This is a genomic window from Enterobacter sp. CPE_E890 (assembly GCF_046521475.1).
In the GTDB taxonomy this organism is placed as follows: Bacteria; Pseudomonadota; Gammaproteobacteria; order Enterobacterales; family Enterobacteriaceae; genus Enterobacter; species Enterobacter adelaidei.
The window spans coordinates 3,221,067-3,278,737 of the sequence record NZ_JBKFZW010000001.1; the positions used below are offsets into that span (position 1 = coordinate 3,221,067).

A 57,671-nucleotide genomic window follows, 5' to 3' on the forward strand; every position below is an offset into this window, starting at 1 on the left:
TTGTACAGGCAAAGCCCACCAGATAGAGGGTGGAAGAGAGCCGCTTATCAAAATGCAAACTGTTGTATTTAAAGATTGAGACCAACAAAACGGGCAGCTCAACAGCGTGTAATAGCTTGGTAATGGAGATCAATACCGGCCCCTCAACCAGACCCGATGCCACCATACGCATCGCCATCACCATTCCCGCGAAAATCAGACCATTCTTCGCGCCAAGGCGATTCACCAGCCACGGGGCACAAAACATACCAGCCGCCTCAAGGAACACCTGGAAGGAGTTGAGATAGCCGTACATGGCGTTCCCTTCCTGCAACGTCGGGAACTGGGAGGAGAAATAGACCGGGAACTGCTGGTCGTAAACGCCATAAATACAGGTGCCGATAACGAAAAACACCAGCGCCCAGAAGCGCGGAAGCGTCAGCAGCCGCAAGGCGTCTTCCAGCGTGACCTTACCGCCGGACACCGCCTCCTGCATGGCGTGCGGGGCGGAAGAGACCCTGAGACGAGCCAGCAACACAAAAAACACCAGCCCGGCGCAGCTCGCCACCGCGAAGTTCAGCTTCGGGTTAATGTTAAACAGGAGCCCCGCAAAAAAAGTTGCCGCCGCCCAGCCAAGCGATCCCCACATCCTCGCCTTGCCGAACTCAAACTGGCTCTGGCGGGCCACGCGCTCGGTATAGGACTCCAGTACCCCTATTCCGCCGTTAAACGTCAGGCCGATATAAATCCCGCCGAAAATGCTGCCGAGTAAAACGTTAACCTGCAGCAGATAACCAAATAGCAAAAAAGCTGGACCAGAAAGAATGAGCAGACAAGTCAGAAACCAGAGCAGGTTTTTACGCAGACCGAGTTTGTCCTGAATGAATCCATAGCAGATTTGAGCAAAAAGTGCGGAGACGGAAAGCACGGCATAGATAACGCCGGTATCCCCCGCTTTTAAGCCCACTTCCTGATGAAGCCAGATGGAGAGCAACGAGCCTGAAGATGACCAGGTGACAAAAAAGAAAAACAGTAATGCGCTCAGTAAAGGGTAGCTGTGAGAGTGATGCGTTTTCATCATGACATTCTCATGTTGGAGTAATGACTCAATGGTAACGTTAACATCATTTCTTTCTCATGCTGTTTGGCTAAGATTTAAGATGTTAATCACGAAAGTTAACGTTAACGTTAACGTTAACATTAAGAGAATGAGATCGCGATCAAATATTCATCACTGAGGTAAGCATGACCAGGCCTGGGCATCAGCCTTCCTTTTACATCAGCGACTTAGTTGTATACCCTCTCACACAGAGCACTAACGGAGTAAGAAAATGGCTTCCCTGAAGGACGTCGCAAAGCTGGCTAACGTATCGCTGATGACGGTTTCCCGGGCGCTTAACAGCCCGGAGCGCCTTAAACCGGAAACGCTGGCGCGCGTTCAGTTGGCTATCGAGCAGACCAGCTACGTGCCTGACCTGTCCGCCAAGAAAATACGCGGTGCGCATGCCTCGCCTAAAACCATAGGCGTACTGGCGCTCGATACGGTGACGACACCTTTCTCGGTAGAGATTACGCTGTCCATTGAAGAGACGGCCCGGATGCACGGCTGGAACAGCTTCGTGATGAATATGTTTACCGATGACAACCCGGATGCCATTGTCGACCTTCTCCTCTCTCATCGGCCTGACGGGATTATCTACACCACCATGGGGTTACGTCAGGTTCCTCTCCCGGCCAAACTCCTCACCCTTCCCTGCGTGCTGGCTAACTGCGAAAGTATCAATGAAAAAGTTGCCAGCTACATCCCTGATGATGAACAGGGACAGTACACTGCCGTGCATGCGTTACTCGCCGAGGGTTATCGACAGCCCCTGTGCCTGCATTTACCCGTGGACCATCTGGCCACAACCCGACGCCGTCAGGGGCTGGAACGTGCATGCCATGAAGCTGGGCTCGACCCGAACAGTCTGGAACATAGCTATATGGCGTTCGGGGACGAGCACTATCGTGACATTCCGTCAGTTTTGCTGGCGCACATTCAGAACGGCATTCCCCGATTCGACTCCGTTATCTGCGGCAACGATCGTATCGCATTGATGGTGTACCAGACGCTACTGGCTCAAGGGCTTCGCATCCCACAAGATATTGCGGTTATCGGTTATGACAATATGGTGGGCATTGGAGAACTCTTTCTCCCCCCTCTTTCAACGGTTCAACTGCCACATTATGAAATTGGACGTCTGAGTGCCCTGCATATTATTAACGGTGAAAACCATCGGGAAACAACGCGTGTTGAAAGTCCATTTTTAATGCGCGATTCCGTTGCGCATCTATAGAGACCAGGGATTTTTGCATATCGTGGTGGCAAGGAGGCCGTATACCTTCTTTTATGTCAGCGAATGGCACGATTTGTCACACTCTTTTTTCTGCTTTTACACTCCAGGCCGACTGCACATAACCGGCTGTTTTACTTTGTAATAAAGTGCAATTTTCTTTCAGAAAAGAGGGATATTCCCTCCCCTGTGCCCCATGTCACAAAACAGTAAACAAATTAACCATTGAGCCCCGTGGCAAAAGGCTCTATATTGGCGGCGTTTTTTTCAGGCCCCCATCTGTTTTTTAACTTTTTATTCAATCGTGGCTCATAACGAAGCGGCGGTTGTAGGAGTGATATGATGACGGATAAAGTCCGTATTGACACCGTAGATGCCCACAAAAGCAACGAAACCTATCTGGCCCGTCAGGCCGAGTTTGAATCTAACGTCAGGAGTTATCCGCGCAAACTGCCTTTAGCCATCACTAAAGCAGAAGGCGTGTGGATCACCGATGCAGATAATAAAGAATACCTTGACTGTTTAGCAGGCGCAGGGACCCTTGCGCTTGGCCATAACCATCCTGATGTGCTGAAAAGCATCCAAAATGTCATTACCAGCGGCTTGCCGTTACATACCCTGGATCTGACTACGCCTCTGAAAGACGCGTTTTCAGAATACCTGCTCTCTCTGCTGCCAGGTCAGGGCAAAGAGTACTGCCTGCAGTTCACCGGTCCATCCGGTGCTGACGCCGTGGAAGCGGCGCTGAAACTGGCGAAAAAAGTCACCGGCCGTAGCGGTATCATCAGCTTCTCTGGTGGTTACCACGGTATGACCCACGGCGCACTGTCCGTGACCGGCAACCTGTCTCCGAAAGAAGCGGTTGACGGTATGATGCCAGAAGTACAGTTCATGCCTTACCCGCACGAATACCGTTGCCCGCTGGGTATCGGTGGTGAAGCGGGCGTGAAAGCGCTGACCTACTACTTCGAAAACCTGATTAACGACGTGGAAAGTGGCGTGCGCAAACCTGCAGCCGTCATTCTGGAAGCCGTTCAGGGTGAAGGCGGCGTGAACCCGGCTCCAGTTGAGTGGCTGCAGCGTATCCGCAAAGTGACTCAGGAACACGGCATTCTGCTGATCCTCGACGAAGTGCAGGCTGGCTTTGCGCGTACCGGTAAATTCTTCGCCTTCGAACACGCTGGCATCGAGCCAGACATCATCGTGATGTCTAAAGCTGTAGGTGGCGGTCTGCCACTGGCTGTGCTCGGTATCAAAAAGCAGTTCGATGCATGGGCTCCAGGTCACCACACCGGTACCTTCCGCGGCAACCAGCTGGCGATGGCAACCGGTCTGACCACGCTGAAAATCCTGAAAGATCAGAACATCGCAGGCAAAGTAGCCGCACAGGGCGAATGGCTGAAAGGCCAGCTGAAAGAGATGGCGAAGCGCTATCCGGTAATCGGCCACGTTCGCGGTCTGGGCATGATGATCGGTATCGAGATCGTTAAGCCAAACGAAGCTGCTGACCACATGGGTTGCTTCCCGGGTGATGGCGAGCTGTCTGCCCTGATTCAGAAGAAGTGCTTCGAAGCCGGTCTGATTCTGGAGCGTGGTGGTCGCAACGGTATCGTTCTGCGTCTGCTTCCTTCCCTGCTGATCAGCGATGAAGAGCTGAAAATCTTCCTGGATAAATTCGAGCAGGCACTGCTTGCTGCGGGCGTTCGCCCGGCGTAACCGGAGTAGTTGAACACGATGTCAGATTCAAACCCAATTTTGTTCTCCTCTGCACAGAGCATTGAAGCTTACCAGCAGGCGATTGAACAAAGCACTCAGGCCGTGATGCAGTGGCTGAAACAGCCTGAGATGTACCAGGGCAAAACGGTCGCGGAACTGCGCGACCGTATTAAGCTGGATTTCAACCCGAAAGGGCTGGGCAACGAAGCGGCAATTGAACGCGCCGTGGAGTTCTTCCTGAAAGACAGTTTGTCCGTTCATCACCCACAGTGTGTGGCGCACCTGCACTGCCCAAGCCTGGTCGTAAGCCAGGCGGCAGAAGTGCTGATCAACGCCACTAACCAGAGTATGGACTCCTGGGATCAAAGCCCGTCCGCAACCATCATTGAGATCAAACTGATCGAATGGCTGCGTACCCGCGTGGGTTATCAGGCTGGCGACGCAGGTGTCTTCACCAGCGGTGGCACCCAGAGCAACCTGATGGGTCTGATGCTGGCTCGTGATGCGTTCTTTGCGCGTCAGGGCCACTCCGTTCAGCAGGATGGCCTGACGGGCGATCTGCGTAAGATCCGCGTACTGTGCTCAGAAAACGCGCACTTCTCCGTGCAGAAAAACATGGCGCTGATGGGTCTGGGTTACCAGTCCGTGGTGCAGGTGAAAACGGACGAATTCTCGCGCATGGATCTGACCGATCTGGCGGCGAAAATCGAACAGTGCAACGCGAATGGCGAACAGATCCTGGCGATTGTCGCGACAGCAGGGACCACCGATGCCGGTGCTATTGACCCTCTGCGTGCTATTGCTGAGCTGGCGGCGGAGCAGAATATCTGGGTACACGTTGATGCGGCATGGGGCGGCGCGCTGCTGATGTCTGAGCAGTATCGTCACTACCTGGACGGCATTGAACTGGTGGATTCCGTTACTCTGGACTTCCACAAGCAGTTCTTCCAGACCATCAGCTGCGGTGCTTTCCTGCTGAAAGAAGCACGCCACTATGAACTGATGCGCTATCAGGCGGCTTACCTGAACTCTGAGTTCGACGAAGAAGCGGGCGTGCCTAACCTGGTGTCCAAATCGCTGCAGACCACGCGCCGTTTCGACGCGCTGAAGCTGTGGATGAGCCTGGAAGCGCTGGGGCAGGAGCAATACGCAGCGATCATCGATCACGGCGTGACGCTGGCACAGCAGGTTGCGGCTTATGTGCAAGAGCAGCCTGCTCTGGAACTGGTTATGCAACCGCAGCTGGCAAGCGTACTGTTCCGCTTCCGCGGACAGGTGCAGACCGATGAAGCGGGTATCGCCCTGCTGAACCAGAAAATTGGTGATGCGCTGCTGGAATCCGGCCGTGCAAACGTCGGCGTGACCGAGCATAACGGTGTCACTTGCCTGAAGCTGACGCTGTTGAACCCAACCGTGACGCTGAAAGATATTAAAATCCTGCTGTCTCTGGTTGAGCGCACCGCTCAGGAAGTTCTGGCGAAGTAATACAAACCCCTCTTCCGCAAGGAGAGGGGTTATTTTTATACCCCTGCCCACCACATTCTGGCTTTTAATCCCCAGTAACTCGTCCACCCCGTAGTCGTGCTGACAACGTTCCCCTTCGACACAATGACCAGCGTCGGCGTTACGCTCACCTGCCATGCCTGCGACAGCGCACCGTTTTCATCATTTATCACCGGCATTTTCAGCTGTTTCTTTTCAACCCAGCGCGCAAGCTTTGCGTCATCACCGGAACGCATGGCAATACTCACCACATTGCCCCCCTCTTCTGCCAGCTTATTGACTGCAGGCGTGGTATAACGGCAGATGCTGCACCAGGTGGCCCAGACGTAAATCAGCAGCGGCCGGTCCTGACTGAGCGCCGCAATGTCGTGCATCGTACCATCAATCCCCTGCATCGGAGTTGCACTAAACGTGGCTGGTAATGTCGGCTTGCGGTACTGATCCACACCCCACATCACGGCCAGCGCCAGCAGAACGAGTACGATCCCTTCCCGCGCCCAGCGGCGCAGTTTGCTGAATATGCGGTTTTCCATTATGACCTCGTGAGTTAACGAAGGTCATCTTAGCGAGCTATGCGTCGTTTCGCTGTAAAGAAGTGTCGCGAGTGTACCGCTTTGCCACGCTGGTAAAACTTTAATCCTTGCGCGGTTGCCGTGTCGTGCTATGGCCATATTCGTATAGACCATAGCCTGAGTGGTAATACAGAGCTGCTGACTTCACCACGTCGTTCAGCACGGTACCTTTTATGCACGCCCCCATTTGTTGCAGGCGCTTGATGCAGTTCTCCATCTCTTTCAGGCTGGTCTTGCCAAAGCGAGCAACCAGCAATGAAGTTGCAGCCACCCTGACTGCCACTGCGGCATCGGTAACAGCCAACACCGGCGGGGTATCAAGGATCACAAGGTCATAATGTTCATCTGCCCACGTCATTAACACTCTGAAGCGATCGCTCATCAGCAGTTCTGAAGGTTGCGATGGAACCGGCCCACAGGTCAGCACATCAATATTGCCTTTTTCATAGCGCTGAATCGCCTCCTGACACGCATATTTTCCGTCAAGCACCCCGGAAAGTCCGGTGTGGTTTTTTAAACCGAATACGTTATGGACATATCCCTCACGCATATCCGCGTCAATGAATAACACCCTGAGCCCGGCCTGTGCCTCAATCGCAGCCAGTGAGGTGCTGACCAGCGTTTTTCCGCAGTCCTGCGTCGGGCCAGAAATCATGACGATCCGGTTAGCGGCATCCTGCAACGTGAAATGCAAGCTGGTACGCAGCCCCCGCACAGCCTCAACAAAAATATCTGCTGGCCGGTCAACAGGCAGGAAAGGCACATCGGTAATCTTGTGACTCCAGCGCGAGCCAAATACTCTTTTCCTGTGCAGGTGCGTTTTTTTCCACAGCCACATCGAACGCGGCAAGGTAGCCATCACCTGAACTCCCAGCCCTTCAAGCTGCTCGGCGGTGTTGAGACCACGTCTGAGCGCAATGCGGACCAGCACCAGCCCCATTGAGAATATCAACCCCAGCAGGGCACCAAAAACAATAATCAGCGGCTTTCGCGGTTTAACAGGATCAGGTTGCGTCACAGCGCTGTCGATAATTCGCACGTTACCGATGGCGCTGGAACGTGAGATGTTCAACTCTTGCTGACGTGTGAGTAGCTGCAGGTAGATTGTCCGACCTGACTCCACATCCCGACTGAGGCGCAAAATGTCCTGTTGAGTCGAAGGCATGGCTGAGACACGCTGATTCAGGCGAACTTTCTCCTGTACCAGCGTCTGGCGTTTTTCACGCAATGCGCGGTAATTCGGGTGATCTTTCTTGAAGAGTTGAGAAATCTCCGCCTCACGAAACGTCAACTCGTTAAGCTGGTTTTCGATATTAACAATCTGTTCAAGAACCGATTTCGCTTCCAGCGAAAGATCGACCGAGTCACGCTGTTTGCGATACTGATTCAGCCGCTCTTCGGCCTGCTCGAGCTCGATTCTGATTTTAGGTAACTGCTGCTGTAAAAACGCAAGACTTCGCGAATCCTGCGCTTCCTGACGGGCAATATTTTGCTGCAGGTAATTGTTGGCAATACGGTTGAGCACATGGGCAATACGATCAGGATCGTTGCCGGTCAGGGTGAGCGTCATTACTCCACTCTGTTTTGCCGATTCAACTACGCTAAATTGGTTGCTCAGCGCATTGATTGCCTCCAGACGGGAACAGGTTTGTAGCGTGAATTGCGTGCCCGTTGGGGCATTCAGTTTCGCCACCAGCAGGGAAATCCCCTCTTTTTCAAAAGGTTTTCCCTCCCTACCCTCAGCATAAAAATTGTCGCCTTCCAGCCGGTATGCGCCTTTTTCCAGCACCGTGAGCACAAGGGATCGTGGTTTTCCATCAACAAGTGGCAGTTGTAACCAACCAAGGGCGATCGTCGCTGGCTTACGGCCCTGCAACTGCGCCCACAACTGCCCTACGACAGGGAAAGTACGCCACGTCACGTGCTGCGTTAAACCTAATTCATCAACGGTAGCGCCCAGGATCATGCGCGATTTAAGCAGGAGTATTTCGGGTTCCACATCGGGAGACATCTCATTACCAAACTGTCTTAAATTTTTGAGCAGGCTATTATCCTGCTTTCCTTCCACCTGAATTAAGGCATCCGCGCGGTATACGGGCGTGGCCAAAAAAGCATACAGGCCTGCCAGCAAGGTAAAAATGACAGTCATCGATAAAATGACTGCACGATGATCGATCATTTCGCCGAGTAGACGAATGAGATCAATTTCATGATTTTCCGGTGTTGTGGCACCGTAACTGCCTGTTGTGTAAGACGACATTAACGCTTCATTCCTTGTTGACTCAATCGATGAGCCCATTCCTGGCTGGCTTTGCCCAGCAGTCCGAAAACATAGTCGAATGCTTCACGGCTTTTACGATAGGGATCGGGGATGTCCTGCGGCTCCAGCCATTGCCCAAAGAGCAGCGATTTGCCGCGAATTTCCGGGGCCATGGCAGAGATAAAGCGAAGATGAGCAGGTTCCATCACCAGAATAAGATCCGATTCCCGCATGATCTGCGGAGTTAATTTGCGCGCGCGATGTTCACCGAGTGAGAGCCCATGTCGCCCGGCCACGTCCTGAGCGTGGATATCCGCCGGGCTTCCTTCCAGCCCAAATATGCCTGCCGAGGTGATCTGTTTTCCCGGTAGCAACTGGCGTAACAACTGCTCTCCAATCGGTGAGCGACAAATATTGCCGGTGCAAACCACTAAGATGGAATCGAACATTATTGCGGCCACGATCTGATGTAACGGACCGTTTCGGTCAGATCATGAACACCGCTGATGGTCGGCACGAGCTGAGTAATGACGCGATTCCAGCGCGACAGCGGAGCCGTGGTGACATAAACAATGTCGTAGGGTTCAAGCTGGAATTCGGTGCCCAACACCATCGCAGAGGCATCCTGCGCATTAAGCTGATAAATGTTGGCGATTTTTCCCGCATTGTTGCCTTTAGCAATGGAGCGAATGACAAAAATACCCGTCGCATCGGCCATGTCCTGGTTCAACCCGCCCGCATTGCTCAGCGCTTCGGCAAGGGTCATCCCACTCCTGTCCATCTTCAGCGTGCTCTGCTTAATCACTTCCCCCATCACAAAGACTTTCAGTGCGTCATTGCGTGGAACAAAAAGAATATCGCCCGGGTAGAGCAGCTTATTTTGCGTCAGGTCGCCGTGCTGCATCAGCGCGTACAGAGAGAGGTGTATATCTTTCCCCTCGTGAGTGAGAACCACATTGCGCCAGTCAGCGTCAGCAGAAAGCCCACCCGCCGCGTTGACGGCATCCATAACCGTCATTGGAATATTGGTGATAGCCTGCTGGCCAGATTTGGCGACTTCGCCAGTGACATAAGCTTTTTGCGAGCGGAAGGACGCCACGCTGACATCCACCTGCGGGCTTTCGATAACGCTCTCCAGTCGTGTGGCGATCTCCTCTCTCACTTCAGAGACCGTTTTTCCCGCCACAGTGACCTTTCCGACATAGGGATAAAAGAGGGTACCATCCGCGTTCACCCAGTTACCGGCATCACTGGCACTACGATATTGCCCAGCCGGTGTTGTCAGTTCAGGGTGATCCCAGACGGTAACGGTTAAAACATCACCTGCTCCAATGCGGTATTCCCAGTTTCTGAGCTGCTCATCCAGCTTAGGATTTGGCTGAGATTTCACGACGGCGGGACGCAATTTTTCAATCAGGGAAGGGGTAAGTGGATAAAGATCCACACGCTTATCAACATTATTATATTCATCACCCGTCGTGATGATATTTTTCCCTGATGAGCTTAATGCTTGCCCGGGAGAAAATACACAGCCAGTCAACTGACTTATCGCTAAGAATATTACAAATAGTGTAGTTGTGTTTTTCATTAAAATTAATTTATGATTCATGAGCACAACAAACGTATAACAGAAAATTCAGGAAGAATTACTGAACCCATCAACGCTCTGTTTTTCATGCAGTTAAATAAAAAAACACATCATCGAATGATGCGCTGGATTAATTTAAGAAACGGAAGGAAGTTGAATTGAAAATTAAACCGCTCCGCTTTTATAAGTTTAATTTGTCTTTAAAAAAAACGCATGTCTTTCAGATCACAAACTTAGAGTAAATTTATACTTTCAGAATTAATTAAAAAACACATTTCTGTACTGAATTGCTTTTAGGAAATATCATTCATAAGCAAAATGGTATTAACCATTTGATCTACACAAAATCGTCCACTTTTGTTACATTTTTTTTCTAACAGGGTCTGCTGGGATACTTAAAATAGGCTGTCTGCCACATCGTCATCACTACAGCAGGCTGAGAGTATCAGTAACGATATAACTGGAGAAAAAATGGCTAAGCGTACATGGCTACTTCTGGGTGTAATAATGTCTCTTGCGAGTGCGGCTTCAGCAGCCCCGCAAACAGCGTCAGCGTCTGGCGGCATCAAAGCTTATGAAGAACAAGAGTTCATCGCTGATTTCACGAAGTTCAAAATTGGCGACACCGCACCTGCGCAGTATCAAACGCCCGAGTACACCATCAAACAGTACCAGTTGCGTAACCTCCCGGCACCGGATGCCGGTACACACTGGACCTATATGGGCGAGAATTACGTCCTGATCGGTGATACTGATGGCAAAATCTACAAAGCCTATAACGGAGATATCTTCTATCATCGCTGATTCGATCCTGATTCGCCCGTGGCAGGAGAGCGATCGCCCTTTCCTGCGCACGCTCTACCTCCACGCCCGGCGTGAAGCCTGGCCGTGGCTGGACAATTCACAGTGGCAGCTTGAAGACTTTGATGCAGCAACCCGTGACGAAGTAATTTGGGTCGCCGTGCAGAACGGTCATCGCCTGGGTTTTGCTTCAGTCTGGACGAACGATAATTTTCTGCACAACCTGTTTGTTGACCCGCAGTATCAGAGCCTTGGAGTCGGACACTTGCTCCTGGAGCAGGTGCAGAAGACGTTTACCAGCACAGGTTCGCTTAAGTGTCTGAAGAAGAATTCGCGGGCTGTTGCGTTTTACCAGCGACACGGCTGGCACATTGAGTCGAAAGGAATTTCTCCGGACGGAGAGTACTATCTGATGCATTACCGGCTTGGGTAAAGTCAGGTGGCGCTACGCTTACCTGACCTACAAAACCGTATTCCGTAGGCCGGGTAAGGCGAAGCCGCCACCCGGCAATTCGGAGCTGGGAACTTACACCGCGCGGAACGCGATATCACCCGGTATCACTTCACCCTGCCAGTAGAGCTGCGCTGCAACGCGCCCCGCCAGCTGGCGATACATCTCAGCAAATTCGCTGTCCGGACGGCTGACGACCGTCGGTTTTCCGCTGTCGAGATCCTCACGAAGAGTAATATGTAGCGGCATCTGGCCAAGCAGTTGGGTGTGATATTTCGCGGCCAGTTTTTCTGCCCCACCCGTACCAAAGATTGGTTCGTGGTGACCGCAGTTGCTGCAGATGTGCATGCTCATGTTTTCAACAATACCGAGCACCGGCACTTCCACTTTCTCGAACATCACGATGCCTTTTTTGGCGTCAATCAGCGCGATATCCTGCGGCGTGGTCACCACAACCGCTCCCGTAACCGGAATATTCTGCGCCAGCGTGAGCTGAATATCACCGGTGCCCGGCGGCATGTCCAGCACCAGATAATCCAGATCCGGCCACATCGTCTCCTGCAGCATCTGCATCAGCGCTTTGCTGGCCATTGGGCCACGCCAGACCATGGCGTTATCATCGGTGACAAGATACCCAATGGAGTTGGTCGCCAGACCGTGAGCCATGATGGGGGCCATGTGAGTGCCATCCGGCGAGGTTGGACGCTGGTTTTCCGCCCCCAGCATGTTTGGAATAGAAGGCCCGTAGATATCGGCATCAAGAATACCGACCTTTGCCCCTTCTGCCGCCAGCGCCAGCGCCAGGTTAACCGCGGTGGAGGATTTACCTACCCCGCCTTTGCCTGAACTTACGGCAATTATATTTTTCACACCGTTCACGCCCGGCTGGTTTTTCACCCGCTTCAGGGTAGCGATGCTGTGGGTCAGCTTCCAGTCAATCGCTTTTGCACCGGTAATGCGCAGCAGTTCAGAGCTGGTTTGCTCTTTCAACGCGTCAAATGCGCTGGTCCAGACGAATGGCATCTGCAACTCAATGTGCAGGGTATCGTCCAGCCAGGCGACGTGGTGCAACGCTTTCAGCGTCGTAAGATTATGTTTCAGGGTTGGATGCTGAAAGTTAGCCAGCGTCCCGGCGACCATCGCTCGTAAGGCTTCCGGTGATTTGGCCTGGGATTGAGAACTCATCCCGACTCCTTTGTTCTTGTGAATAAGACCTTAGATGAACAAGTTTACCTGAAAGGCCGTGGTTTGTGCTTACTTAATAATGCCCCTTTTGGTAATATCAAAAACCCTTTTCACAGTTAAAAGAAGTAATGCCTACTATGACTCAAGTCGCGAAGAAAATTCTGGTAACGTGCGCACTGCCGTACGCCAACGGCTCAATCCACCTCGGCCACATGCTGGAGCATATCCAGGCTGATGTCTGGGTCCGTTACCAGCGAATGCGCGGCCACGAGGTTAATTTCATCTGTGCGGACGATGCCCACGGCACGCCGATCATGCTGAAAGCTCAGCAACTGGGGATTTCCCCGGAGCAGATGATTGCCGAAATGAGTCAGGAGCATCAGACTGATTTTGCTGGCTTTGACATCAGCTACGACAACTATCACTCCACGCACAGCGACGAAAACCGTGAGCTGTCGGAGCTGATCTACACGCGTCTGAAAGAGAACGGTTTTATCAAAAACCGCACCATCTCCCAGCTGTACGATCCGGAAAAAGGCATGTTCCTGCCGGACCGTTTTGTCAAAGGCACCTGTCCAAAATGTAAATCCCCGGACCAGTACGGCGATAACTGCGAAGTGTGCGGCGCGACCTACAGCCCGACCGAGCTTATCGAGCCGAAATCCGTGGTGTCCGGCGCAACGCCTGTGATGCGTGACTCCGAGCACTTCTTCTTCGACCTGCCATCCTTCAGTGAAATGCTGCAGGCATGGACCCGCAGCGGCGCGCTGCAGGAGCAGGTAGCGAACAAGATGCAGGAGTGGTTCGAGTCCGGTCTGCAGCAGTGGGATATCTCCCGCGATGCACCGTACTTTGGTTTCGAAATTCCGAATGCACCGGGTAAATATTTCTACGTCTGGCTGGACGCGCCAATCGGCTACATGGGCTCCTTCAAGAACCTGTGCGACAAGCGTGGCGACACTGTCAGCTTCGACGAATACTGGAAGAAAGATTCCACAGCCGAGCTGTATCACTTCATCGGTAAAGACATCGTCTACTTCCACAGTCTGTTCTGGCCAGCAATGCTGGAAGGCAGCAACTTCCGCAAGCCGACCAATTTGTTCGTACACGGCTACGTGACGGTAAACGGCGCGAAGATGTCCAAGTCCCGCGGGACGTTCATCAAAGCCAGCACCTGGCTGAACCACTTCGATGCGGACAGCCTGCGCTACTACTACACCGCGAAGCTCTCTTCCCGCATCGACGATATCGACCTGAACCTGGAAGATTTCGTGCAGCGCGTGAACGCCGACATCGTCAACAAAGTGGTGAACCTGGCATCCCGTAACGCGGGCTTTATCGCCAAGCGTTTTGACGGCGTGATGGCAGCCGAACTGGCTGACCCAGCCCTGTACAAAACCTTCACCGATGCCGCAGCCACCATTGGCGAAGCGTGGGAAGCGCGTGAGTTCGGTAAAGCCGTGCGTGAAATTATGGCGCTGGCAGACCTGGCTAACCGCTATGTGGACGAGCAGGCTCCGTGGGTTGTGGCGAAACAGGAAGGCCGTGATGCCGATCTGCAGGCTATCTGCTCCATGGGGATCAACCTGTTCCGCGTACTGATGACGTACCTGAAGCCGGTTCTGCCACAGCTTGCTGCACGTGCAGAAGCGTTCCTGAACACTGAACTGACCTGGGATGCGATTGCTCAGCCGCTGCTCGGCCACAAGGTGAACACCTTTAAAGCGCTGTACAACCGCATCGAGATGAAGCAGGTTGAAGCGCTGGTTGAAGCTTCGAAAGAAGAGGTGAAAGCCGCTGCTGCGCCGGTTACCGGCCCGCTGGCTGACGATCCGATTCAGGACACCATCACCTTTGATGATTTCGCGAAAGTTGACCTGCGCGTGGCGCTGATTGAAAACGCGGAGTTTGTGGATGGCTCCGATAAACTGCTGCGTCTGACGCTGGATCTGGGCGGCGAGAAACGTAATGTCTTCTCGGGTATTCGTTCTGCGTATCCAGACCCACAGGTGCTGATTGGCCGCCAGACGGTCATGGTGGCTAACCTGGCACCACGCAAAATGCGCTTTGGTATTTCTGAAGGCATGGTGATGGCCGCAGGCCCTGGCGGGAAAGATATCTTCCTGTTAAGTCCTGACGAAGGCGCGAAGCCTGGTCAGCAGGTGAAATAACAAAAAAGCCGGAGATAATCTCCGGCTTTTTTTATGGCTTCGCGCTGTGTATGCGATTCGTCAGCCCGCGCAAGAAATAGCGCATAAACTGGTCTCCGCACTCGCGATAGTTCTTATGGTCCGGGGCACGCATCATGGCGGTGATCTCTGGCATCGAGACGCGGAATTTCTGCTCGGTCATGATCGCCAGGATATCGTCAGTCTTCAGTGAAAACGCAATACGCAGCTTTTTCAGCACCGTATTGTTGTTTACGCGACGCTCCAGCGCCAGCTCTGGCGCAGACTCATCTTTACCGCGCTTGTCATAGATCAGGCCGTTCAGGAAGCCAGACAGAATAATGTCCGGGCAGCGGACAAAGCCCTCTTCGTCTTCTTTGGTCATCCAGGTATCGAAACCGGCCGACGTGGACTCCATGTCGGAGAGCGCAAGAATGCGCACCATGTCGTTATTATTCGCTTTCAGGGTGTAGCGCAAGCTACGGAGAATATCGTTACTGAGCATAGAGCCTTCGAATGTCGATGATGCAATGGCGCGCAGTGTACCAGCTTTACAGGCCAATCGCCTCTTTCAAACTCTTCAGGTAGCGACGGCTAACCGGCACCGTTTGCCCGGCGCGCAGCACCAGCTCTGCCTGACCGTTGTCTTCCAGGCGGATCTCTTTCAGGTGCGCCATATTGACCAGATACTGGCGATGGCAGCGAATGAGCGGCGTGCGGCTCTCCAGCGTCCGCAAGGTCAACTCGGTAAACCCTTCATTTCCTTCCGCACTGGTGACAAATACTCCGCTCAGGCGGCTGCTGACAAATGCCACATCATCCATCTGCAAAAGATAAATCCGGCTGTGTCCGGTGCAGGGGATAAACTTCAGCGGCTGCTGGTTCTCGGGCAACAGCGTGACATCCTGAACGGTACGCTCCTGGCGTAATCGGGTCAGGGTCTTTTCCAGCCGCTTCTCTTCAATTGGCTTGAGTAAATAATCAAACGCGTGCTCCTCAAAGGCTTTAACGGCATATTCGTCGAATGCGGTTAAAAACACGATGTAGGGACGATGCTCCGGATCGAGCATCCCGACCATCTCCAGCCCGCTGATTCGGGGCATCTGAATGTCGAGGAACAGCACGTCCGGGCGCAGTTTGTGGACAGCACCGATAGCCTCAATGGCGTTCGCACACTCACCCACAATCTCAATATCAGGCTGCTCCTGCAGCAGAACGCGCAGGTTTTCCCGTGCCAGCGGCTCGTCATCCACAATCAGCACTCTTAACATGCGTTTTCCTCCAGCGGCAGTCGTACGGTAATTCGGGTAAATCGATCGGGCTCACAGGCGACGGTGATACCGCAGTCATCGCCAAAATGGGCACGCAGACGTTTATCTACCAGACTCATCCCTAAACCCCCTGTAGCGGAAGGCTGGTAAAGCCCGGCGTTATCTTCGATATCGAGCACCAGATGATGATTAAAACGGCTGGCGGAAATAGTGACCTCCCCGATACCCAGAAGCTGCGAGGTACCGTGTTTGATGGCATTTTCTACAATAGGCTGCAGGGTAAAAGCAGGAAGATGTTGATGGGACAGCTCATCCGGGACGGAGAGCGACACCTGCAGGCGTGACTGGAAACGTGCCTGCTCAATCTGTAGATAAGCATTAACGTGCTCAATCTCATCGGCCAGGGTCACGATCTCAGAAGGACGCTTCAGGTTCTTACGGAAAAAGGTCGACAGAAACTGCACCAGCTGCGCGGCCTGATCGCTGTCGCGCCGAATGACCGCTTTGAGCGTATTGAGAGCATTAAACAGGAAGTGCGGGTTCACCTGAGCATGCAGGAGTTTTATCTCTGACTGGGTCAGCAACGCCTTCTGGCGCTCATACTGCCCGGCCAGGATCTGTGCGGAAAGCAATTGGGCGATCCCCTCCCCCAGCGTGCGGTTGATGGAACTGAACAGGCGATTTTTCGCTTCATACAGTTTGATGGTACCCATCACTCTCTGGTTTTCTCCGCGCAACGGAATGACCAGCGTAGAACCCAGTTTGCACTGCGGATGCAGCGAACAGCGATAAGGCACTTCGTTACCGTCGGCATAAACCACTTCGCCAGTTTCAATGGCGCGCAGCGTATAGGCTGAGGAGATGGGTTTACCAGGCAAATGGTGATCGTCCCCGGTACCGGTAAAGGCCAGCAGCCGCTCACGGTCTGTTATCGCCACGGCACCGATATCCAGCTCTTTATAGAGAACCAGCGCAACCTTCATGCTGTTTTCTTCGTTAAAGCCCTGGCGCAGGATCCCTTCCGTCGAAGCGGCAACCTTCAGCGCGGTTGCGGAAAACGCCGAGGTGTACTTCTCAAACATGGCACGTTTATCGAGCAAAATACGCATAAACAGCGCCGCCCCCACGGTGTTGGTCACCATCATCGGGGCGGCAATGCTGCTGACCAGGTGCAGCGCATCCTCAAACGGGCGGGCAATCAGCAAAATGATCGCCATCTGCGCCATTTCGGCGACAAAGGTAATCGCACCTGCGGTCAGTGGGCTGAAGACTTTATCCGGACGGCCACGTTTGATCAGATAGCTATGCACCAGGCCACCGAGCAGCCCTTCTACGATCGTGGAAATCATGCAACTGAGTGCCGTCATCCCGCCCATGGAATAGCGATGCAGGCCCCCCGTTAAACCGACAAGACCCCCGACGACGGGACCGCCCAACAGTCCGCCCATCACCGCGCCGATAGCGCGCGTATTGGCAATAGAGTCTTCGATATGAAGACCAAACCAGGTCCCCATAATGCAGAATATGGAAAATACGACGTAGCAGAGAAATTTGTGCGGCAGACGGACGGTGACTTGCATCAGCGGAATAAACAGGCGCGTTTTGCTCATCAGCCAGGCGATGACAAGGAACACGCACATCTGCTGAAGCAACAGCAGCACCAGATTAAACTCGTACATACTCAAAACCGCACACGCTAAAAACGCGTAACATACACTGATAAGGGGGAACTTTCTTTGAAGCACCCCAAAAAAGCGCGAAATCGTGTTCGCAATCACATCTTTTTCCGAACATTGCGCATGCTTCGCATTTTTTGTTCAAAAATCAATCAATCCTTCCTGGTTCGGCAAAGTGGGTCTACATTTATTCTGGGGAAGCGTGAGCCAGGGGGCGAATATGGCGCTTTACACAATAGGTGAAGTAGCACTCCTTTGTGATATCAATCCCGTTACCCTACGGGCGTGGCAACGGCGGTATGGATTACTGAAACCGCAAAGAACGGATGGCGGACATCGCCTTTTCAACGATGCCGATATCGACCGGATTCGTGAGATTAAAAGCTGGATCGACAACGGTGTGCAGGTTGGCAAAGTAAAGTCTCTGCTTTGCCAGGACGATCCTGACACACAGCACCTCTGGCGCGAACAACAGGAAACCCTGCTAAGACTTCTGCAGGCAGGCAACCTGCAGCGCCTGCGCGCATGGATAAAAGAGCAAGGGCGCGATTATCCAGCACAAACGCTGATCACGCATCTTTTCATACCGCTTCGCCGTCGTCTGCAGTGCCAACAGTCCACCCTGCAGGCGCTGCTCAGTATGCTCGATGGTGTGCTTATCAATTACATTGCCGTCTGTCTTGCCTCCGCGAAGAGCAAGGCCGGGAAAGATGCGCTGGTGGTCGGCTGGAACGTGCACGATACCACCCGCCTGTGGCTGGAAGCCTGGATTGCAACGCAAAAGGGCTGGCGCGTGGATGTCCTTGCGCATTCGCTGGCGCAGCTGCGGCCCGAATTTTTCGATGGTCAGACTCTGCTGGTCTGGTGTGGCGAAGTGCCATCCGCCTCGCAGCAACAGCTGCTGACGGAATGGCGTGAACATGGTTACCCGGTTTACTCACTTGGCCCGGATGAACAGTAACGGCATTTAATGGTTCATTAACAGCTGCGCTTCACCGTATAATTGTTCCGTTAACAACAGGAGCAGATGATGAAGGCAACCAAACTGGCCATTATTACCCTTTTTGTCCTGATGGCCGTGAGCGGTATCGGCGGCGTGATGCTGGCAGGATACTCGTTTATTGTTCGCGGCGGTGTCGGCTGAGGTGCAGCGTCAGCCGCTCAAAAACGCGATCGACGACGATCGCCGCCAGCGCGACCAGCACCGCCCCCTGCACAATATAGGCCGTATTAAACCCGCTTAAGCCGATTATAATCGGCGTTCCCAGCGTATTGGCTCCTACCGTCGACGCAATTGTTGCCGTTCCGATGTTGATAATGACCGACGTGCGGATCCCGGCAATAATAACGGGCGCCGCTAATGGCAATTCAACCTTACGTAGCTGCTGCCCGCGACTCATCCCCATCCCTTCAGCCACACTCAATACAGACGCAGGTACTGCCGCGATACCCGCCAGCGTGCCCTGCAGAATGGGCAATACGCCATATAAAATCAGCGCAATAATTGCCGGTTGCTGACCAAAGCCCATGACCGGAACCGCTATCGCCAGCACCGCCACCGGCGGAAACGTCTGACCAATGGCCGCTATCGTCTCAACCAGCGGACGAAATTCCCGGCCTGCTGGCCGTGTCACCGCAATGCCCGCCCCCACTCCCAGCACAACAGCAATAGCGCTTGAGAGGACCACCAGCCAGAGATGTGCCAGGGCAAGATTAATAAAGCTCTCCTGCTGATAAACCGGTCGTGGCAGCCCGGGAAAAAGGGTGCTGAACAGCGCCGCGCTGTGTGGCATCAGAAACAGTAAGGCGACAAAGATGGCTACCAGCCAGAGAAGCGGATCACGCAGTGTTTTCACGTATCACCTCCCCAGCCAACAGATCGCGAAAATGCAAGGCACCACAAGGCGCACCGTGGGCGTCCGCAACAGGTAGCACCTCACACTGACCCGCAACAAACGCGGAGAGCGCATCCCGCAGGCTCATCTGCTTCTGCAACGGCTCACCACTCACTGGAGCATCTTCCCGACGCATATAGTCGCTGACCGTCCGCAGGGAGAGCAGCCTGACCCCCAGTTCACTGCGGCCAAAAAACTCACGCACAAAATCACTTTTCGGATGGCTTAACAGTTCGAGCGGGCTCCCCTGCTGAACCACTTCGCCGTGATCCATCAGCACCAGATGGTCGGCCAGGCGCAGGGCTTCATCAATATCGTGCGTCACGAGAACGATCGTACGTCCGAGAATGCGGTGAATACGGGTCATTTCCGTTTGTAGCGCCCCGCGCGTGACCGGGTCAAGCGCACCAAAGGGTTCATCCATCAACAATACCTGTGGGTTGGCCGCCAGGGCGCGCGCTACCCCCACCCGCTGCTGCTGTCCCCCGGAAAGCTGGTGCGGATAGCGGTCACGCAGTGTGGACTCTAGCCCCAGTAGAGACATCAGTTCATCAACTCTGTCAGCTATTTTTGCCCGCGACCACTTCTCCAGCTGCAGCACAGTGGCAATGTTCTGCGCCACCGTCCAGTGCGGAAACAGGCCTATCGACTGAATGGCATATCCCATCCGGCGACGCAACTCCAGCACCGGCAGGCTGCGGATCTCCTCTCCGGCAAAGCGGATCAAACCGCTATCATGCTCAACCAGACGATTGATCATCTTCAGGGTGGTGGATTTTCCCGAGCCCGAGGTACCTATCAGCACGGAAAACGCACCCTCGGCAAAGTTCAGGTTCAGATGGCTTGCCGCCGGGCGTCCCGCAAAAGTTTTACTGACATCATGAAATTCAATCATTGGCTCTTCTCCTGAGCAGCGCGAGCCATAAGGCAAACAGCGCGTCGACAACAACCGCCAGCGCAATCGTAGGAACCACGCCTAATAACACCAGATCCAGGGCACTACTCAGCAGCCCCTGGAATACCAGCGCGCCAAAACCACCCGCCCCAATCAGCGCCGCAATGACCGCCATGCCAACGGTTTGCACCGCCACTACTCGCAGGCTACGCAGCAGGAGAGGCAGTGCCAGCGGAAGCTGTATCTGCCAGAAACATTGTCGCGTGCTCATCCCCATCGCATGGGCGCTTTCCAGCACATCCGGGGCGACCTGACTTAAGCCCGCGACCACGCCGCGTACCAGCGGCAACAGTGCATACAACACCAGCGCGATAAGAGCGGGGGTTAATCCCGTACCGGCGATGCCTATTGTTCCCAACACAGGAAATGACTTCACCAGCCCGGCCAGAGGGGCAATCAGCAGACCAAACAGCGCAACGGAAGGGATAGTCTGGATAACGTTCAGCACGGCAAAAACGCCCCCCTGACGTGAAGGGTGACGATAGCACCACATGCCCAACGGGATCCCGAGCAGGAGAGCCGGGAAAAGCGTCCCGAAGAGAATGGTCAGATGTTGCGTCAGGGCATCATCAAACACCTCCTGACGGTTGGCGTACTCCTTTAACAGCGAGAGATTATTCAGTTCGCCACTAAACAGCAGGAGCAATGGAATAACCCATATCTGTGCATTAAGCACCCAACGCCATACGGACGCAGAGATGAGGCGACGTATAGCATCGCTGCAGGCGAGCAGGCACAACGCCAGCCACAGCCACAGGCCGCTCCCCACCGTTGTTCTTGCCAGCGGGCTTTCCGCCGAAGCCATATGTGTTGCCGCAAGCCCGGCTCCCCAGAAAAGGGTGATAAAAAGCCCTTCAGAGAGCAGCAACGTCAACCATTGTGCTGTACGACCTTGCCAGAGCGATAGCGCAACCCACGCCCCCGGCGCCACCGCAAGCAACCACGGTGTAAACGACCAGACTTCCCAGAGAGAACGCCCCTCCCCCGACATCAGGCGATTAGGGGCGACATTCACAAACGGTAACGCGACCGCTGCGATGGTCACACAGGCCAACAGCAGCAGGACGCGGTTATGACATTTTATTGGCACAGCCTTTTCCCGTTACTTCACAAGCCCTTGTTGTTTCAGGAAGTCGGCGGCCACTTTTTTGGCATCCAGCCCCTCGACGGCAATGCTGGCATTCAGCTGTTGCAGCGTTTTTTCATCCAGTTTTTCGAAAACAGGTTTGAGCCAGTCGGCAATCTCCGGGTAGGCTTTCAGCACTGCCTCACGTACCACCGGCGTCGGGGCATAAATCGGCTGCACGCCTTTTGGATCGGTCAGGGTTTGCAGGCCAAGTGCCGCGACCGGGCCGTCGGTACCGTAGGCCATGGCCGCGTTAACACCCGAAGTTTTCTGTGCAGCGGCTTTGATGGTCACCGCCGTATCGCCGCCTGCCAGAGAGAGCAGTTGCGCCTGGTCAAGCTTGAAGTCATAGGCTTTTTCGAACGCAGGCAGCGCATCAGGACGCTCGATAAATTCTGCCGACGCGGCAAGCTTAAAGTCGCCCTTCTCTTTCAGGTAGCGGCTGAGATCGGCCAGGGTAGTCAGCTTCCCTTTCTCCGCCACGTCTTTACGCACGGCGATAGTCCAGGTGTTGTTGGCCGGAGCCGGAGTCAGCCAGACCAGCTTGTTCTGTTCAGCATCGAGCTTTTTGACTTTGTCATATCCGGCTTTGGCGTTTTTCCAGGCCGGATCGTTTTCATCTTTGAAGAAGAATGCGCCGTTGCCGGTGTATTCCGGGTAGATATCCAGCTCGCCGGAAGTAATCGCGCCGCGCACGACGGGCGTAGTACCCAGCTGGACTTTATTGACGGTTTTGACGCCGTGGCTTTCGAGCACCTGCAAAATGATATTGCCGAGCAGCGCGCCTTCGGTATCTATCTTTGAGCCCACTTTTACCGGCTCCGCCGCCTGTAAGGGCAGACTTATTGCCGCCAGCAACACCGCAGATCCCAACATCCCCTTTGCAATCGTCATTCCGCTATCCTCATATTTTTTGCTGCCTTTTTCAGAGGCTTGAGAGAAAAGCGTAGCTTAAAACGGCGTGATTAACCGTCAAAATGCCTTTTTAGCATAAGATAAGACGCATCCCCCGCGAACGGGGGATGCAAAGGAAGGAAAGGTTACAGCAGTTCGAACTCGCCTTTATTCACCCGGGCAGAATCCACACCGATAAACACGTTGAATTTGCCAGGCTCAGCATCGTATTTCATCTGCTGATTCCAGAACTTCAGCGCGTCCACGTCAATTGGGAAGCTGATGGTTTTGGTTTCCCCCGGTTTCAGGTTGACCTTTTCAAAGCCACGCAGCTGCTTCACCGGACGACTCATGGAGGCAGTCACATCCTGAACGTACATCTGGATCACCGTAGCCCCTTCGCGCTTACCGGTGTTAGTCACCTCAACGCTGGCTGTCACTTTACCGTCACGCTTCAGGCTCGGGGCCGACATTTTCACGTCAGAGACCTTGAAGGTGGTGTAGCTCAGGCCATAACCAAACGGGTACAGCGGGCCATTAGCTTCGTCGAAGTAACGAGACGTGTACTTGTTCGGTTTGTCGGCGTTGTATGGACGACCGGTGTTCAGGTGGCTGTAGTAGACCGGGATCTGACCAACGGAGCGCGGGAAGGACATTGGCAATTTGCCTGACGGGTTGTAATCGCCAAACAGTACGTCGGCAATCGCGTTACCGCCTTCGGTACCGGCGAACCAGGTTTCCAGTATCGCGTCAGCCTGCTGGTCTTCTTTCACCAGCGCCAGCGGACGACCGTTCATCAGCACCAGCACCAGCGGCTTGCCCGTCGCTTTCAGGGCAGCGATCAAATCGCGCTGGCTTTGCGGAATGGTGATATCGGTACGGCTGGAAGCTTCATGCGCCATCCCCTGCGCTTCTCCCACAACCGCCACAACGACATCAGACTGTTTTGCCGTCTTAACCGCTTCGTCGATCATCTCTTTCGGCGTGCGCGGGTCAACCTTCACCGCTTCCTCATACTGGTTGAGGAACGTCACGATGTCTTTATCGTTAGTGACGTTAGCCCCTTTGGCATAGACCACACTGGCGTTTTCACCGACAGCGTTCTTAATACCCGTCAGCACGGTTACGGACTGGTCAGCGACGCCCGCCGCGGACCAACTCCCCATCACGTCGCGCTTGCTGTCGGCCAGCGGGCCGACCACGGCAATGGTGCCGGATTTTTTCAGCGGCAGCGTGTCGAGACGGTTCTTCAGCAGCACCAGGCTTTCGCGGGCGACTTCACGCGCTTCTTTACGATGCAGACGGCTTTCGGCGTTGGTATCTACCGGGTCAGAGTCTTTCGGCCCCAGGTGACTGTACGGATCGTTAAACAGCCCCATGTCATATTTCACGTTCAGCACGTGACGCGTGGCATCGTCCAGCTCCGCCATCGTTACCTTGCCGCTCTTCACCAGCCCCGGCAGGTATTTGCTGTAGTACTCGTCGCTCATGCTCATGTTAATGCCGGACTTGAGCGCCACGCGCACGGCATCTTCCGGATCGGATGCGGTACCGTGTTTGATCAGTTCTTTAATGGCGCCGTGGTCAGAAACGGTGATGCCCTTAAAGCCCCACTGGTCGCGCAATACGTCTTTCAGCAGCCAGGAATCAGACGTCGCAGGCGTGCCGTTCAGCGAGTTGAGCGCCACCATCACCGCGCCGCTGCCCGCGTCCAGACCTGCCTTGTACGGCGGCATATAGTCGTTGAACAGGCGCTGCGGGCTCATGTCAACGGTGTTGTACTCTTTGCCGCCCTCCACTGCACCGTAAGCGGCGAAGTGCTTCACGCTGGTCATGACAGAGTAACGGTCTGCCGGGCTTTTGCCCTGCATCGCTTCCACCATGGTTTTGCCCATCGTGGCGGTTAAATAAGTATCTTCACCAAAGCCTTCGGACGCACGGCCCCAGCGCGGATCGCGGGAGACGTCGACCATCGGTGCCCAGGTCATGTTCAGGCCATCATCTGCCGCTTCATACGCGGAAACTCGCCCCACGGTTTTCACCGCGTCGAGGTTAAAGGAGGAGGCTAAACCAAGGCTGATGGGGAAGACGGTGCGCTGACCGTGCAGCACGTCATAGGCGAAGAACAGCGGTATTTTCAGGCGACTGAGTTCCATCACCTGATCCTGCATTTTACGGATGTCCTGGCGGGTAACGGTGTTAAAAATCGCCCCGACCTGACTATCCTTAATCATTTCACGGATGGCCTCTTTCGGGTTATCCGGGCCAACGCTGATAAGACGCAACTGGCCGATTTTCTCATCGACCGTCATTTTCTTGAGCAATTCCGTCACAAACGCGTCCCGGGCTTCAGGCGTAAGCGGATGATTGCCAAACAAATCCTCTGCCAGCGCGGGTTGCAGCGCCAGGCTGACGGCAACACCTACAGAACATAGCCATTTCATGTTGTTATACTCTCTCATCAATAACCGCCGGAAGATCTCGGCCAAACCGTGCGAAAGGCGCAGTGTGCCACAAACCCTCTGAACGTTGCAGGGTTATTCTCTGATTTTTCTCGTGAATACTCGACCGCTTAACAGTTAATCGCGCTATGCTTTATTGCGAGAAATTTGCCCCACCACAAGGAGTGGAAGATGTCTTCTGTTCAAACTCACAATAACACGACGTTTATCAACGAACTGTCGCGCCTGGTTGGCTCCTCTCACCTGCTTACCGACCCGGCCAAAACCGCCCGCTACCGTAAGGGGTTTCGCTCCGGTCAGGGCGAGGCGCTGGCGGTGGTTTTCCCCGGCACGCTGCTGGAGCTATGGCGCGTGCTGAGCGCCTGCGTCGCCGCAGACAAGATTATATTAATGCAGGCAGCAAACACCGGCCTGACCGAAGGCTCAACGCCGAACGGCAACGATTACGATCGTGACATTGTCATCATCAGCACCCTGCGCCTCGACAAATTACACCTTCTGGATAAAGGTGAGCAGGTGCTCGCCTTCCCTGGTACAACGCTCTACTCTCTGGAAAAAGCACTTAAGCCGCTGGGTCGTGAGCCGCACTCGGTGATCGGTTCCTCCTGCATTGGCGCCTCGGTGGTAGGTGGGATCTGCAACAACTCCGGTGGTTCGCTGGTGCAGCGTGGCCCCGCTTATACCGAAATGTCGCTTTTTGCCCGTATTGACGAAAATGGCAAACTGACGCTGGTTAACCATCTGGGGATTGATCTGGGCGTTACGCCGGAACAAATCCTCAGCAAACTTGACGACGATCGCGTTAAAGATGAAGACGTTCAGCACGATGGCCGCCATGCGCACGATCACGATTATGTTACCCGCGTGCGGGATATCGAAGCCGATACGCCAGCCCGTTACAACGCCGATCCGGATCGCCTGTTTGAATCTTCTGGCTGCGCGGGCAAGCTGGCGGTTTTTGCGGTACGCCTTGATACGTTCCCGGCAGAGAAAAAACAGCAGGTATTTTACATCGGTACCAATCAGCCTGAGGTGCTGACCGAGATCCGCCGCCATATTCTGGGCGAATTCACGCACCTGCCTGTGGCCGGCGAATATATGCATCGGGATATTTACGACATTGCCGAGCGCTACGGCAAAGACACCTTCCTGATGATCGACAAGCTCGGCACCGACAAAATGCCGTTCTTCTTCACTATGAAGGGCCGCACCGACGCGATGCTGGAGAAAGTGTCGCTGTTTAAACCTCACTTCACTGACCGCTTTATGCAGAAGTTAGGCAACGTCTTCCCGGCGCATTTACCGGAGCGGATGAAAACCTGGCGCGACAAATATGAACACCATTTACTGCTGAAAATGGCCGGTGACGGGATTACCGAAGCGCAGACCTGGCTGACCGAATTCTTCAAAACTGCTGACGGGGATTTCTTTGCCTGTACTCCTGAAGAAGGCAGCAAAGCCTTCCTGCACCGTTTTGCAGCTGCGGGTGCCGCCATCCGTTATCAGGCGGTACATTCAGAAGAGGTAGAAGATATTCTGGCGCTGGATATCGCCCTAAGACGCAACGATACCGAGTGGTTTGAACACCTGCCGCCAGAGATTGACAGCAAGCTGGTACACAAGCTCTATTATGGCCACTTTATGTGCTACGTCTTCCATCAGGATTACATCGTTAAAAAAGGGGTTGATGCACACGAACTGAAGGAGCAGATGCTCGCCCTGTTACGTGAACGTGGCGCACAATATCCTGCGGAACACAACGTCGGTCATCTTTATAAAGCCCCTGACGCACTTAAGCAGTTTTACCGCGAGAATGACCCTACAAACAGCATGAATCCCGGTATCGGTAAAACAACGCGGAAGAAATACTGGAAAGAGAGTGCTGACACGGAATAGCAGATTACGCAAGCTTCTGATTAATTCCTACAGCCAAATTTGAGAGATTGTTAAGCGCTCCTTAATCGTAATAGAGTAACTGTCTGACGCCGGAGAAACGTTTCTCCGGCATTCTATAACGAGGAGCAGGCACATCATGTCGGCTGTTGATGTTTTATCCGAAACCGAACTGGAAGTGCGTGATGCCCTTCCCGATGATGTGCATGCCATCGCGGCCATCTATGCCTGGCATGTACTTCACGGGCGTGCGTCATTTGAAGAAGTTCCCCCCACCATTGACGAAATGCGTCAACGTATGAAAGGTGTGGCAGAGAACGGTTTACCGTGGCTTATCGCTCTTTATCGTGGCATCGTTGTGGGCTATTGCTATGCCACACCTTACCGCCCGCGACACGCCTATCGTTATACTCTGGAAGAGTCAATATACGTGGATGCCAGCACCACCGGACGCGGTTTTGGCTCCGCATTAATGAGTGCGCTGATTGCGCGCTGCGAACAAGGCCCATGGCGCCAGATGATTGCCGTAGTGGGGGATGGCAGTAATAATCCCGGCTCGTTACGGCTGCACAAAAAACACGGCTTTGAGATTGTCGGTCAGTTGCGCAGCGTGGGGTATAAGAAAGGCGACTGGCGGGATACGGTGATTATGCAGCGTCCACTCAACGATGGAGACTGGACGCTGCCGGAGTAAGCCGGGTAAGGCGAAGCCGCCACCCGGCGCTGACAGGCGGCTCAGTCGTTTTGCGCGGTCGCCATCTGTTCAGCTTTCTGCTTTTTATAGGTCAATGCCGCAGCCGGAACAGGCTGCACTTTCCCCGTTTCAATCCAGGTACGCAGTCGGCTTGCATCCGCGAAGTGGGTGTATTTGCCGAAGGCATCCATCACCACCAGCGCTACCGGTTTGCCGTTAAAAACAGTACGCATGACCAGACAGTGTCCCGCCGCATTGGTAAAACCGGTTTTCGTTAACTGGATATTCCAGTTATCCCGGTAAACCAGATGGTTAGTATTACGGAACGGCAGCGTATAGGCTGGGTTCGCAAACGTCGCCGTCTCTTCACGGGTGGTACTGAGCTGACCAATCAGCGGGTACTGTTTGCTGGCGATCAGCAGTTTTGTCAGATCGCGGGCGGTGGAGACGTTGTTAATCGACAGACCTGTCGGTTCAACATAATGCGTATTGTTCATCCCCAGCGATTTGGCTTTCGCATTCATCGCACGAATAAATGCGTCGTAGCCGCCCGGATAATGGTGGGCGAGGCTCGCCGCAGCGCGGTTTTCAGATGACATCAGCGCCAGCAGCAGCATATTTTTACGGCTGATTTCGCTGTTCAGTCGCACGCGGGAATAAATCCCTTTCATCTCCGGCGTGTGGCTAATATCCACTTTCAGTTTTTCGTCCAGCGGCAGATGTGCATCAAGCACCACCATCGCGGTCATTAACTTGGTAATGGAGGCAATCGGGCGCACCAGGTCCGGATGGCTGGCGTAAATGACCTTATTGGTGTTGAGATCAACAATCATCGCGCTGCCGGAGGCAATTTGCGGCTGGGCAGCAGCAGCGGTCACCGCGGGCGTTTTGGCGATGGCTGGCACGGCAGCGGACGCCCCCAGCAACAGTGCCAGGCTAAGTAAAGAGACTCGGAATTTCAGCATGGTGAGACTTCTGATAATTATTCACGCACGTAATGACGTACACCGCCTGTGTCGACGGTAAACACAGGCTGGCTTCGGCATCATAGCCGTCACCGCGCTTTGTCGCCAGCGGATAATCGTGAGCAGATGCTGCATTGCTGGCATTTACGCCAGCAATGCAGTGAACTTAGAAGAGACGGTATCCATAACCCCAAAGAATTACCGTCAGCGCCAGTAACGCCTCCAGCACCAGCACACCGATAGCGAGTGTTGAACTGGAGAAGCTCAGGCCCTCTTCTTTATTAATATTCAGGAAGGTTGGAACCCCCAGATACAGCAAATAACCGGTGTAAAAGAGGGCAATGGTACCGATCAGCGCGCACAACCAGACCAGTGGATAGAGCGCAACAATACCGCTTAAGAACAGCGGGGTCGCGACATATCCGGCGAAGACCATACAGTGCGCCAGCGATGGACGTTGCGGGTAGTTACGCGCCATCCAGTGAATGACACGCCCCATGACGGCAACACCCGCCAGCATCAGGCCATAAAAGATGATGGCCAGATAAAGCCCGGTAAACCATGAAAGCTGAACTACGGTGCCATCCCCGAAGTTCCAGCCGATTTGAGTTGTTCCGATAAAGGCGCATATTACCGGCACCGCGGCCATCAGCAACACATGGTGCGTGTAATGATGCGAGACGGTTTCATTCTCACTTTTGATGACGTGCATTTCACGATCGGGATGGGAGAAAAGTCCCCAGACATGGTTCATAGAGCCCCCTTGTTGTCGGTCCGTCAGCGATACTTTAAGTATAATGCAGGCTTTAGATTATTTTATGTACAGCAGGAAATTTCCGTTGATTTCCCCGCTGTTGATTCATGGGGTATATGATTAACGGAGGTATACCGAGGGAGATGACGTTTACGTAATGGATATCAACAATCTTATTGAACAATATGGATACGCCGCGCTGGTTGCTGGCAGCGTGGCAGAAGGCGAAACCATCACATTGCTCGGCGGCGTCGCCGCGCATCAGGGGTTACTGAAATTCCCGCTGGTCGTCGCCGCCGTCGCCCTGGGGGGGATGATTGGCGACCAGCTGCTCTACTTTCTGGGGCTGCGCTTTGGGCCAGGGCTACTTAAGCGTTTCAAAAAGCATCAGAAGAAAATTCGACGCGCTCAGCGGCTCATTCAACGTCATCCCTATCTGTTCGTCATTGGCACGCGCTTTATGTACGGCTTTCGAATTATCGGCCCGATACTGATAGGTGCCAGCCATCTGCCTCCGAAAATTTTCCTGCCGCTCAATATTCTTGGCGCGATTGCCTGGGCGCTTATCTTTACGACGCTCGGTTACGTCGGTGGCGAAGTGATTGGTCCATGGCTGCATAACCTTGACCAGCACCTGAAGCACTGGGCGTGGTTAATTCTGGTGGTTGTGGCGGTGATTGCAGTACGGCTGTGGCTGAAGCATCGCGAGAAAACTCGCGATGAGGATTGATGACCCTTTCAGCTATGATGATAACCGCCACCCAGTGCCGACGTCAGCTGCAGCGTGGCGTCGATATACTGACCTTTCAGCATCAACCCGGCGAGGTGTTCTTTGAGTGCCGGTATTCTGGCTTCACTGACCCGTGAACCCGCGATGATACCCGCACTAAAACGTGCCTGCGCCAGGGCCACAACCCGCGCCGCATCATTTTCGACCTGCTGCTGTTGGCGATTTTTCGCCATCAGTGTTTCGACTTCACTGGCTGTACGTGCCACCTGATTAACCGCCTCCACCACCGCTTTGTTGTAACTGGCGACCGAGAGATTATTTTGCGCCTGGGCGATATCAAGGTTCGCATTTAGTCTGCCGCTGTCGAAAATCGGCAGTGTCAGCCCCGCTGTCACCCCCATCTGCTGCGCTGAAGAACGGAACAGGTCGCTCAGGTGGAGCGCATCCTGCTGTAAGAATGCCATCAGATTCACATCAGGATAAAAAGCCGCTCTGGCCGCCTCCACCTCGCTCATGGAGGCTTCGATATACCAGTGTGCCTCCTGAAGATCCGGTCGACGCGCCAGCAGTTCATACCCCAGCGTTGACGGTAGCGAGGCATCGACCGTCGGCAGCGCATGCCGCGAAAGCGTCACGGAGGAGGAATTCGTTAGCGCAACCAGACGCGCCTCAACGGCTTTCATCTTCCCGTTAACTTCTGCCAGGTTCTCTTCGGTTTTGCTGGCATTGATATCCGTTTCGACCCCTTCCACAGAAGAGGTGATCCCGTGCTGATACAATTCGAGGTCTGCGCCAATAATATTGTCCTGTTCATGTTTGATCTGGACGAGGACATCCTGCACTGCGGCCTGAGTTTGCCACTCCCAGTAGAGCCGGGCCACGCTGCTGGCCAGCAGTTGTCGGGTTTGCTCGAGCTCCGCTTTTTGCGCATTCACTCGGCCTATACGGGCTTCAACCTGCGCGCGATTTTTCCCCCACAGATCGAGATCCCAGCCCGCGGTCAGCCCAAAGGTGCCGTTGGTGTACCACGGACCGGTAGTACCTGCCGCCGGGTCGGTAATCGCAAAGGGTCCCATAAGCCCTTCAGCAGACATTTTCTGGCGTTCTGCATCAGCTGAAAAATCAATTTGCGGGCCGTCGGCAGCCATAGCGGCTTTTGCCTGAGCCTCGGCAAGCGTAATGCGCTGGCGGGCAATTTGCATATCCGGGGCGTCATTCAGCGCTTTGGCAATCAGCGAATTAAGCTCAGGATCGTTATAGTCTTTCCACCACTCATTTTTCGGCCATGCTGAAGGATGGAGTGTTGTATTAACCGACGCTGTTACTGATTGCGTATTCAGGGGAGATACCGTGGTATGTTCCGGCGCGCAGGCCACCAGAATAAAAGCAAGGGGGAGACTCAGAGATAAAATAAGAGAACGTTTCATTACGCCACACACTCAAAAAATAAAGGCGAAAATTACGCTTAATGCTGTTTATTTTTTTAGGAATGCGTGGCAATGGGGACATTGTTAAACATTTACATAATTGGAAAAATATTCACTAAATGAATTAATTATATATTCATATTTATTATTTTGATTGAATAACCCGCGCAATATCACCAGACGTTTGTAGTGTGCGGATCTCCTGAAACAGCCCCAACGCCTCGCTATATTCTTTGCGCAAATAACTCAGCCACTGTTTAATTCGCGCGACATGATATAGCCCGGTGTCACCCTGTTTTTCCAGACGACTGTATTTTTGCAGCAGCGTGACGACGTCTGCCCACGGCATTCGCGGTTCGTTATATTTTACCACCCGGCTGAGGTTAGGTACGTTAAGCGCGCCGCGGCCGATCATTACCGCATCGCAGCCTGTCTCTTTCAGACATGCCTGCGCGCTCTCGTAATCCCAGATTTCACCGTTGGCGATAACAGGAATAGTCAGCCTTTTACGGATCTCACCGATCGCCTGCCAGTTAATACGCTCGGCTTTGTAGCCATCTTCTTTGGTGCGACCATGCACCACCAGCTCCGTGGCACCGGCCTGCTGTACAGCATCGGCAATTTCAAACTGCCTGGCGTCGCTGTCCCAGCCCAGACGCACCTTTACCGTCACCGGTAAATGCGCAGGCACAGCTTCACGCATCGCCTTCGCACCGCGGTAAATGAGTTCTGGATCTTTCAGCAGTGTCGCCCCACCGCCGCTGCCGTTCACCAGCTTTGACGGACAGCCGCAGTTGAGATCCACCCCGTAAGACCCGAGCTCGACCGCCCGGGCGGCGTTTTCCGCCAGCCATTCGGGGTACTGGCCGAGCAGCTGAATACGTACCAGCGTGCCGGAGGAGGTACGGCTCTGGTTGTGCAGCTCGGGGCAAAGTCGGTAGAAGGATTTTACTGGCAACAACATATCGACCACGCGCAGAAACTCCGTCACGCAGAGATTGTAGTCGTTCACCTCGGTCAGAAGCTCGCGCACGAGAGAGTCGAGCACGCCTTCCATTGGGGCCAGTAAAACACGCATATCAGTACCTGTGAAAAAAGACGCGCTATAGTATCTGCTCTGTATGTATGTGGAAAGCCCGACGTTCCATTCTGGAATGTCTGGTATGCTCAAAATTCATGATGTGATCCATGGCACATTTTCAGGTTTAATTGTATGATGAATGCGTTTCAGCAAGGACTTTCTCCATGAGCAAATCATTGAACATTATCTGGCAATATCTGCGTGCATTCGTCCTGATTTATGCCTGCCTGTATGCCGGGATTTTCATCGCGTCGCTGCTGCCCATCACGATCCCCGGTAGCATTATCGGTATGCTAATCCTGTTTGTTTTACTGGCGTTGCAAATTCTACCCGCTAAGTGGGTCAACCCTGGCTGCTTCATCCTTATTCGCTATATGGCGCTGCTTTTCGTGCCTATCGGCGTCGGGGTTATGCAGTATTTTGATTTGCTTAAAGCCCAGTTCGGCCCAATCGTTGTCTCCTGTGCGGTCAGTACGCTGGTGGTTTTCCTGGTCGTGAGCTGGAGCTCTCATCTGGTGCATGGCGAACGTAAAGTTGTCGGGGAGAAAACAAAAAAATGATAGCCAATATCTGGTGGTCGCTACCGTTAACGCTGGTGGTGTTCTTCGCCGCACGCAAACTTGCCGCACGTTTCAAAATGCCGCTGCTGAATCCACTGCTGGTGGCCATGGTGGTGATTATTCCATTCCTGCTTCTCACCGGCATTCCTTACGAACGCTATTTTGCCGGCAGCAAAATTTTGAATGATTTGCTACAGCCCGCCGTTGTGGCACTCGCCTTTCCTTTATATGAGCAACTTCACCAGATCCGCGCTCGCTGGAAGTCCATCATTACGATCTGCTTTGTGGGCAGTCTGGTGGCAATGATCACCGGGACGTCGGTAGCGCTGCTGATGGGAGCGTCTCCACAAATTGCAGCCTCTATCCTGCCAAAATCCGTCACCACGCCAATTGCGATGGCGGTTGGCGGTAGCCTTGGAGGGATTCCAGCCATCAGCGCCATGTGTGTGATTTTCGTTGGTATTTTGGGTGCTGTGTTTGGACATACTCTGCTCAATGGCATGCGCATTCATACCAAAGCTGCGCGGGGCCTGGCAATGGGGACAGCATCGCACGCACTGGGGACAGCACGCTGTGCAGAACTGGATTATCAGGAAGGGGCGTTTAGCTCACTGGCACTGGTCATCTGCGGGATCATCACCTCCCTGCTGGCCCCATTCATTTTCCCGCTGATTCTGGTGGTAATGGGCTAAAATTTGCGATGCGTCGCGCAAATTTCATTTTGATTTCATAAGTTGCATACATATTGAGAACTGGATCACATATAAAGCCCCATCGGCTCCGTAAACTACCGATCCATTAACCTTTATGAGGCAAACGCAATGCATCCACGTTTTCAAGCTGCTTTCGCCCAGCTTGCCGAGAATTTGCAAACCGCTCTGACCCCGATTCTGGCGGATGAGCATTTCCCCGCCCTGCTGACGGCGGAGCAGGTCACGATGCTGAAACAGGCAACGGGGCTGGACGAAGACGCGCTGGCTTTTGCTCTGCTGCCGCTGGCTGCCGCCTGTGCACGTGCTGACCTCTCCCACTTCAACGTCGGGGCCATTGCACGCGGCATCAGCGGGACATGGTATTTCGGCGGAAATATGGAGTTTCTGGGCGCCACCATGCAACAAACTGTTCACGCTGAGCAGAGCGCCATCAGCCATGCCTGGCTGCGCGGTGAAAAAGCGCTGAGCGCCATCACCGTTAACTACACGCCGTGTGGTCACTGCCGTCAGTTTATGAATGAGCTGAACAGCGGGCTGCAACTGCGCATTAACCTGCCTGGCCGCGCACCGCATACGCTGGGGGATTACCTGCCTGATGCCTTTGGCCCGAAAGATCTTGAGATCAAAACCCTGCTGATGGACGAACAGGACCACGGTTTTGCCCTGTCCGGTGATGACCTGGCCCAGGCTGCCATTCGCGCTGCCAACAAAAGCCACACGCCGTACAGCAAATCCCCGAGCGGTGTCGCGCTGCAGTGTCGGGATGGTCGTATCTTTAGCGGCAGCTATGCCGAAAACGCCGCCTTTAACCCAACGCTGCCACCGCTGCAGGGCGCACTCAACCTGCTGAGCCTGAACGGCTATGACTATCCGGATATTCAGCGCGCCATTCTGGCAGAAATTGCCGATGCGCCACTGATTCAGTGGGATGCCACCGCTGCCACGTTAAAAGCGCTGGGCTGCACAACAATCGACCGCGTACTGCTCGCGTAATCCTTCCGGCGGGCAGAAATGCCCGCCACGTTGCTGAAAAACCCCTCAGTTGAGTCGCTGTTTCTTGCGCTATCCAGGCGGGTAAAGTAGCCTGAGTTAAATTTCATCTTCGGAACGAGCCATCTGCATGTTAAAGCGCGTTTTTTACAGCCTGTCTGTCCTGGTCGGCATACTGCTGTTGATCGTGCTGGGCCTCGATCGCTGGATGAGCTGGAAAACCGCCCCCTATATCTTTGATGACCTGCAGGACCTGCCCTACCGTCAGGTGGGTGTGGTACTCGGTACGGCCAAGTATTACCGCACCGGTGTGATCAATCAGTACTACCGTTACCGAATTCAGGGCGCACTGAACGCCTACAACAGTGGCAAAGTGAATTACCTGCTGTTAAGCGGTGATAACGCCCTGCAAAGCTATAACGAACCGGTGACGATGCGTAAGGATTTGATTGCCGCGGGTGTCGACCCTGCGGATATCGTGCTCGATTACGCCGGGTTCCGCACCCTGGACTCCATCGTGCGCACGCGTAAAGTCTTCGACACCAACGACTTCATCATCATCACCCAGCGCTTCCACTGCGAGCGTGCGCTGTTTATCGCCCTGCATATGGGCATACAGGCGCAGTGCTACGCGGTACCGTCACCAAAAGATATGCTGAGCGTGCGCGTACGCGAGTTTGGTGCCCGTTTTGGCGCGCTGGCAGACCTGTATATATTCAAACGTGAACCGCGTTTTTTAGGCCCGCTGGTGCCGATCCCGGCGATGCATGAAGTGCCGGAAGATGCGCAGGGTTACCCGGCCGTCACACCTGAACAACTGCTTGATATGCAGAAAAAAGAGAAAAAATAGCATCACCTTTATACTTTCTTTACGCCGGGCCTGACGTTTTTTATCTCCCCTTTATGCCGCCCCCTTTAAGCTGAGTTCACTGCCGCTACGGCTTCATTGAAGAATGACTATGAACTCAATCATGAATGCGTTTTTCCTGAAAAGTCTCCGTCCGTATTTTAACTTCCCGGGCTTATCTCTCCCGACGGCGCTCAATTCAGGCCTCTGGCTGGATGAAAAAATTGAGGCGATGCAGCACAGTATCCCGATGGAGGTCACGGATTATCTGGAGCGTTATCCGCTGACAAAACATATTGATGTTTACCTGAACGATATCAATGGCATTATGCGCGGCAAGCGTCTCTCAGTGGAGAGCATGCTGACGCTGGAAAAAGGCTGCTACTTTCCTCTCTCCGTGTATTCCATGGGCCAGAAAGGCAAAATTTCCGCCCCGCTTCATGATGAACCAGACCGGCTGTGCGTCCCCGTCGCCGGTTCCCTGTGCCCTTCTGCACAAGATCCACAGCACAACGCGCAGATCCTGCTGACGATGAAAGACAGCGACGGCCAGCCCTGCCCGTTTGAACCACGGGTGATACTGCAAAATGTCCTGGCCCGTTTTCACCAGCACGGGCTATTCCCGGTGATTGCCCCTGAAATTGAGTTCTACCTGACGGGCCGTGAAACATTGGATCCACAGAATCAGGGCTGCTTTCATATGGATACCTCGACAGCACACGCAGCGCTGTTTGACGAGCTGGAACAGCTAGCTCAACTTCAACGCATCCCTCTGACCGGGATCGTGGCAGAAGCTGAACCCGGCCAGTTCGAGTTAAACCTGAAGCATAGCCATCGTGTCGTTGAAGTATGTGATAACGTGCTGGCACTACGACGTCTGACCCGACACGTGGCTGAACAGCATGGCCTGCAGGCCAGTTTTATGGCAAAACCGTTCAGTCAGCAGTCCGGCAGCGGCCTGCATTTCCACTTCAGTCTGAACGATAGTCACGGCAAAAACGTCTTTGCCTCACCCGGGAATGAGCTTAATAGCATGATGCGTTTATGCATCGCGGGCCAGCTTGCACTGATGCCTGCTTCCATCGCCGTGATTGCTCCGGGCGTCAACGCGTTTCGCCGCCTGCGTAAAAACCTGACAGAACCCTTATTTAACTCCTGGGGTTATAACACCCGCTCCGCTGCACTGCGCATTCCCTGCTCGGATGAGAACAACTGTCGTATTGAGTACCGACTGGCCGGGGCCGATGCGAATCCATATCTGGTGGCAGCCACCATCCTGACCGGTATGCTGTACGGGCTGGAAAACATCGACGAAGAAGATTTACCAGAACCGCAGCAGGATGACCCGGTTCTGCCGCTGTTTCAGCAGGAAGCCATTGAGACATTTGCCCGCTGTCAGTATCTCACCAACAGCCTGGGCGAGGCTTTTTCCGAACAGTGGATCGCCTGCAAGCTTGCTGAACTCGACTGGTTTGAGAGCATCGTGACCAAAGAAGAGTCGAATCTGGCGTGAGGAATAAAAAAGCCCGCTCAATGAGCGGGCCGGGTGACGCAAAAAGCCATTATTTTTTACGTGCGTACTTCAGGGAATCCAGCGCAACCGCGAAGATAATGATGGCGCCTTTGATGATGTACTGCCAGTACGGGTTCACACCGATGTAGGTCAGACCGTAGTTGATCACGGTGAAGATAATCACACCGGTCACCACGCCGAGCACAGTACCCACGCCGCCGCTGAAGGAGACGCCACCCACCACACAGGCTGCGATCGCATCCAGCTCATACATGAAGCCGAGGTTGTTGGTTGCAGAGCCGATACGGCCCGCTTCCAGCATCCCGCCGAAGGCGTAGAACACACCAGACAGGGCATAGATGATGAGCAGGTTCAGAGCAACGTTTACGCCGGAGACTTTCGCCGCTTCCGGGTTACCACCGATAGCGAAGATGTTCTTACCGAAACGGGTTTTGTTCCACAGGATCCAGACGAAGGCCACCGCAATCAGCGCATAGAAGGTGATATACGACAGGCGGAAGCTGCCCAGCGCGATAAACCCTTGCGTAAAGGTCGAGAAGCCGCTGTCGAAACCAGAAATTGGAGACGCACCGACGAAGTCGTAGTACAGGGAGTTGATACCGTAAACGATGATCATCGTACCTAACGTGGTGATGAATGGCGTCACGTTCAGGTAAGCGATAATGATGCCGTTAATCAGACCAATCACCGCGCCAATAGCACAGACAATCAGGATCACTACGAAAATCGGCATGGTTGCCATTTCCGGGAACACCTTGTTGGCGTTTTCCATCGACTGCAACAGGGTGGCCGCAATAACCGCCGCAAGGCCAACCTGACGCCCTGCGGAAAGGTCAGTACCCTGGGTCACAATCAGCCCCGCCACGCCTAACGCGATGATAATACGCACGGAGGACTGGGTCAGAATGTTACTCAGGTTCAGCAGACTTAAGAACGTAGGGTCCTGGAAAATGATGATAGCCAGCAGGACTAAAAGAACAACGTAAATACCGCCTTCTTTCAGGTAAGTGAGAAAACTTTTTTTATTTAACGCACTCATGAGGAGCCCCTGATCTTAAAGGTGCAAAGACGCTAAACGCAAAATTTCGTTTTGCGTTGTCGTTTTGGTGTCAACAATACCGGCAACGAGACCATTGCTCATAACCAGAATACGGTCTGTGATCCCTAACAATTCCGGCATTTCGGAAGAAATAATAATGATCCCTTTATTCTTTTTCGCCAGTTCAGCAATCAGTTGATAAATTTCGAATTTCGCACCAACGTCAATACCGCGGGTCGGTTCATCCAGCATCAGAATTTCTGGCTGAGTTAATAACCAACGACCGATAATCACTTTCTGCTGGTTGCCGCCCGAAAGCGAACCAATTTGTGTGCGGTGGCCAGGTGTCTTAACACGCATAGAGTCAATTACCCATTGGGTATCGCTTTTCATGCGGGAATTATCCAGCAAACCAACTTTGTTCTTATAATTACGAATATTCGAAATTAACGAGTTAAAGTTAATATCCAGATAAGCATAAATACCGGTAGAACGACGTTCTTCCGTCACCAGCGCAAAACCATTATTAATGGCTTCGTTGGCGTTGTGGTTATTGATTTTCTTACCATGGAGCGTAATGGTGCCTTCCGCTTTCTCACGGATACCAAACAGGGTTTCCACGATATCGGTACGTTTGGCTCCGACCAGCCCTGCGATCCCCAGAATTTCGCCTTTATGCAAGTCGAAGGAGACATCGCGAATGGATGGCTGACGCAGTGAAGTCAGGTTACGCACCTCAAGGATAACTTCACCCGGCTTGTTTTCTTTGTCCGGGAAGCGCTGGTTCAGCGAGCGGCCGACCATCATGGCGATGATCTTGTCCATGTCCAGCCCTTCGAGAGGCTGAGTGGCAATCCACTGACCGTCACGCAGGATGGTAATCTCATCACAGAGCTGGAAGATCTCTTCCATTTTGTGGGAGATATACACAATGCCGCAGCCGCGATCTTTAAGTTTACGAATAATGGTAAAAAGGTGGTTAACCTCTTTTTCCGTTAATGACGATGTCGGTTCGTCCATGATGACAATTTTTGCATCATAGGAGAACGCTTTGGCAATTTCGATCATCTGCATTTGAGATACAGATAATGTCCCTACGCGGGCACGCGGATCAATATCAATATCCAGCTCATCGAAAATCGCTTTGGTGTCGCGGTACATTTTGTCCTGATCGACAAAGACACCTTTGGTTGGATAACGACCCAACCACATGTTATCCATCACTGAACGCTGCAGCACCAGGTTTAATTCCTGGTGAACCATCGAGATACCGTTTTCCAGTGCTTCTTTTGCTGAATGGAAATCGATCTCTTTCCCCTGAAAAAGAATACTGCCAGAATCTTTTTGATAGATCCCAAAAAGACATTTTAATAATGTTGATTTACCTGCACCGTTCTCCCCCATCAAAGCATGAATAGAGTGAGGACGAACTTTTAAATTAACATTATCGAGTGCCTTAACACCGGGAAATGACTTGTTGATACCGTTCATTTCCAACAAGTATTCACCGGACGACTGAGTAGTTGTGCTGACCATAATTATACCTTGTTGGCCTCGCATATCGCGTTATAAAAGGGCGCAACAAGTTGCGCCCAGTGAAGACAGTACTAATTACTTATTTACCGATAAACTCAGCCAGGTTGGACTGATCTACGCCCACGTAAGGTACGCGAACGATTTTGTTTTCAATTTTCCAGTTGGTGCCATCAGCAGCGCCTTTACCGTCGGCCAGGTTTTTCGCCAGATCGAAGGTTGCTTTCGCCTGGTTGTTGGCATCGTTCAGAACGGTACCGGCCATTGCACCCGATTTAACCAGTGCCAGTGCTTCTGGCAGCGCATCCACACCGAATACAGGAATGGAAGATTTGTTGTGTGCTTTCAGCGCTTCTACTGCACCCATTGCCATCGCATCGTTGTTGGCGATAACCACTTCGATTTTGTTAGCATTCGGGCCAGACAGCCACGCGTCCATCTTATCTTTCGCCTGAGCGGTATCCCACATTGCGGTATCTAACGCCAGCTGCTGGGTTTTCAGGCCTTTATCGTTCAGCTCTTTAATAACGTAAGTGGTACGGGCTTCAGCATCCGGATGGCCTGGTTCGCCTTTCAGCAGAACGAACTGGATCTGGCCGTCTTTGTTCAGGTCCCAGTTCGGGTTCGCCGCCCAGTGTTTAGCGATCAGATCGCCCTGAATAATGCCGGACTCTTTGGAGTCAGTACCGACGTAATACGCTTTGTCATAGCTGTCCAGCGCTTTACGGGAAGGTTCTTTGTTGAAGAAGACGATTGGCACATTCTGGCCGCGCGCTTTTTCGATAACTGTGCCTGCTGCAGCCGGGTCAACCAGGTTGATTGCCAGCGCTTTCACGCCTTTAGCCAGCAGAACGTCGATCTGGTCGTTCTGTTTGGACTGGTCGTTCTGGGAGTCATTCATCAGCAGCTGAACATCTGGCGCTGCTTTAGCATCTTTCTCAATCGCTTTACGCACAACAGACATGAAGTTGTCGTCGTATTTATAGATGGTCACACCAATACGGGTATCCGCAGCGTGCGCTGCTGCACCAAAAAGCATGCTTGCCATTACAGCAGACAGGGTCAACACCTTCTTATTCATGGTATCTCCGGTTTTTTTTATGCAGGGTAGTTCTTGTGAATAACGATCGGCAGGCGGGTGTTAATAAAACGTTACTGACCGCCGAAGTTCACTTATAAAATTTCTATCTTCCGTGTTCGGTAACGCTCCAGAAATGCGTTTTATTCGTTGTTTGCGGCACATTGGCTATAGTGAAAGTGAATAATCACCGTTACATAGCGTTTCAGCCCCTAAAACGCTGACATCATAGTCAGCGCCTTGTTAAGATACTGTGAATTTACTCACAGATTGAAAACGGTTACATCAGCTCATGTAATCAGTTAGTGATCGGAACCACAATTTGCCGAGCGGCGACAGAATGACGGCGAACTAAAGTCGGCATAAAACAGTGGGTTGCCCCTTGATCCAGCAGCCCTGCCGCCCCTTGTAACGCCAGCTCAGTCGCCAGTTTCGCCATAGAGGCAATGGGGTAGCGCACCGTTGTCAGCTGCGGGTCGGTGTAACGGGCAATTGGAATATCATCAAAACCAATGAGTGATAAATGCTGTGGCACCGCAATGCCGTTATCTTTCAGCGCCGTCAGGGCGCCTGCCGCCATGCTGTCGTTATAGGCAAACACCGCAGACAGCTGCAAATTACGGCCCAGTAGCTCCACCATCGCCGCTTCACCGCCCTGCATGTCCGGCGTGCCGGTTCCCACCCAGCTCTCGGATGGCGTAATGCCGTGCTCTTTCAGGGCGTTTTGCCACCCCTCGCGCCGCAGATCGTCATCTTCAATATGATGGCTGGAGGCCAGATAACCGACCCGCTGATGTCCGTTGTTGATGAGCATTTTCGTGGCCATCATGGCGCCGCTGACGTTATCCAGCCCGACGCAGCGGTGGGCATAGCCGGGGACGATGCGGTTGATCAGCACCATACCCGGGATCTGCTCCATCAATCCGGTTAGCTCTTCATCGCTCAAGGCTTTTGAATGGACAATCAAGGCGTTACAGCGCTGGCGGATCAACACTTCAATGGCATGACGTTCTTTTTCCGCCTCATGGTAGCTATTGCCGATCAGGACATATTTCTGATGCTGCTGGGCGACCATATCGACCGCTTTCACCAGTGCGCCGAAAAAGGCATCCGAAACATCCATTACCACCACGCCGATGGTGTCGCTGACCTGCGTCGCAAGCGCCTGGGCATTGGCATTTGGCCGATACCCGAGCTGGGTCACGGCTTTCATTACGGTTTCACGGGTTTCAGGGCTGACCAGCGCGCTGTTATTCAGCACGCGTGAGACGGTAGCCACAGAAACACCCGCCTGGCGGGCGACGTCACGAATGGTGATCATATTCACCATCCTTCAAAGGATTGCAGCAACTCACAGACACCCCCTGTGTTTAGCAAGGTGGCTATTCTGGCAGCGAGAGAAAGGGGACTACGTGAAGAAGCTCACACAGATGAAAACGCTTACATCCGTTTTGTTAATGATTGTGATCCAGATCGTTATCTGGATGTATTTCTTAATGATACCCCTGAAGCAAGTGCGGTTAACTGACGCCACATCCACTCCAGCGGTCCCTGGCGGAAATAACGTAGCCAGATAACAGAAAACGCCACGTTAGCCACCCAGACCGGAATAACAAACGCCAGCAGCGCCAGGCGGTCGAATTTCATAAACAGGCCAAATCGATAGAAAAGCGTGGTGCATATCAGGGTCTGCAGAATGTAATTGCTTAACGCCATGCGGCCCACGCAGGCAATAGCGCTGACGATCCACAGGCGGGAAAGCGTTGGCCAGAAACCATAGATCAGCGCCGCGTAGCCGATGGTCTGGAACGGTGCGCTCAGTTCGCGCGGCACCTGAAGGAGGAACGCACACCAGCGGTAATCCCAGTGGAGGTGCCACTGCGCAATCACCGCCGGGAGGTTGATCAGCACGCCAAGCAGGACCAGCCCGGTGCCCGTGCGGCGATAGTGGCGCAGGCTAAATTCGCCTTTCAGCCAGCCAGTGCGCATCAGTGACGCGCCCATCAGCATCATACCCGCCAGTTGCCAGCCATATTGCGCCCCTAGCGCAAGCAGATTATCACCCAACATATCCGCGCGGTTGCTTATCGCCTCCGTGCCACCTTTCAGCTTCCAGTATTGCTCGTACTGGAGGTTAGCGGCATCCGGGATCCAGGAACGGTTTGTCGCTTCGCCAGAGATCATCCCCAGGAGTAAAAGTACCCCAAGCCCCATGACATAGAGCATCACGCCGGTGTTAAACAGGCTTTTTACGCTGTGCGCATCGCGAATCAGACGCCAGCAAATGAGCCCGACTAACCCATACGCAAGAAGAATATCGCCGTCCCAGAAGAACAGGCCGTGGATAAAGCCGAGGAGAACCAGCAGCGTCAGGCGCGACTGGATCCAGCGCGTACCGCGTTTAAGAAGCAGTTGCAGACCAGCGCCAAACAGCAGGGCAAACAGGGTGAGGAATTTAACCTGTGCAAAGAGATCGAGGATTGCCCACGTCCAGGCATCGCTGCGCGTGATGTCGCCATACCAGGCTGGATTGAGATAAGCCGCCTTCGGCAGACCGAAGGCGCTGATATTAAGCAGCAGGATACCGAGAATGGCGACGCCGCGAACAAAATCGAGCGTGACGTTTCGCTCCATGGTCCCTGCCCTGTAAGACTTAGTTGTGGTGACGCACTGCGCGCAGGAACTCCTGGCGGGTGTTCTGGCTCGATTTAAACAGACCGCCCAGCGACGTGGTGGTGGTCGCACTGGTGGCATCACGCACGCCGCGCGCTTTCACGCAGTAGTGAACCGCGTCGATAGAGACAGCTACGTTATTGGTGCCCAGCAGCGTTTGCAGCGCGGTCAGGATCTGCTGCGTCAGACGCTCCTGTACCTGTGGACGCTGAGCAAAGAATTGCACGATGCGGTTAATCTTCGACAGACCAATCACCGTATCTTTCGGGATATACGCCACGGTTGCTTTACCGTCGATAGTCACGAAGTGGTGTTCACAGGTGCTGGTCAGCGTGATGTCACGTACCGTTACCATCTCATCCACTTTCATTTTATTTTCGATGACGGTGATTTTCGGGAAGTTGGCGTAATCCAGACCTGAGAAAATTTCGTCGACGTACATTTTTGCGATGCGGTGCGGCGTCTCCATCAGGCTGTCGTCGCTCAGATCGAGATTCAGCAGCTCCATGATCTCGGTCATATGACCGGCAATCAGACGCTTGCGGGTTTCATTGTCCAATTCCTGAACGGGTGGACGCAGCGGCGTTTCAAGACCGCGCGCAACCAGGGCTTCGTGGACCAGGGCAGCTTCTTTACTGAGTGATGACATTTTGTTCTCCTGCAGGTGTGGCGTCTTTTGCCCTCGTTGTGGCAAAAGTATGCGCTCATTGTGCGTGAGGCCGCGCACATAATCCAGTATTCACGACGATAATTATTGCAATTGCTGTTGCCTTTCAGCGTGACGGTTCCAGACCAGAGCACCACCAACAAACAACGCGATACCCGCCAGCCCCAGCGCAGGCTCAAGCCGATGGGTAAGCCAGGTCGATAACGCCGAGGTCATCGGACCAATCAACTGGCCAATGGCATACCCGGTGGTGAGCAGGCCGGCCATATAACGCGTGTGGTTTGGTGCCAGCTCGCGACCGTATAAAAGAGAGAGCTGCACGGCACACAAAAAGCCGCCGCCGACCAGCAATCCCCCCGTCAGCAACCCGCCAATCCCCGGCAGCAGCCAGGCCGCCAGCACACCAGCGCCTTGCAACCACAGCACAATAGCCAGCCTGCGGTTAGCCGTTGAGGTGTGGCGTAAAAGAATGCTAAGCGCAATGCCCACCACGGCAGCGATACCAAAAATCGGCCAGACAAACTGGGCAAACAGGCTGCCAGGAAAACGCACTGCCGCCATTTGCGATAAAAAGGTTGCCGGAAGAATATAGCCAAATCCGGCCAGGCTATAGCTCCAGACCAGGCGCTTTAAATCCGCCGTCAGCACCAGCGGCTCTGGCGCGGTGCCGGGTCGATGGAGCTGCCCGGATCGCGGCAGGTAGCGCGCCACCAGGGCAATCAGCACCAGCGCCAGCACGCCGTAGATTTGCCATGCTGCCCCGGCCGACAGGGATTTCGCCTGGATATAGACAGCGAGCAGCCCGCTCAGGGCAATACCCGCGCCTGGGCCGGCAAACACGGCAGCACTCAGGCCCGGTTTGCCCAACTGCCCCAGACGTTCATTTGTCCACGCCGCAATCAGCACCATAGACCAGCCGCTCATGCAGCCAATCACAAAGCGCAGCAGTCCGTGCACGATGGCGTTATCCGCCGCGGCGGAGAGCAGCGTCAACGCAACCGCACCGGTGATACCAAGCCAAAGGCGTGTTTCAACGAAGCGATGCGCACGCATTGCATCCCATGCACCCACCAGATAGCCCAGATAATTCATCGCCGCCACCAGGCCCGCACTGGTTAGCGTGAGCTGCCCGGCGGCAATCATCAATGGAACCTGAGGTGTAAAAGCAAAACGCCCTATCCCCATCGCCACCACCAGAACGACAAACCCACTGAGCGCAATACGCAGCGCCATGACCGCTCCAATTGTTAAAAAAAAGTAAATTTATGATGCAGCATCTTGTCGTCTGGCGAAAGTGAAAGTTACTCACAGGTCAATGAAAAGGCTGTATTATGGTTTTTATGAATACGCATTCTCATTAAGGAGCCTTGCATGGAACTGCTCGAAGAGCACCGTTGTTTTGAAGGTCGACAGCAGCGCTGGCGGCACGACTCCAGCGTCCTGAACTGTGCCATGACGTTCAGCATTTTCCTGCCGCCGACGGAAAATCCGCCGGTTTTGTTCTGGCTTTCAGGCCTGACCTGCAACGACGAAAACTTCACCACTAAAGCAGGTGCACAACGCATTGCAGCTGAGCTCGGTATTGCGCTGGTGATGCCTGATACCAGCCCGCGTGGGGATGATGTGGCTGACGATGCAGGATACGACCTGGGTAAAGGTGCCGGATTCTATCTGAACGCGACTGAACAACCCTGGGCAAACCATTACCGCATGTATGATTACATTCGTGACGAGCTGCCCGCGCTGATTCAGGCTGAGTTTGCCGTAAGCAACCGTTGCGCCATCAGCGGGCATTCCATGGGTGGACACGGGGCGCTGATAATGGCGTTGAAAAACCCGGAAAAATACGTCAGTGTGTCGGCATTTGCACCAATTGTGAACCCGACTCAGGTGCCGTGGGGCCAGAAAGCCTTCGCAAATTATCTGGGTGATGATGCGGAAAAATGGCTGGCGTGGGATAGCTGCGCACTGATGCTGGCCAGCAAGACCGAAGACGCTATTCCAACGCTTATCGATCAGGGTGATGCCGATCAGTTCCTCGCCGGCCAGCTGCAGCCTGCGGTACTGGCAGAAGCCGCACGCCAGAAGGACTGGCCGCTGACGCTACGCATTCAGCCGGGATATGACCACAGTTATTACTTCATCGCATCCTTTATTGAGGATCATCTCCGCTTCCATGCGGAGCACTTGTTTGGGTAAGTGCGGCTGCGTGCGCTCTGATACCCTCACCCTGGCCCTTATGTATTGATCTTCTCTGCTCCGGCGGAGAAGATCCCCGATTGATCATCGGGAGGTTACCGGTGAGCATCACCCGGCCCTGGCGCCCCTGAGCCCGCGGGAGAGATTATGCCCCGGTAACCCGTTTCCCTGTCGCCTCAAGACCGAACGGTATCCTGTGCCCTGAGCACCCACATATAAGGATGGTCCGGCGATATTATTCATAAGGTTACGGAGTGCCATGATGAATCTTGTCCCTGTCGGCGTTGATATTGCCAAACTCAAATTTGATGTTGCTGTCCTGCTGCCAAATCAGAAGTACAAAACCAAAAAATTCTCTAATACGTCTGCCGGATGCCGTGAATTCCTGAACTGGCTGGCACGTTTTGGCGACTGCCACGTCTGCATGGAAGCAACAGGTTGCTACAGCACTGAACTGGCCACCCTGCTGGCCGATAATGGCTGCTGCGTCAGCCTTGAAAACCCGGCACGTATCCATGCGTTCGCAAGCACTGAACTGACCCGCAATAAAACGGACAAAAGCGACGCGGCGCTGATAGCACGCTACTGCGCCCTGCATCAGCCCGCCCCCTGGCATCCTGCTCCGCTGAGCGAACGGCAACTGACAGCTCTGGTGCGCCACCTGCGTAACCTGGAAGAGATGCGTCAGATGGAGATAAATCGTCTTGAAGCAGCGGATGAAGTCATTGTTCCTTCCCTGAATGAACACGTTGCGATGCTGGAGGAACTGATTGAAGAAACGCACAAGAAAATCAACCGGCACATCGATGACAACCCGGATCTGAAGCGGGACCGGGAGCTACTGAAGAGTATCCCCGGAATAGGAGACATGCTGAGTGTGAGCCTGCTGGCGTTCGCAGGTAACCTGCGACGGTTCAGCGACAGCAAAGCTCTGGTGGCATACGCCGGTCTGAATCCGCGTCGTTGTGAGTCAGGGATGTGGAAAGGAAAAAGCAGGCTGTCGAAAGTGGGCCATGCAGAGCTACGCAGCGCACTGTATATGCCAGCGATTGTGGCAGGAAGATGCAATGAGGTGGTGAAAAACCTGATGGACAGGCTTGCAGCCCGGGGAAAGACAGGAAAAGAACGAGTATGTGCCGGAATGAGGAAATTACTGCAACTGGCTTATGGTGTGGTGAAATCCGGGCATGAATTTAATGCTGAAATACCGCTTGCCGGATAACCGGCAAGACGGTATCTCTCCCACAGGGAGAGGGAACAAACACTAAAAACGGCAACTTACGTTGCCGTTTCGCTTTTACCCTGGCTGGATCAGAACTTATAATCCACACCGACAAAGTAGCGACGGCCATCTTCCGTGTAGCTGTAATCGTCACGGCTTAGGTCTTTATCCAGCAAGTTCTGTACACCCGCGCGCAGCTTCACGCTTTTCGTGGCCTGCCACGCCGCACCTGTATTCCAGATGACATAGCCACCCGGCGTTGGTGCACTGCTGGTCAGCGCGCGTTTCTCACCGGTGTAGTTACCCTGAACATAGAACGACCAGTCCTGGGTCGCTTTCCAGTCAACGGTTCCGTTGGCAGTGTGGAACGGCAGATCGGACAGCGGTTTGTTACCGCCATTGCTGATGTCACGACCATCGTTATAGGTGTAGTTCAGCGTCACTTTCCAGTCTTCCGCCAGCGGGAACTTCAGCTCGGTCTCCACCCCACGGATGCGCGCCTTGTTGACGTTGTAATAACGGAAAATAGGCTCACCGTCCGCATTCAGACCAACGTAGTTAGGGTAACTCTGCGCCTGTTTTACATTGGCGGTACGGCTGATGCTGATGCGGTCATCCACATTATTCTGGAAGGTGGTGACGCTGGCCTGCACACCCTCTAACCAGCCCTCTTCCCCACTGTAGTACAGACCAAATTCGAAGCTCTCGCTGGTTTCCGGTTTCAGATCCGGATTACCGACAATCTCACAGGCACCGCGGCACGAGCCGGTGACCCAGTCCGGGCTGAGCTGCAGCAGCGACGGCGCTTTAAACGCTGTTGCCCAGCCCCCTTTCACCGTTACGGTATCGGTCGCGTTGTAGACCAGGTACGCACGCGGGCTCCAGTGGTCACCGTAGGTGTCATGGTCGTCCATACGGATGCCGGTGGTCAGCGCCAGGGGTTCAAAGAGACGCCACTCATCTTCAAGGAACAGGGCATACTGGCTTGCTGACGTACTGCTGCTGGAGCCCCCCGTCAGGTTGACCGGATCTTTCAGCTTATCGTGACGCCACTCGCCACCGAAGGTCAGTAGCTGGTTAATTTCGCCCAGAGGCAGCACATATTTCCCGTCCACCGCGTTGCTCTCGGAGGTGATCGGATTGCTGTTGCCCGGGTTTTTGTTATCCACCTTCTCGCCGTAAACCTTCAGCTCGCTGCTGCCGACCCCCCAACGACCATTGTGGCTCAGGGAGTAGTTCTGACGCTCAAGGCGGTTTTTGTCGAGGGAATCTGAGTCACGATCCTGACGGTCGAAACCGTAGCCCGCCGTAAAATCGTGATTTTCAGACGGTGTCCAGGCGAACTCCACATTGGCATCGCGGCTGGTAAAGCCCTCAATGCGCGGTGTTTCACCGCTCGCCGTGGTAGAGGATTTCTGCTGACCGTCTTTCTCACGCTTCGCGAGGCTACCGTAGGCTTTCAGGCCCAGCAGGCCATCCACCAGCGGACCACTGGTATAGAACTGGCCGTTATACGTGTCTCCACGATCGCGATGTTCCTGAATCGTTGAATCGGCGCTCAGAGTGCCCGTCCATTTCTGCCCGATTTTTTTGGTGATAATGTTCACCACGCCGCCCAGCGCATCGGAGCCATAAAGAGCAGACATCGGTCCGCGCACCACCTCGATGCGTTCGATGGCGTCAACCGGCACCCAGTTGAGATCGAAATCATTATGGCGGAATACGGCGTTGCGGGAGTTGACGCGCTTGCCGTCGATCAGGATTAACGTGTAGCTGCTGTCCAGTCCGCGAATACTTACCCCTTTACGGTTGTCCCCTTCGCTCGTGAGCTGAACGCCCGGCACATCCCGTAATACATCTTTCAGATTCTGAACGGGTTTGCGCTGCAAATCTTCCTGGGTAATCACGCTGATGCTTGCCGGTGCGTCTTTCAGGTTTTGCTCGGTCGCGGAGGCTGTGACAACCATTGTGTCGCCGGATTCCGCTGCGATACCAGGCAGGGCCAGGGACATTGCGGACGCACAAAGTCCTCCCCTGACGAAGGGATTCAACCTAAACATTCCATATCTCCATGAGGTAAATACAACTAAATCAAATCATCATTGCTCACAGCGTCTTCCATGCCGCCCACATCTGCGGTGGATCGGTGACACGCTTATTTTTGATAACGATAAAGCAAACGATAATTATTATCAATTAAATTGTTAAGAAATATATCTTTGTTTCAACACGTGCGGGAATAAAAAAGCCCGCTCGAATGAGCGGGCTGAAAGAGAGGAGCTGCGGTTATTTTTTAAATCGTTCCGGGAATTCCATTTCACTGTAGCGAACGAAGTGTGTTCCTTTCGTCAGTTTGTAGCCAAACCAGATTACCAGGAACAGCGGAATACCAATGTAGGTTGCCGTAACGGCGCCCCAGTCAATGGTGTCCGCCAGGAACGCTTCATAGTTCTGTCCCAGGGTAATAATCAGGCACAGAATGAAGGCGAAAATGGGACCCAGCGGGAAGAACCCTGAGCGATACGGCAGGTCGTTAATATCGTGCCCCTGCTTGACGTAACCACGGCGGAAACGGTAGTGGCTAATGGCAATCCCAAGCCAGGCGATAAAGCCCGTCATCCCGGAGGTGTTAAGCAGCCACAGATATACCGTCTGGTTGCCAAACATAGAGGTCAGGAAGCACAGACCGGCAATCACCGTTGTGGCATACAGGGCGTTACGCGGAACACCGCCACGGGACAATTTTGAGAAAATACGCGGGGCTTTACCGTCGCATGCCAGGGTATAGAGCATACGAGTGGACGCGTACATACCGGAGTTACCCGCCGACAGGACCGCAGTCAGGATCACGGCATTCATCACTGCAGCGGCGGAAAGCAGACCGGCATGCTGGAAGACCAGCGTGAACGGGCTGACGCTGATGTCTTTCACATCATTACGTAGCAGGCTCGGATCGGTATACGGAATGATCAGGCTGATAATCAGGATAGCGAACACATAGAACAGCAGGATACGCCAGAAAACCTGACGGACTGCACGCGGAATATTTTTCTCCGGGTTCTCTGATTCACCCGCAGCGATACCAATCAACTCAGTACCCTGGAAGGAGAAGCCGACGATCATTGCCACGCCGATCATGGCCGAGAACCCACCGGCAAACGGTGCATCGCCTATCGTCCAGTTACTCCACCCGGCCGGTTCTGCGCCTTTGAAAATACCAACGATCATCGCCACACCGACGACGATAAAGATGATGACGGTTGCCACTTTGATCAAAGAGAACCAGTATTCCGCTTCGCCAAAACCACGAACAGAGATGTAGTTCAGCAGGAAGATGACGGCCAGGAACAGAGCACTCCAGATCCAGCCCGGCGTATCCGGGAACCACCAGTTCATCACCAGCTGTGCAGCAACCAGGTCAACGGCAATCGTAACGGCCCAGTTGTACCAATAGTTCCAGCCCAGCGCGAAGCCAAAGCCTTCTTCAACGTATTGTTGACCATAGGTCGAAAACGAACCGGATACCGGCATGTACGCGGCCAGTTCGCCCAGACTGGTCATCAGGAAGTAAACCATCAGGCCAATCAGGATATAAGAGAAAAGTGCCCCACCCGGGCCTGCTGCCGAAATTGTTGCGCCAGACGCAACGAAAAGACCTGTACCGATGGAACCGCCGATAGCGATCATCGTCAGGTGACGCGCCTTCAGTTCACGACGTAGCGTGGGCGCTTCTGTGGTTTTAATTTCTGAAACCATGTGAAAATGCTGTCCATTTAATAAATGAGGCGCGATTGTAGCAGACGATCCGCGTTCCTTCCGGCAGAAATAGGCAGTTATAAGAGAGCTTCATGACTCGGCCAGGATTATAAGCAAAGCAGAAATCGGGTCTTTCCCCTATCTCCATTGGGGTGAGGGGACGATTACATCTCGCAGTAGCGCAGAAAACGCTGCAAAGAGCTGGAAAGATGCTTCTGCCGATGATGGATACACCAGAGTGTACGCACCAGTTTCGGCAGTGGAACGGGGACTTCGACCAGCGAGCCCGTCTCAAGCTGCTCGGCAATGACCCGCCGGGAAAGGCAGCTAATACCTAAACCATGACGTACTGCATGTTTAATCGCCTCGGAGTTCCCCAGCTCCATCCCTAACTGGAAATGCGGCAGATGGGAAAGCAGCAGATAATCGACAATTTCACGCGTGCCAGAGCCCTGTTCACGCAGTATCCACTGCGCCTGTGCCAGTCTTTCCAGCGTGACTTCGCCCTGTAGCAAAGGCGAGGCCGGAGAAGCGAACACCACCAGTTCATCTTCCAGCCAGGGTTCAGCAATGATATCGACGTTGTGGCAGGGTCCTTCGATAAGACCGATATCCACACGAAAATCGATCACTGCGTTGATGACATCCTGGCTATTGCCAACGCTCATCTCCAGCGGCAGGGTCGGAAAATCCCGGCGGTAGCGGGCAATCACTTCCGGAAGGATGTAGTTCCCAATAGTACTACTGGCAAACACGCGGATCGCACCGTTGTCTTCACGGAACAGCTGTTCGATTTCGGTAGCCTGTTCAAGCAATGCCAAAGCACGTGGGTAGAGCAGACGACCATGTTCGTTGACGACTAAGCGTTTCCCTACCCTGTCGAAAAGCTGAACGCCTAGCTGTCCTTCGAGATCGGTCAACGCCGCGCTGACCGCAGATTGAGAGAGAGCCAGCATCTGCGAGGCCTGCGTCGTCGACCCACTCTTCAGCACTTCGGCGAAAACTTCCAGCTGACGCAATGTAATGTGCATGGTTGCTTACCACTTATATAGATTAATTATAAGTATATAATCAATTTTATTTTTAAACCAGAGCGACGTAGTCTTTAGCCAGACAAAGGAGAAGGTTATGTCAGAACTCACCTTACAGCATCATCGTACATTGTGGCACTTCGTGCCGGGTCTTGCGCTCAGCGCAGTGGTAACCGGCATTGCGTTATGGGGCGGCAGTATTCCAGCCATCGCTGGAGCAGGTTTTAGCGCCTTAACACTGGCGATATTGCTCGGCATGGTCGTGGGAAATACCGTTTACCCACGCATCTGGAAATCCTGCGATGGCGGCGTGATTTTTGCCAAACAGCACCTGCTGCGCCTCGGGATTATTCTTTACGGTTTTCGTCTTACCTTTTCGCAGATCGCCGATGTCGGCGTCAGCGGGATTGCTATCGATGTCCTGACCCTGACCAGCACCTTTTTACTGGCCTGTTTTATTGGTCAGAAAGTCTTTGGTCTGGATAAGCAAACCAGCTGGTTAATCGGTGCAGGGAGCAGTATTTGTGGTGCAGCAGCGGTGCTGGCAACAGAGCCTGTCGCTAAAGCTGAATCCAGTAAAGTGACAGTTGCAGTGGCGACGGTGGTGATTTTCGGTACGCTGGCGATTTTCCTCTATCCGGCTATGTATCCACTGGTAGCCCACTGGTTTAGCCCGGAAACCTATGGCATCTATATCGGCTCGACCGTGCATGAAGTCGCGCAGGTGGTGGCAGCGGGTCACGCCATTAGCCCGGATGCAGAAAACGCGGCGGTAATTGCCAAAATGCTGCGCGTGATGATGCTGGCGCCCTTCCTGATTTTCCTGGCAGCACGGGTAAAACAGCTGGCTCCAGCGGGCAGTAATCAGAAAAGTAAAATCACCATTCCGTGGTTTGCGATCCTGTTCATCGTGGTGGCAATTTTTAACTCCTTCCACCTCCTGCCCAAAGCGGTAGTGGATATGCTGGTGACGCTGGATACCGTTCTGTTGGCGATGGCGATGGCGGCGTTGGGTGTGACGACGCATGTCAGCGCGCTGAAAAAGGCTGGTGCAAAACCGCTGCTGATGGCGCTGGTACTCTTTGTCTGGCTGATAGTCGGCGGGGGTGCGATTAACCTTGTGGTCCATAGCCTGATGGCATAAACCACTACATCCTTCTCCTGTTAACCCGCTATCATAAGCATTTCGGGTTAACAGGAGTCCCTTTATGAAATATGTTGGAGCGCACGTTAGCGCTGCCGGTGGCCTTGCGAATGCCGCCATTCGCGCTGCCGAAATCGAGGCGACCGCTTTCGCCCTGTTCACCAAAAATCAGCGCCAGTGGCGCGCTGCACCGCTCACTGCAGACGTGATTGATGATTTTAAAGCCGCCTGCGAGAAGTATCATTACGGGCCGGGCCAAATCCTTCCCCACGACAGCTACCTGATCAACCTCGGCCATCCGGTTGAAGAGGCACTGGAAAAATCCCGCGAGGCGTTTCTTGATGAAGTCCAGCGCTGCGAACAGCTTGGACTGACGCTGCTGAACTTCCATCCAGGGAGTCATCTGATGCAAATTGATGAAGATGCCTGTCTGGCGCGCATTGCCGAATCCATTAACATCACGCTGGATAAAACCAAAGGTGTCACTGCGGTGATTGAGAACACTGCCGGTCAGGGTAGCAACCTCGGCTTTAAGTTCGAACATCTGGCGGCGATTATCGACGGCGTTGAGGACAAAAACCGTGTCGGCGTGTGTATTGATACCTGCCATGCCTTTGCGGCCGGCTACGATCTGCGCACAACCGAGGCAACGAAAAACACGTTTGATGAGTTCGAGCGCATAGTTGGCTTTAAGTACCTGCGCGGAATGCACTTAAACGATGCGAAAAGCGCTTTTGGCAGCCGCGTTGACCGCCACCACAGCCTTGGCGAAGGCAATATTGGTCATGATGCGTTTCGCTTTATCATGCAGGACGCCCGCTTCGACGGCATTCCGATGGTGCTTGAAACCATCAACCCCGATATCTGGGCAGAAGAGATTGCCTGGTTGAAGGCGCAGCAGACCGCTGAACAAATGGCATAAAAAAAGCCGGGTTGCATTTGCACCCGGCTTTTTTGTTGTTTACTACTTAGGCTGCTTTCGCGACCACTTCCGCTTCCGGACGTTTCAGCACGGCGTAAGACAAACCCGCCACCAGCGTACCGGCAACAATCGCCATCAGGTACCCCAGAACCGGGGTGATAGCGCCTGGGATCAGCAGAACAAACAGACCACCGTGTGGAGCCATCAGTTTTGCGCCAATCGCCATCGAGATTGCACCTGTCACGGCACCACCCACGATACAGCACGGTAATACACGCATTGGGTCGCGCGCCGCGAACGGAATCGCCCCTTCGGTGATGAAGCACAGACCCAGGACCAGTGCCGCTTTGCCGCCTTCCTGCTGCGCTTTGTCAAACTTACGGCGGGCAACAATCGTCGCCAGACCGAGAGCCAGAGGAGGCACCATACCTGCCGCCATGATGGCTGCCATTGGCGCGTAGGTCTGGGTACTCAACAGGCCAACACCAAAGGCGTACGCCGCTTTGTTCACCGGGCCACCCATGTCGGTACACATCATGCCACCGAGGATTGCACCCAGCAGAACCGCATTGGCGGTACCCATGGTTTGCAGCCAGTGGGTCAGACCCGCCAGAATACCCGCAACCGGCTTACCAATCAGGTAAATCATTGCCAGACCAACCACCAGGCTGGAAATCAGCGGGATGATCAGAATCGGTTTCAGCGCTTCCATACTCTGTGGCAGCTTGAGCTTCGAGCTGATGAGCTTCGCGACGTAACCGGCCAGGAAACCGGCAATGATACCGCCGATAAAACCAGAGCCCGTGCTCACCGCCAACATACCGCCGATAAGACCTGGCGTCAGACCCGGACGGTCAGCAATGGAGAAGGCGATAAAGCCCGCCAGCACAGGCACCATCAGCGCGAACGCAGAACCCCCACCAATCTGCATTAATGCAGCTGCCAACGTCCCCTGCTCTTTAAATGCGGTGATACCAAACGCGAATGACAGCGCGATACACAGACCACCCGCAACCACCATCGGCAGCATGTAAGAAACACCGGTCAGCAGGTGGCGATAGGCGCCTGCTGACTCTTTCTTACCTTCAGTCGCACTTTGACTGGTGCCCGTTGCCTGATACGGCTTCGCTTCAACCAGCGCTTTATCAAACTCCTGAGCGGTCTTTTTCAGTGCCAGACCTGTCGAAGTGCGGTACATCGGCTTACCGGCAAATTTCGCCAGATCCACTTCGATGTCTGCCGCCACAATCACCAGATCGGCCTCAGCCACTTCTTCTGGGGTGATGGCATTGCCGGCACCCACGGAGCCGCGCGTTTCAACTTTTACCCACCAGCCGCGTTTTTTCGCTTCGGTTTCAATGGCTTCAGCCGCCATAAAGGTATGAGCTACCCCTGTAGGACAGGCCGTCACCGCAACAATGCGTTTTGGTCCAGAAGCCGCAACCGGTGCCGCAGCAACAGGGGCGCTGTAAACAGACGCGTGACCTTTCGCTTCGCTCAGGAACAGTTCCGGGTGTGCCACCGCACGATTAATATCGCCCAGCCACACATTTTTGCCATTCAGCGCACTGTCAGCCGGGATTTTATCGCCCAGAACAATGACCAGTTCGGCATCGCCCGGGTTATCAATCATCTCGAGATGTGCTTTGTTCGCCGCCGCTCCCAGCAAGGTCTTCGCCATATAGGCGCGAGCCTGTCCGAGACCGGAGTCAATGATCAGCAGCGTTTTCATTATTCCTCTCCTGCTGTTAGTTAAAAGGTTTTAAGTCAACGCGCGCCATCATCGCGGCTAACTGGGTACGATCGGTAATACCGACATTGCTCTGGCTTACGGCCAGGGCAGCAACGGCGGTGGCAAGACGTAAAGTATGTTCACTGGATTCACGCATCAGCAGACCATAAATCAGGCCGCCAACCATGGAATCCCCTGCGCCGACGGTGCTGACAACATCGACCGACGGCGGTTTGGCGATCCATTCGCCAGAAGCGTTAACCCACAACGCTCCTTCTGCACCAAGAGAGATAACTACGTGGGCGATACCCTGCTCGCGCAGCGCATGGGCAGCATCAATCACATCTTTTAATTCTGGCAGCTTACGACCGGCCCAGATCTCCAGTTCGCGGCGATTAGGCTTCACCAGCCACGGTGACGCTTTCAGTCCCGCGACCAGTGCATCACGGCTACTGTCAAAAATAATGCATGGACACTGGCTGCGCAGGCGCGTCATCCAGTCGGTAAATGCTTCCGGACTGACGCCGGACGGCAGGCTACCGCTGACGCACACCATGTCGAACTGACCAAGCCAGGTCAGAGAATCGTTAACAAAACGCTCCCAGTCTGACGGCGTCACTTCGAAACCCGAGAAGTTCAGATCGGTCACTTCGCCGTCTTTCTCCGTCAGCTTGACGTTGATACGGGTGCGGCCCTGAACAACCTGAAAACGGTTGGCAATGCCCAGCTCGCTGAACAGCTGCTGGAAACCATCCTGGTTATCTTTACCGAGGAATCCACCCACGGTGACATCAATACCAAGGTCCTTGAGCACTTTCGCGACGTTAATCCCTTTACCCGCAGCATGCAGGCCAGTGGTACGCACGAGGTTTACTTCGCCGCGCTCAATCTCCGGGCAAAACCCCACCAGGTCATAAGCCGGGTTCAGCGTAATAGTCGCAACACGTCTGCTCATTATGCGCCCTCCCCCAGACCTGCCGCGATGGCGTCGCCAATCGCCTTCAGAGCCTGTTCAGCATCCGCACCCTGTGCGGTGAAACGCAGACGGTGACCTTTCTTCACGCCCAGCGCGACAACTTTCATCAGACTACGGCCGTTGGCCGGTTTACCTGTGCCATCAAGGTTGGCCACGGTGATCTCACTTTCAAATTGTTTAATGGTATTTACCAGCATGGTACCTGGACGGGCATGCAGGCCGTGTTCGTTACGCACCACGAATTCAGCGTTAAGAACATCGTCAGTCAGCGCATCATCGCTGGTCAGCAGAGCCAGCACCGTCGCCGCATCTGCGTTCAGCAGTTTTTCAGCTTTGTTATTCAGCAGCAGATCGCCCAGGCGCTTCAGCACGGAAACCGGCTGTTCATCGTTCATCGCCACGGTCAGCAGCATGGCCGCACGCTCGCCGTCGACGTCAAACGCATTTGCCGCACGACTCACGGCGATAGCGCTACGCAGGTTGCCTTCAGCACTGTCGTTCAGCCAGATACCCTGACCGAGATTCAACGGCTTATCATTGATTACGCGTGTCACAAATGTGGCATCTGCCGCACCGGCTTCTTTCAGGCGACCGGCATTCAGCGCCTGGAGTGTCACCAGATCGGAGGCGGCTACATCCAGCGTCAGCGTTTCATTATCCAGTTTCAGCGCTTCAC

Annotated in this window: 51 protein-coding genes (2 of these 51 cut by a window edge); 20 read left to right on the top strand and 31 right to left on the bottom strand. The window is 53.9% G+C overall.

The features are described 5' to 3' along the window. Window positions 1–1,060: the 5' portion of an MFS transporter gene (locus tag ACLHV9_RS15850; protein ID WP_028016340.1), read on the bottom strand. 182 nt of this gene lie to the left of the window's left edge; only the first 1,060 of its 1,242 coding nucleotides appear in the window; it begins with the start codon at window positions 1,058–1,060; its stop codon lies off the left edge, out of view. Between the two features lie 250 nt (window positions 1,061–1,310). Between ACLHV9_RS15850 and ACLHV9_RS15855 the strand changes: the two genes are divergently transcribed. The 3 genes from ACLHV9_RS15855 to ACLHV9_RS15865 all read left to right on the top strand — a co-directional run bounded on the left by ACLHV9_RS15855 (window position 1,311) and on the right by ACLHV9_RS15865 (window position 5,513). Then, the gene (locus tag ACLHV9_RS15855; RefSeq protein WP_049008229.1) at window positions 1,311–2,315 is read left to right on the top strand and encodes a LacI family DNA-binding transcriptional regulator; all 1,005 of its coding nucleotides are present in this window, start codon (window positions 1,311–1,313) and stop codon (window positions 2,313–2,315) included. Window positions 2,316–2,651: 336 nt separating this feature from the next. Next, window positions 2,652–4,028, top strand: a complete 1,377-nt coding sequence (locus ACLHV9_RS15860; RefSeq protein ID WP_028016338.1) for a diaminobutyrate--2-oxoglutarate transaminase — start codon at window positions 2,652–2,654, stop codon at window positions 4,026–4,028. Between the two features lie 18 nt (window positions 4,029–4,046). Then, a complete protein-coding gene (locus ACLHV9_RS15865) occupies window positions 4,047–5,513 on the top strand; it encodes a pyridoxal phosphate-dependent decarboxylase family protein (protein ID WP_108090783.1) in 1,467 nt (488 codons plus the stop codon). Window positions 5,514–5,548: 35 nt separating this feature from the next. On the opposite strand, the gene ACLHV9_RS15870 is transcribed toward ACLHV9_RS15865, so the two are convergent. The 4 genes from ACLHV9_RS15870 to ACLHV9_RS15885 form a co-directional block, all read right to left on the bottom strand. Then, complete coding sequence (locus tag ACLHV9_RS15870) at window positions 5,549–6,064, bottom strand: protein disulfide oxidoreductase (RefSeq protein ID WP_108090784.1); 516 nt, start codon at window positions 6,062–6,064, stop codon at window positions 5,549–5,551. Window positions 6,065–6,164: 100 nt separating this feature from the next. Next, the gene (gene etk, locus ACLHV9_RS15875; protein WP_407220820.1) at window positions 6,165–8,363 is read right to left on the bottom strand and encodes a tyrosine-protein kinase; all 2,199 of its coding nucleotides are present in this window, start codon (window positions 8,361–8,363) and stop codon (window positions 6,165–6,167) included. Beyond that, complete coding sequence (locus ACLHV9_RS15880) at window positions 8,363–8,812, bottom strand: protein tyrosine phosphatase (protein WP_108090785.1); 450 nt, start codon at window positions 8,810–8,812, stop codon at window positions 8,363–8,365. Before ACLHV9_RS15880 ends, etk begins: the two co-directional genes overlap by 1 nt. Beyond that, window positions 8,812–9,951, bottom strand: coding sequence for a polysaccharide export protein (locus tag ACLHV9_RS15885; protein ID WP_108090939.1), 1,140 nt, complete (start codon window positions 9,949–9,951; stop codon window positions 8,812–8,814). Before ACLHV9_RS15885 ends, ACLHV9_RS15880 begins: the two co-directional genes overlap by 1 nt. 471 nt (window positions 9,952–10,422) lie before the next feature. Between ACLHV9_RS15885 and ACLHV9_RS15890 the strand changes: the two genes are divergently transcribed. After that, window positions 10,423–10,755 (top strand): RcnB family protein, encoded by a 333-nt coding sequence (locus ACLHV9_RS15890; protein WP_128347454.1) that lies wholly within the window; start codon window positions 10,423–10,425, stop codon window positions 10,753–10,755. Beyond that, window positions 10,706–11,185, top strand: coding sequence for a GNAT family N-acetyltransferase (locus ACLHV9_RS15895; RefSeq protein WP_049008225.1), 480 nt, complete (start codon window positions 10,706–10,708; stop codon window positions 11,183–11,185). Before ACLHV9_RS15890 ends, ACLHV9_RS15895 begins: the two co-directional genes overlap by 50 nt. Window positions 11,186–11,278: 93 nt before the next feature. Here the strand turns inward: ACLHV9_RS15895 and apbC are convergent, their stop codons facing one another. Further along, window positions 11,279–12,388 carry an iron-sulfur cluster carrier protein ApbC gene (gene apbC, locus ACLHV9_RS15900; protein ID WP_049008223.1) on the bottom strand — a complete coding sequence of 370 codons (1,110 nt, stop codon included), beginning with the start codon at window positions 12,386–12,388 and terminating at the stop codon, window positions 11,279–11,281. Between the two features lie 137 nt (window positions 12,389–12,525). Here apbC and metG point away from each other — a divergent pair, with 137 nt between their 5' ends. Continuing rightward, on the top strand, window positions 12,526–14,559 hold the full coding sequence (metG, locus tag ACLHV9_RS15905) for a methionine--tRNA ligase (protein WP_028016329.1): 2,034 nt from the start codon (window positions 12,526–12,528) through the stop codon (window positions 14,557–14,559). 31 nt (window positions 14,560–14,590) lie between these two features. Here the strand turns inward: metG and ACLHV9_RS15910 are convergent, their stop codons facing one another. Genes ACLHV9_RS15910 through ACLHV9_RS15920 form a run of 3 tightly spaced genes read right to left on the bottom strand, consistent with a single transcriptional unit; the run spans window position 14,591 to window position 17,506 of the window. Continuing rightward, a complete protein-coding gene (locus ACLHV9_RS15910; protein ID WP_028016328.1) occupies window positions 14,591–15,061 on the bottom strand; it encodes a DUF1456 family protein in 471 nt (156 codons plus the stop codon). Between the two features lie 46 nt (window positions 15,062–15,107). Beyond that, window positions 15,108–15,827 carry a two-component system response regulator BtsR gene (btsR, locus tag ACLHV9_RS15915; protein WP_024908144.1) on the bottom strand — a complete coding sequence of 240 codons (720 nt, stop codon included), beginning with the start codon at window positions 15,825–15,827 and terminating at the stop codon, window positions 15,108–15,110. Continuing rightward, window positions 15,821–17,506, bottom strand: coding sequence for a sensor histidine kinase (locus ACLHV9_RS15920; RefSeq protein WP_108090787.1), 1,686 nt, complete (start codon window positions 17,504–17,506; stop codon window positions 15,821–15,823). Before ACLHV9_RS15920 ends, btsR begins: the two co-directional genes overlap by 7 nt. 217 nt (window positions 17,507–17,723) lie before the next feature. Here ACLHV9_RS15920 and mlrA point away from each other — a divergent pair, with 217 nt between their 5' ends. Together mlrA and ACLHV9_RS15930 are read left to right on the top strand one after the other, a co-directional pair. Continuing rightward, window positions 17,724–18,464 (top strand): HTH-type transcriptional regulator MlrA, encoded by a 741-nt coding sequence (gene mlrA / locus ACLHV9_RS15925; protein WP_108090788.1) that lies wholly within the window; start codon window positions 17,724–17,726, stop codon window positions 18,462–18,464. A 69-nt stretch (window positions 18,465–18,533) separates the two neighbouring features. Beyond that, entirely contained in the window at window positions 18,534–18,647 is a 114-nt protein-coding gene (locus tag ACLHV9_RS15930; protein ID WP_008500895.1) for a protein YohO, read from the top strand. Here the strand turns inward: ACLHV9_RS15930 and ACLHV9_RS15935 are convergent. From ACLHV9_RS15935 to bglX, 5 genes are all read right to left on the bottom strand, one after another. Then, window positions 18,622–19,359 carry an ABC transporter permease gene (locus ACLHV9_RS15935; protein ID WP_028016326.1) on the bottom strand — a complete coding sequence of 246 codons (738 nt, stop codon included), beginning with the start codon at window positions 19,357–19,359 and terminating at the stop codon, window positions 18,622–18,624. The genes ACLHV9_RS15930 and ACLHV9_RS15935 overlap by 26 nt on opposite strands. Further along, the gene (locus ACLHV9_RS15940; protein ID WP_108090789.1) at window positions 19,343–20,293 is read right to left on the bottom strand and encodes an ABC transporter ATP-binding protein; all 951 of its coding nucleotides are present in this window, start codon (window positions 20,291–20,293) and stop codon (window positions 19,343–19,345) included. The genes ACLHV9_RS15935 and ACLHV9_RS15940 overlap by 17 nt, the downstream gene beginning before the upstream one ends. Continuing rightward, a complete protein-coding gene (locus ACLHV9_RS15945; protein ID WP_108090790.1) occupies window positions 20,286–21,443 on the bottom strand; it encodes an ABC transporter permease in 1,158 nt (385 codons plus the stop codon). The genes ACLHV9_RS15940 and ACLHV9_RS15945 overlap by 8 nt, the downstream gene beginning before the upstream one ends. A 12-nt stretch (window positions 21,444–21,455) precedes the next feature. Beyond that, the gene (locus tag ACLHV9_RS15950; RefSeq protein WP_108090791.1) at window positions 21,456–22,373 is read right to left on the bottom strand and encodes an ABC transporter substrate-binding protein; all 918 of its coding nucleotides are present in this window, start codon (window positions 22,371–22,373) and stop codon (window positions 21,456–21,458) included. A gap of 146 nt (window positions 22,374–22,519) precedes the next feature. Further along, a complete protein-coding gene (gene bglX, locus ACLHV9_RS15955) occupies window positions 22,520–24,817 on the bottom strand; it encodes a beta-glucosidase BglX (RefSeq protein ID WP_028016322.1) in 2,298 nt (765 codons plus the stop codon). A 189-nt stretch (window positions 24,818–25,006) separates the two neighbouring features. Between bglX and dld the strand changes: the two genes are divergently transcribed. Beyond that, the gene (dld, locus tag ACLHV9_RS15960) at window positions 25,007–26,731 is read left to right on the top strand and encodes a D-lactate dehydrogenase (protein ID WP_049008210.1); all 1,725 of its coding nucleotides are present in this window, start codon (window positions 25,007–25,009) and stop codon (window positions 26,729–26,731) included. A 136-nt stretch (window positions 26,732–26,867) separates the two neighbouring features. Next, on the top strand, window positions 26,868–27,422 hold the full coding sequence (locus ACLHV9_RS15965) for a GNAT family N-acetyltransferase (protein ID WP_028016320.1): 555 nt from the start codon (window positions 26,868–26,870) through the stop codon (window positions 27,420–27,422). Between the two features lie 41 nt (window positions 27,423–27,463). Here the strand turns inward: ACLHV9_RS15965 and pbpG are convergent, their stop codons facing one another. Further along, window positions 27,464–28,387: a D-alanyl-D-alanine endopeptidase gene (pbpG, locus tag ACLHV9_RS15970; protein ID WP_028016319.1), complete on the bottom strand. Its 924-nt coding sequence runs from the start codon at window positions 28,385–28,387 to the stop codon at window positions 27,464–27,466. A 166-nt stretch (window positions 28,388–28,553) separates the two neighbouring features. Beyond that, complete coding sequence (locus tag ACLHV9_RS15975; protein WP_008500904.1) at window positions 28,554–29,141, bottom strand: Yip1 family protein; 588 nt, start codon at window positions 29,139–29,141, stop codon at window positions 28,554–28,556. Window positions 29,142–29,298: 157 nt separating this feature from the next. Here ACLHV9_RS15975 and ACLHV9_RS15980 point away from each other — a divergent pair, with 157 nt between their 5' ends. Then, on the top strand, window positions 29,299–29,871 hold the full coding sequence (locus ACLHV9_RS15980) for a DedA family protein (RefSeq protein WP_108090792.1): 573 nt from the start codon (window positions 29,299–29,301) through the stop codon (window positions 29,869–29,871). 8 nt (window positions 29,872–29,879) lie between these two features. Here the strand turns inward: ACLHV9_RS15980 and mdtQ are convergent, their stop codons facing one another. Both mdtQ and dusC read right to left on the bottom strand, forming a co-directional pair. Further along, window positions 29,880–31,298: a multidrug resistance outer membrane protein MdtQ gene (gene mdtQ, locus ACLHV9_RS15985; protein ID WP_407220823.1), complete on the bottom strand. Its 1,419-nt coding sequence runs from the start codon at window positions 31,296–31,298 to the stop codon at window positions 29,880–29,882. A gap of 145 nt (window positions 31,299–31,443) precedes the next feature. Next, window positions 31,444–32,376 (bottom strand): tRNA dihydrouridine(16) synthase DusC, encoded by a 933-nt coding sequence (gene dusC, locus ACLHV9_RS15990; protein WP_407220824.1) that lies wholly within the window; start codon window positions 32,374–32,376, stop codon window positions 31,444–31,446. Window positions 32,377–32,543: 167 nt separating this feature from the next. On the opposite strand from dusC, the gene ACLHV9_RS15995 reads away from it, so the two are divergent. From ACLHV9_RS15995 to ACLHV9_RS16015, 5 genes are all read left to right on the top strand, one after another. After that, the gene (locus tag ACLHV9_RS15995) at window positions 32,544–32,939 is read left to right on the top strand and encodes a CidA/LrgA family protein (RefSeq protein ID WP_028016315.1); all 396 of its coding nucleotides are present in this window, start codon (window positions 32,544–32,546) and stop codon (window positions 32,937–32,939) included. After that, window positions 32,936–33,631: a CidB/LrgB family autolysis modulator gene (locus ACLHV9_RS16000; protein WP_028016314.1), complete on the top strand. Its 696-nt coding sequence runs from the start codon at window positions 32,936–32,938 to the stop codon at window positions 33,629–33,631. Before ACLHV9_RS15995 ends, ACLHV9_RS16000 begins: the two co-directional genes overlap by 4 nt. 129 nt (window positions 33,632–33,760) lie before the next feature. Then, entirely contained in the window at window positions 33,761–34,645 is an 885-nt protein-coding gene (gene cdd, locus ACLHV9_RS16005) for a cytidine deaminase (RefSeq protein WP_049008204.1), read from the top strand. A 127-nt stretch (window positions 34,646–34,772) separates the two neighbouring features. Then, window positions 34,773–35,492 carry an outer membrane permeability protein SanA gene (gene sanA / locus ACLHV9_RS16010; protein WP_014884561.1) on the top strand — a complete coding sequence of 240 codons (720 nt, stop codon included), beginning with the start codon at window positions 34,773–34,775 and terminating at the stop codon, window positions 35,490–35,492. 121 nt (window positions 35,493–35,613) lie between these two features. Continuing rightward, entirely contained in the window at window positions 35,614–37,002 is a 1,389-nt protein-coding gene (locus ACLHV9_RS16015) for a glutamine synthetase family protein (protein WP_407221189.1), read from the top strand. A gap of 49 nt (window positions 37,003–37,051) precedes the next feature. On the opposite strand, the gene mglC is transcribed toward ACLHV9_RS16015, so the two are convergent. The 7 genes from mglC to ACLHV9_RS16050 form a co-directional block, all read right to left on the bottom strand. Continuing rightward, complete coding sequence (gene mglC / locus ACLHV9_RS16020) at window positions 37,052–38,062, bottom strand: galactose/methyl galactoside ABC transporter permease MglC (RefSeq protein WP_008500921.1); 1,011 nt, start codon at window positions 38,060–38,062, stop codon at window positions 37,052–37,054. Window positions 38,063–38,077: 15 nt separating this feature from the next. Beyond that, the gene (gene mglA / locus ACLHV9_RS16025; protein ID WP_028016311.1) at window positions 38,078–39,598 is read right to left on the bottom strand and encodes a galactose/methyl galactoside ABC transporter ATP-binding protein MglA; all 1,521 of its coding nucleotides are present in this window, start codon (window positions 39,596–39,598) and stop codon (window positions 38,078–38,080) included. A gap of 79 nt (window positions 39,599–39,677) precedes the next feature. Beyond that, complete coding sequence (mglB, locus tag ACLHV9_RS16030; RefSeq protein ID WP_024908164.1) at window positions 39,678–40,676, bottom strand: galactose/glucose ABC transporter substrate-binding protein MglB; 999 nt, start codon at window positions 40,674–40,676, stop codon at window positions 39,678–39,680. Window positions 40,677–40,971: 295 nt separating this feature from the next. Next, window positions 40,972–41,994, bottom strand: coding sequence for an HTH-type transcriptional regulator GalS (galS, locus tag ACLHV9_RS16035; RefSeq protein ID WP_028016310.1), 1,023 nt, complete (start codon window positions 41,992–41,994; stop codon window positions 40,972–40,974). Between the two features lie 155 nt (window positions 41,995–42,149). Continuing rightward, the gene (yeiB, locus tag ACLHV9_RS16040) at window positions 42,150–43,307 is read right to left on the bottom strand and encodes a DUF418 domain-containing protein YeiB (protein WP_049008203.1); all 1,158 of its coding nucleotides are present in this window, start codon (window positions 43,305–43,307) and stop codon (window positions 42,150–42,152) included. A gap of 19 nt (window positions 43,308–43,326) precedes the next feature. Beyond that, window positions 43,327–43,995: a GTP cyclohydrolase I FolE gene (gene folE, locus ACLHV9_RS16045; protein ID WP_028016308.1), complete on the bottom strand. Its 669-nt coding sequence runs from the start codon at window positions 43,993–43,995 to the stop codon at window positions 43,327–43,329. A 102-nt stretch (window positions 43,996–44,097) separates the two neighbouring features. After that, complete coding sequence (locus tag ACLHV9_RS16050) at window positions 44,098–45,246, bottom strand: YbfB/YjiJ family MFS transporter (protein WP_049008202.1); 1,149 nt, start codon at window positions 45,244–45,246, stop codon at window positions 44,098–44,100. A gap of 138 nt (window positions 45,247–45,384) precedes the next feature. Between ACLHV9_RS16050 and fghA the strand changes: the two genes are divergently transcribed. Together fghA and ACLHV9_RS16060 are read left to right on the top strand one after the other, a co-directional pair. After that, entirely contained in the window at window positions 45,385–46,212 is an 828-nt protein-coding gene (gene fghA, locus ACLHV9_RS16055; protein ID WP_049008201.1) for an S-formylglutathione hydrolase, read from the top strand. Between the two features lie 259 nt (window positions 46,213–46,471). Further along, entirely contained in the window at window positions 46,472–47,434 is a 963-nt protein-coding gene (locus ACLHV9_RS16060) for an IS110 family transposase (RefSeq protein ID WP_407220067.1), read from the top strand. 89 nt (window positions 47,435–47,523) lie between these two features. On the opposite strand, the gene cirA is transcribed toward ACLHV9_RS16060, so the two are convergent. The 3 genes from cirA to yieE all read right to left on the bottom strand — a co-directional run bounded on the left by cirA (window position 47,524) and on the right by yieE (window position 52,221). Then, a complete protein-coding gene (gene cirA, locus ACLHV9_RS16065; protein ID WP_407220825.1) occupies window positions 47,524–49,494 on the bottom strand; it encodes a catecholate siderophore receptor CirA in 1,971 nt (656 codons plus the stop codon). Between the two features lie 226 nt (window positions 49,495–49,720). Next, on the bottom strand, window positions 49,721–51,190 hold the full coding sequence (locus tag ACLHV9_RS16070) for an amino acid permease (RefSeq protein ID WP_028016304.1): 1,470 nt from the start codon (window positions 51,188–51,190) through the stop codon (window positions 49,721–49,723). Between the two features lie 164 nt (window positions 51,191–51,354). Next, entirely contained in the window at window positions 51,355–52,221 is an 867-nt protein-coding gene (yieE, locus tag ACLHV9_RS16075) for a DNA-binding transcriptional regulator YeiE (RefSeq protein ID WP_028016303.1), read from the bottom strand. A gap of 97 nt (window positions 52,222–52,318) precedes the next feature. Here yieE and ACLHV9_RS16080 point away from each other — a divergent pair, with 97 nt between their 5' ends. Further along, window positions 52,319–53,365: a YeiH family protein gene (locus tag ACLHV9_RS16080; RefSeq protein ID WP_108090801.1), complete on the top strand. Its 1,047-nt coding sequence runs from the start codon at window positions 52,319–52,321 to the stop codon at window positions 53,363–53,365. 64 nt (window positions 53,366–53,429) lie between these two features. Continuing rightward, a complete protein-coding gene (gene nfo, locus ACLHV9_RS16085; protein ID WP_028016301.1) occupies window positions 53,430–54,287 on the top strand; it encodes a deoxyribonuclease IV in 858 nt (285 codons plus the stop codon). A gap of 46 nt (window positions 54,288–54,333) precedes the next feature. Here the strand turns inward: nfo and fruA are convergent, their stop codons facing one another. The 3 genes in view from fruA to fruB are tightly spaced (at most 16 nt apart) and all read right to left on the bottom strand, a layout consistent with a single transcriptional unit that may run on beyond the window. Beyond that, window positions 54,334–56,019, bottom strand: coding sequence for a PTS fructose transporter subunit IIBC (fruA, locus tag ACLHV9_RS16090; protein ID WP_028016300.1), 1,686 nt, complete (start codon window positions 56,017–56,019; stop codon window positions 54,334–54,336). Between the two features lie 16 nt (window positions 56,020–56,035). After that, a complete protein-coding gene (gene fruK, locus ACLHV9_RS16095; RefSeq protein ID WP_014170919.1) occupies window positions 56,036–56,974 on the bottom strand; it encodes a 1-phosphofructokinase in 939 nt (312 codons plus the stop codon). Then, window positions 56,974–57,671, bottom strand: partial view of a fused PTS fructose transporter subunit IIA/HPr protein gene (gene fruB / locus ACLHV9_RS16100; protein WP_407220826.1) — the 3' portion only. It continues 433 nt past the right edge of the window; the window shows 698 of its 1,131 coding nt (coding positions 434–1,131); the start codon falls outside the window, past its right edge; it ends in the stop codon at window positions 56,974–56,976. Before fruB ends, fruK begins: the two co-directional genes overlap by 1 nt.

Excerpts from the sequence above, each read along its gene's own strand:
- ACLHV9_RS15855 (WP_049008229.1), top strand. The coding sequence starts at position 1,311 with ATGGCTTCCCTGAAGGACGTCGCAAAGCTGGCTAACGTATCGCTGATG.
- ACLHV9_RS15860 (WP_028016338.1), top strand. The coding sequence starts at position 2,652 with ATGATGACGGATAAAGTCCGTATTGACACCGTAGATGCCCACAAAAGC.
- ACLHV9_RS15865 (WP_108090783.1), top strand. The coding sequence starts at position 4,047 with ATGTCAGATTCAAACCCAATTTTGTTCTCCTCTGCACAGAGCATTGAA.
- ACLHV9_RS15870 (WP_108090784.1), bottom strand. The coding sequence starts at position 6,064 with ATGGAAAACCGCATATTCAGCAAACTGCGCCGCTGGGCGCGGGAAGGG.
- etk (WP_407220820.1), bottom strand. The coding sequence starts at position 8,363 with ATGTCGTCTTACACAACAGGCAGTTACGGTGCCACAACACCGGAAAAT.
- ACLHV9_RS15880 (WP_108090785.1), bottom strand. The coding sequence starts at position 8,812 with ATGTTCGATTCCATCTTAGTGGTTTGCACCGGCAATATTTGTCGCTCA.
- ACLHV9_RS15885 (WP_108090939.1), bottom strand. The coding sequence starts at position 9,951 with ATGAAAAACACAACTACACTATTTGTAATATTCTTAGCGATAAGTCAG.
- ACLHV9_RS15890 (WP_128347454.1), top strand. The coding sequence starts at position 10,423 with ATGGCTAAGCGTACATGGCTACTTCTGGGTGTAATAATGTCTCTTGCG.
- ACLHV9_RS15895 (WP_049008225.1), top strand. The coding sequence starts at position 10,706 with ATGGCAAAATCTACAAAGCCTATAACGGAGATATCTTCTATCATCGCT.
- apbC (WP_049008223.1), bottom strand. The coding sequence starts at position 12,388 with ATGAGTTCTCAATCCCAGGCCAAATCACCGGAAGCCTTACGAGCGATG.
- metG (WP_028016329.1), top strand. The coding sequence starts at position 12,526 with ATGACTCAAGTCGCGAAGAAAATTCTGGTAACGTGCGCACTGCCGTAC.
- ACLHV9_RS15910 (WP_028016328.1), bottom strand. The coding sequence starts at position 15,061 with ATGCTCAGTAACGATATTCTCCGTAGCTTGCGCTACACCCTGAAAGCG.
- btsR (WP_024908144.1), bottom strand. The coding sequence starts at position 15,827 with ATGTTAAGAGTGCTGATTGTGGATGACGAGCCGCTGGCACGGGAAAAC.
- ACLHV9_RS15920 (WP_108090787.1), bottom strand. The coding sequence starts at position 17,506 with ATGTACGAGTTTAATCTGGTGCTGCTGTTGCTTCAGCAGATGTGCGTG.
- mlrA (WP_108090788.1), top strand. The coding sequence starts at position 17,724 with ATGGCGCTTTACACAATAGGTGAAGTAGCACTCCTTTGTGATATCAAT.
- ACLHV9_RS15930 (WP_008500895.1), top strand. The coding sequence starts at position 18,534 with ATGAAGGCAACCAAACTGGCCATTATTACCCTTTTTGTCCTGATGGCC.
- ACLHV9_RS15940 (WP_108090789.1), bottom strand. The coding sequence starts at position 20,293 with ATGATTGAATTTCATGATGTCAGTAAAACTTTTGCGGGACGCCCGGCG.
- ACLHV9_RS15950 (WP_108090791.1), bottom strand. The coding sequence starts at position 22,373 with ATGACGATTGCAAAGGGGATGTTGGGATCTGCGGTGTTGCTGGCGGCA.
- bglX (WP_028016322.1), bottom strand. The coding sequence starts at position 24,817 with ATGAAATGGCTATGTTCTGTAGGTGTTGCCGTCAGCCTGGCGCTGCAA.
- dld (WP_049008210.1), top strand. The coding sequence starts at position 25,007 with ATGTCTTCTGTTCAAACTCACAATAACACGACGTTTATCAACGAACTG.
- ACLHV9_RS15965 (WP_028016320.1), top strand. The coding sequence starts at position 26,868 with ATGTCGGCTGTTGATGTTTTATCCGAAACCGAACTGGAAGTGCGTGAT.
- pbpG (WP_028016319.1), bottom strand. The coding sequence starts at position 28,387 with ATGCTGAAATTCCGAGTCTCTTTACTTAGCCTGGCACTGTTGCTGGGG.
- ACLHV9_RS15975 (WP_008500904.1), bottom strand. The coding sequence starts at position 29,141 with ATGAACCATGTCTGGGGACTTTTCTCCCATCCCGATCGTGAAATGCAC.
- ACLHV9_RS15980 (WP_108090792.1), top strand. The coding sequence starts at position 29,299 with ATGGATATCAACAATCTTATTGAACAATATGGATACGCCGCGCTGGTT.
- mdtQ (WP_407220823.1), bottom strand. The coding sequence starts at position 31,298 with ATGAAACGTTCTCTTATTTTATCTCTGAGTCTCCCCCTTGCTTTTATT.
- dusC (WP_407220824.1), bottom strand. The coding sequence starts at position 32,376 with ATGCGTGTTTTACTGGCCCCAATGGAAGGCGTGCTCGACTCTCTCGTG.
- ACLHV9_RS15995 (WP_028016315.1), top strand. The coding sequence starts at position 32,544 with ATGAGCAAATCATTGAACATTATCTGGCAATATCTGCGTGCATTCGTC.
- ACLHV9_RS16000 (WP_028016314.1), top strand. The coding sequence starts at position 32,936 with ATGATAGCCAATATCTGGTGGTCGCTACCGTTAACGCTGGTGGTGTTC.
- cdd (WP_049008204.1), top strand. The coding sequence starts at position 33,761 with ATGCATCCACGTTTTCAAGCTGCTTTCGCCCAGCTTGCCGAGAATTTG.
- sanA (WP_014884561.1), top strand. The coding sequence starts at position 34,773 with ATGTTAAAGCGCGTTTTTTACAGCCTGTCTGTCCTGGTCGGCATACTG.
- ACLHV9_RS16015 (WP_407221189.1), top strand. The coding sequence starts at position 35,614 with ATGAATGCGTTTTTCCTGAAAAGTCTCCGTCCGTATTTTAACTTCCCG.
- mglC (WP_008500921.1), bottom strand. The coding sequence starts at position 38,062 with ATGAGTGCGTTAAATAAAAAAAGTTTTCTCACTTACCTGAAAGAAGGC.
- mglA (WP_028016311.1), bottom strand. The coding sequence starts at position 39,598 with ATGGTCAGCACAACTACTCAGTCGTCCGGTGAATACTTGTTGGAAATG.
- mglB (WP_024908164.1), bottom strand. The coding sequence starts at position 40,676 with ATGAATAAGAAGGTGTTGACCCTGTCTGCTGTAATGGCAAGCATGCTT.
- galS (WP_028016310.1), bottom strand. The coding sequence starts at position 41,994 with ATGATCACCATTCGTGACGTCGCCCGCCAGGCGGGTGTTTCTGTGGCT.
- yeiB (WP_049008203.1), bottom strand. The coding sequence starts at position 43,307 with ATGGAGCGAAACGTCACGCTCGATTTTGTTCGCGGCGTCGCCATTCTC.
- folE (WP_028016308.1), bottom strand. The coding sequence starts at position 43,995 with ATGTCATCACTCAGTAAAGAAGCTGCCCTGGTCCACGAAGCCCTGGTT.
- ACLHV9_RS16050 (WP_049008202.1), bottom strand. The coding sequence starts at position 45,246 with ATGGCGCTGCGTATTGCGCTCAGTGGGTTTGTCGTTCTGGTGGTGGCG.
- fghA (WP_049008201.1), top strand. The coding sequence starts at position 45,385 with ATGGAACTGCTCGAAGAGCACCGTTGTTTTGAAGGTCGACAGCAGCGC.
- ACLHV9_RS16060 (WP_407220067.1), top strand. The coding sequence starts at position 46,472 with ATGATGAATCTTGTCCCTGTCGGCGTTGATATTGCCAAACTCAAATTT.
- cirA (WP_407220825.1), bottom strand. The coding sequence starts at position 49,494 with ATGTTTAGGTTGAATCCCTTCGTCAGGGGAGGACTTTGTGCGTCCGCA.
- ACLHV9_RS16070 (WP_028016304.1), bottom strand. The coding sequence starts at position 51,190 with ATGGTTTCAGAAATTAAAACCACAGAAGCGCCCACGCTACGTCGTGAA.
- yieE (WP_028016303.1), bottom strand. The coding sequence starts at position 52,221 with ATGCACATTACATTGCGTCAGCTGGAAGTTTTCGCCGAAGTGCTGAAG.
- ACLHV9_RS16080 (WP_108090801.1), top strand. The coding sequence starts at position 52,319 with ATGTCAGAACTCACCTTACAGCATCATCGTACATTGTGGCACTTCGTG.
- nfo (WP_028016301.1), top strand. The coding sequence starts at position 53,430 with ATGAAATATGTTGGAGCGCACGTTAGCGCTGCCGGTGGCCTTGCGAAT.
- fruA (WP_028016300.1), bottom strand. The coding sequence starts at position 56,019 with ATGAAAACGCTGCTGATCATTGACTCCGGTCTCGGACAGGCTCGCGCC.
- fruK (WP_014170919.1), bottom strand. The coding sequence starts at position 56,974 with ATGAGCAGACGTGTTGCGACTATTACGCTGAACCCGGCTTATGACCTG.